Consider the following 57,671-nt stretch of genomic DNA (forward strand, 5'->3'; position numbering starts at 1 on the left):
CTCTGGTGACGTTCGGTCAGTCGGGACACATGGGCGCGGATCGTGCCGTGGTCGGCGACGAGGTGCCGCCCCGGCTCGATGACGAAGTCGAGTGCGCCCCCTGCCACTTCCCGCAGCCGGTGGATGCCTGCCCGGATGCTTCTGAAGATCTCCGCGGTGGGCGGTGTGAGGGGGGTGCCGTCGGCGGCGAGGTAGCCGTGAGCGGGCAGTCCGCCACCGAGGTTGATGTGGTCGAGGTGAATTCCTCGCGTGGCGAGCGTCGACAGGGTGGCCGCGAGTGTTTCGATGGCCGCTTCCCACCCGCTGACGGTCATCTGCTGGGATCCCACATGGACGGACAGTCCCGCCGGGATGAGCCCGAGCCCGCGCGCCTCCTCCAGGACGCCGACGGCGTCGTGGGTGCCGCATTTGCTGGTGAGCCCCCACAGCGCACCGTGGCCGCTGGTGGCCACGCGGCAGAACACTCTCGCACCGGGAGCGTGCCGGGCGATCGCGCGCACGTCCTCGACACAGTCCGTGGCGAACGTGGTGATACCCAGGTGGAAGGCTGTCGCGATTTCCCGGTCGGACTTGACCGTGTTGCCGTAATGCACCTGGTGCGGCGCCACTCCCGTCCGCAGTGCCTGGCGGACTTCGCCAGGGCTGGCCGCATCGAAACCGGCGCCCCGGTCGGCCAGGCAGGTGAGCACTTCGGGCAGCGGGCATGCCTTCAACGCGAACCGCACCGCGACCCCGGGAAGTTCGGACCGTAACGTGTCGTACTGGGACTCCATGCCGGTCAGGTCGTAGACGAGTTGGTCCTGGCCACCGTTCGCGAGAGCGGCCAGTATGTGCGCGGGCTCATCATCCATGGCGGACATCCGTGACACGACTCGCATCCATCAGCGGCCCCCAGGCCTCGATGAGCTGCACATAATCATCGATGTCCCGGCGGGCTTCAGTGAGCAGACTTTCCCTGCGCTCCACTATCTGGTCCGCCACCGCGGCGAACTTCCCCCCGATTCTGCGGTATACGCGTTCCATCCGGTCCAGTTTGACTGCGTTCGGCTCTCCGCTCTGCCATGCGCTCTCGCGGACGAGGGCGGCGATCGAAGCCGGAGTGGAGTTCGTCATGCGCCGATAGATGAAATGGAAGTAGTGCATGGACAGAATGAACTTCACGAAGCGCATCTGATAGGCGAGGAACCCGGCGGGGCTCTTCCTCTCCCGCGTATGGAAGTTGACGATGTGCCGATTGTGCAGCACGCCCGGCAGCCGGGCCTTGTCGGCGACGTGGATCAGGAAGTAGTCGCTGCCGATGGTGTCCTTGGCCGGCGGCAACGGAATTCTCTCGTGGAGGCCGTGAAAGCTGATGTTGTGCATGTCCACCCGCATCGGATCGACCACCGTGAGGACGGACCAGTCGCCGGCGAACGGCTCCGATCCCATGAAGGACTCCCTGACTAGGGCCTCCTTCTCCTGTTCCGAACTGCCCTCGGCCGCCCAGAGGCCGACGAGGTCGCCGTAGGCTTCGTGGTCGCGGATGTCACCGAGGTCCACTGACATTTCGCCTACGAATGACGCACCGACCATGGATACCGTGGCGTCCCGCAGCGCGGGGTCCAGCTTGTTCTCGGTGGTCACCGCCATATGGGCCGGTTTGCCGAGCGACAGGAGTTCCGCGTGGATCGGGAACACCCGGTCGCCGTCGTGGGTCTGGAAATAGCTGTCCGAGTCACGGCGGTGCACCGACTCGCATCCCAGCGCGACGGCCACGCAGAACGCGCGGTTGGTGCAGGCGCCGTACGAGAGGCCCTGAGGAAGCATGAGGTCGGCCATGAGGCCGGGCCGGGTGACACCGGAACGCCGGATGACCCGCTGTAAGAATTCCCCCTGCGCTGCCTCGTCCAGATGCCAGACGCGTTCCGTCCCCCGCAGCACCTGGGCATGTGCGGCGAAGTCGGCGGATGAATCCAGCACCACGAGGTGTACCTCGACATCGAAGTGCTCTTCGGCGTAAGCGGCCTCCGCGAGTACTTCGGTGAGCGTGGCAGCACACTCCCGGTTCGTCGGGACCGTCAGACAGATGCGCCGCATATCCCCACCTCCCCAGCGATTTCGCCCGGCGTGCGGATTTCGTCCGGTTCGGCCGCCATCGACTCGAATTGTGTCCGACCGGTGGCGGCCAGGTGTTCATGGGTGGAGAAAAACTGCGAATTCACAACTTCTCCCTTTGGGTTGAGACGTTCGGCATTCGCAGGAGGAAGCCGACTGGCGATTTCCATGATGGCGCACAGCGCGGACTCCGGATTGGCGCCTGCCGGCTCACCAATCGTGAATCGTGCCGTCCTGCAGCCGGTTGACCGGCAGGTACGCCGCCTCGTACGGGTGCGCTGCCGCCAGTTCCTCGTCGAGCTCCACACCGAGTCCGGACTCGTGGCCGGGGTGCAGGTGGCCGTCGGTGAAGGTGTACGCGTGCGGGAAGACCTCCGCGGTGAGCGGAGTGTGGCCCGAGTACTCCTGGATGCCGAAGTTGTGCACCGCCAGGTCGAGGTGGAGGGCCGCCGCCATCCCTACCGGCGAGATGTCCTCGGGGCCGTGGATCGCGCTCTTGATCTGGTGCTGCGCGGCGAAGTCGAAGAGCTTGCGCAGCGGGGTGACCCCGCCGAAGTGGGTGACCGCGCTGCGCACGTAGTCGATCAGCTGCTCGGTGATCAGCGTCCGGTAGTCGTGCACGGTGTTGAAGACCTCGCCGATCGCCAGCGGCGTCGTGGAGTGCCGGCGGACGAGCCTCAGACTCTCCTGGTTCTCCGCGGGCGTGCAGTCCTCCAGCCAGAAGGGCCGGTAGGGCTCCAGGTCCTTGGCGAGGCGGGCGGCCTGAATCGGGGTGAGCCGGTGGTGCGCGTCGTGCAGGAGCGGCAGCTCGGGCCCGAACTCCGCCCTCACCGCCTCGAACACGGTCGGTACGTGCCGCAGGTAGGCGTCGGTGTCCCAGTCCTCCACCATCGGGCGAGCCTGCTGGTGGAGCACCGGGATGCCGTCGCTGCCCGTGCTCTGCACGCCGTAGACGGCTTTGAGGCCCGGGACACCGGACTGGATGCGCACGGCGGGATAGCCCTCGGCAAGGCGGGCGCGGACCGAATCGAGGAGCTCCGGAAGGTCGCGGCCGTGGGCGTGACCGTACGTGCGCACCCGCTCCCGGCTCGCGCCGCCGAGGAGTTGGTACAGCGGGAGGCCCGCCACCTTGGCCTTGATGTCCCACAAGGCGGTGTCCACGGCGGCGATCGCGGCCATCGTCACCGGCCCGCGTCGCCAGTAGGCGCCGCGGTAGAGGTACTGCCACGTGTCCTCGATCCGATGAGGATCACGGCCGGTCAGCAGCGGGGCCACGTGATCGTTCAGATAGCTGACGACGGCGAGTTCCCGCCCGTTGAGGGTCGCGTCCCCCAGGCCGGTGACCCCCTCGTCGGTCGTCAGCTTGAGCGTGACGAAATTGCGGCCGGGACTGGTGACGACGACCTTCGCGTCGACGATCTTCATGCGATGTTCCCTTCGGACCGGATCGGGCTGCTCACCCGGCCTTGCTCATGCCTGCTCAGGCCGACCCGCGGCGCGTCAGGGTGGTGGCGGTGATGACGGCGCCCTGGGTCCGTGTGCCGGAGCCCTGCTCGCGGAGCTTGCGCAACAGCAGCCTGGCCATGGTGCGGCCCATGCCCTCGATGTCCTGCCGGACCGTGGTGAGCGGCGGGTCGGTGGACGTGGACACGGAGGTGAGGTCGTCGAAACCGACCACGGCCACGTCGTGCGGCACGGTGCGGCCTCGTGTGTGCAGGGTGCGCAGCGCGCCCTTGGCCATCAGGTCGCTGGCGACGAAGACCGCGTCCAGGCCGGGGTGGCGGTCGAGGAGCTGGGCCATCGCGCGCTCGCCGCTCTCGTCGGTGAAGTCGCCCTGCGCGACGAGCGAGGGATCGGCGTCGAACAGCACGTCCCGGTAGCCGTCCAGCCGGTCGATCCCCGCCGCCAGGCCGATCGGACCGGCGATGTGCGCGATCTGCCGGCGGCCCTGGGAGGCGAGGTAGCGCACGGCCTCCCTGGCCCCGCCCCGGTTGTCGGCATCGACGTACGCCAGGGCGGCCTCCCCGGGGATCGGTTCCCAGTGGGGTCTGCCGCCGTAGACGGTCGGCAGGCCGAGGCGTCTGACGATGCCGGGCAGCGGATCGTCACGGTGTACGGAGAAGGCCAGCGCGCCGTCGATGTGGCCGCCGGACAGGTAGCGGTCGACCCGCTCCCGGTCGCCGGCCCCTTCTGCGAGGAGGAGGACCAGCTGGAGGTCGTGCGCGTCCAACTCCTAGCTGATGCCGCGGATCTGGAGCCCGAAGTAGGGATCGGAGAAGACGCGGCCCTCGGGTTCGGCGATCATCACCGCGATGTTTCCGGTACGCCGGGTGACCAGCGTGCGAGCGGCTCGGTTGGGGACGTACCCCAGCTCTTCGATGGCCCCTTCGACTTTGGCCATCACGTGTGGGCTGACACTGGCCCCGCCGTTGATGACGCGGGACACCGTTGAGCGGGAAACGCCCGCGTGGGCGGCGACCGCCTCCAGGGTCGGGCGGACAGCCACGGACGGTTCGGGCACGACGCACTCCTTGAGGGAAGGGGAGGGGCGGCCGGCGAGCGGGGCAAGGGCGGTGACCCGGCCCTTCGACGACAGGAACGAACGCCGCGCTCCGTGGCTCTCATATTGGTAGCGCTCCCAAATAGTGTGCAAGTCATCCAGCAGTGTCAAGCGACGAGTAGGTCGCTGGGGGAGGGAAGATCCGTCGTGTTCGCCGAGCTCTCGGGGCGATATATACAGCCAAAACCTACCTATTCGCCCCGATGGCCCTCGACCACCGACAGGAGGCACCCTTGACGCGGGCCCTTGACAAAGGTGAACGGCACCCCCATCTTCTTGGAAGCGCTCCCAGTTTGCCGCCCGGTAGTCACTCGCACACGCGGCGGCCCCTTCCCGCATCTCACCGCTGTTGGAGAAGCACCCCATGAGCATCGATCTGAAGCCTGCCGATTCCGGCCGGCCCGAGCACCCTCCCCTGCCCAGCCTCGCCCTTCCCGGTCTGCCGGCGGACTTCTTGTGGGGCGCCGCGACGTCGGCGTACCAGATCGAAGGGGCGGTCGACGCCGACGGGCGTACGCCGTCGATCTGGGACACCTTCAGTCACACCCCCGGTGCGATCGAGGGGGACGACCACGGCGATGTGGCGTGCGACCACTACCACCGGATGCCGGACGACGTACAACTGCTCGCCGATCTCGGTCTGGACGCCTACCGGTTCTCGTTGTCCTGGCCGCGGGTCCAGCCCGGTGGGCGCGGACCGGCGAACGCCAAGGGCCTCGACTTCTACGACCGCCTCGTGGACGAACTGCTCGCGAAGGGCATCACGCCCTGGGCGACGCTCTACCACTGGGACCTGCCGCAGGAGTTGGAGGACGCCGGAGGCTGGCCCGAGCGGGACACCGCCTACCGCTTCGCCGACTACGCGGAGCTCGTGGCCGGCCGGCTCGGCGACCGGGTGCACCACTGGATCACCCTCAACGAGCCCTTCTGCTCGGCGATCCTCGGCTACCACATCGGCTGCCACGCCCCGGGCCGCAAGGACTTCCAGGCCGCCATCAGCGCCGTGCACCATCTGCATCTGGGACACGGACTGGCCGTGCAGCGGATCCGGTCGGTGGTGCCCACCCCCGCGCAGGTCGGGATCACCTTCAACCCCGCCCAGATCTACCCCGCGTCCGACCGGCCCGCCGACCTCGAAGCCGCCCGTCAGGCGGACGGCATGGGCGTGCGCATCTACCTCGACCCTGTCCTGCGCGGGCAGTATCCGCAGGACGTGGTCGAGGACCTGGACCGGCTCGGGGCCACCCTGCCGGTGGAGGCGGGGGACCTGGAGGTCATCGGCCAGGCCGTGGACTTCCTGGGGATCAACTACTACGTCAGCGACGTCGTGGCGGCGGGCGACGAGCCGGGGCAGACCGTACGGGTTCCTCAGCCCGACCGGCCCGTCACCGCGATGCCGTGGGAGATCCACCCGCAGGGCATGGCCGACCTGCTCACACGCATCAGCCGCGACTACCCCGGCACTCCGGTGTACATCACCGAGAACGGGGCGGCCTTCGACGACTCGGTGTACGACTCCGGCGCGGGCGGCCGCATCGAGGACATCGACCGCACCGAGTACCTGGCCGATCATCTCGCCGCGGTCGGACGGGCCCGCGAGGCCGGAGCGGACGTGCGGGGCTTCTTCGCCTGGTCCCTGATGGACAACTTCGAGTGGGCCTACGGCTACGGCAAGCGCTTCGGCATCGTCCACGTCGACTACGAGACCCAGGTGCGCACCCCGAAGCAGAGCGCCGAGTGGCTGCGCGACGCCGCGAACGCGACCCGTGGACGCCAGGGGTCCTGAGGTCTCCGCCTGCACCACCTTTTGTACGCACATACGCCACCCCCGGGCGCGAGGCCCCGCCTCACGCCGAGTGGGAGCGCTTCCACCCCACCCATGACGAAGTCCTAGGAGCCTTCCCATGTCCCTCGCACGAGCCGCGAGAAGAACCCTCATCCGCCTGGGCGCCGTCGCCGTGGCCGGCACCCTGCTGGCCGCCTGCGGATCGGGCTCGACCGATGCCCAGGACAGCAACGGCAAGGTCACCCTGACCGTCGACCTGTTCGGCACGTTCGGCTTCAAGGAGGCCGGGCTCTACAAGGAGTACGAGAAGAGCCACCCGAACATCACGATCAAGCAGACCGACACCCAGGAGGAGAAGAACTACTGGAAGGCGCTGCAGACCCGGCTCGCCGGCGGCGGCGGCCTCGCCGACGTCCAGGGCATCGAGATCGGCCGCATCGCCTCCGTGGCCCAGCGCCAGAGCGACAAGTTCGAGGACCTCAACCAGTACGGGGCCGGCAAGCTCAAGGCGAACTTCACCGACTCCAAGTGGGGCGCCGCCACAACCAAGAGCGGCCAGGTCATGGGCCTGGGAACGGACAACGGCCCCGGCGCCATCTGCTACCGCACCGACCTGCTCAAGAAGGCCGGACTCCCCACCGACCGCGACGAACTCGCCAAGAAGTGGTCCACCTGGGACGGCTACCTGGACCTCGGCAAGCAGTACATGAAGAACGCTCCCGCCAAGACCGCCTGGATCGACAGCATCCGCAGCATCTACACCAACGTGGCCGGCCAGTACAAGGAGCGCTATTACGACTCCTCCGGCAAGCTCATCTACCAGGACAGCCCGGCGGTCAAGGAAGCCTGGGACCTGTCCGTCAAGGCCGACCGCGCGGGTGTGAGCGCCGAGCTGGCCCAGTGGACGCCGCCCTGGAACCAGGCCTTCGCCGCGGGTTCCTTCGCCACCCTGCCGTGCCCGGCCTGGATGCTCGGCTACATCAAGGGCCAGGCGGGCGACGCGGGCAAGGGCAAGTGGGACATCGCCAAGATGCCCGGTGTGCCGGGCAACTGGGGCGGCTCGTACCTCTCCATCCCCAAGGCCGCCAAGCACAAGAAGGAGGCCTACGCGCTCATCGAGTGGCTGACCGCCCCCGAGCAGCAGGCCAAGCTCTTCACCGAGATCGGCAACTTCCCCTCCAGCGTCCCGGCCCTCGCGAAGGTGGCGGACACCAAGGACCCCTACTTCTCCGGTGCGCCCATCGGAAAGATCTTCGGCGACGCGGCCAAGCAGGCGCCGGTCCAGGTGCTCGGCGTCAACGACCAGGACATCCAGGAACAGATCACCGCCGGGCTGTTCGAGATCGAGAAGAAGGGCACCTCCCCCGACACGGCCTGGAAGCACGCCGAAAAGGGCATCGAGAACGCCATCGGCTGATCACGCCGCGGGGGCGGGCCGGGTGCTTCGCCACGCCCCGGCCCGCCCCCGGCCCCCTCCTTCCAGCCCACCCGCCGAGGCCCCGGCCTCCCCGCACACCCGAAGGGCCGCCCCCGTGACCGTCACCGCTCCCGCGCCTCCGGCCGCGCCGGCGCGCAGTGCCCAGCTCCCACCAGGGCGCCGGGCCTGGCGCACCCTCTCGCCGTACACCTACATAGCGCCGTTCTTCGTGCTGTTCGGTGCCTTCGGCCTCTTCCCGCTGATCTACACCGCGTTCATCTCGCTGTACCGGATCGAGTTGCAGACCCCCGGCGAGATGGAATGGCGCGGCTTCGGCAACTACACCGCGATCTTCACCGACCCGTTCTTCTGGGGCGCCCTGCGCAACACCTTCACCCTCGGGGTGCTGTCCACCGTCCCGCAGCTCCTGATCGCCCTGGGACTCGCGCACCTGCTCAACTACAAGCTCCGCGGGCGCACCTTCTTCCGCACCATGATGCTGATGCCGTACGCCACCTCGGTGGCCGCCGCGACACTCGTGTTCGCCCAGCTCTTCGGCCACGACTTCGGTCTGATCAACTACGTCATCGGACTCGTCGGCATCGGGCCCGTGGACTGGCAGACGGGAACCCTCGCCTCCCAGACCGCCATCGCCTGCATCGTCGTCTGGCGCTGGACCGGCTACAACGCACTGATCTTCCTGGCCGGCATGCAGTCCATTCCCAGCGATCTGTACGAGGCCGCCGAAATGGACGGCGCCTCCCGCTGGCGGCAGTTCCTGCACGTGACGCTGCCGGGCCTGCGCCCCACCATCGTCTTCTCGGTCATCATGTCGACCATCGGCGCCACCCAGCTCTTCGGCGAGCCGCTGCTGTTCGAGGGCAACGCGGGCGGCGGCATCACGCACCAGTACCAGACCCTCGGCCTGTACATGTACGAGCAGGGCTGGTCCTTCTTCCACCTGGGCCGGGCCGCCGCCATCGCCTGGGTCATGTTCCTGCTCATCCTGGTGCTCGTCGGGCTCAACGCCCTCCTCGCGCGCCGACGCATGGCCAAGGAGGCCGGCCGGTGACCATACTCGCCGATCCGAAGACCGCGCGGGCCGGGCAGCCGTCCGCCCTCACCGAGTCCCGCCCCCGAGGGCCGAGGCGCCGTGCGGGACGCACCATGCAGGGCAGTCGCCTCACCTACACGTTCCTCATCTTCGCGGTGCTCGTCTCCGCCTTCCCGTTCTACTACACGATCGTGGCGGCCAGCCGCTCCAACGCGGACATCGCGAAGGTCCCGCCGACGCTGATTCCCGGGCCGAACCTGCTGCACAACTTCCAACAGGCCCTGGACCAGGCCGACATCGGGAAAGCCCTGGTCAACTCCCTGATCGTGTCCGGCTCCATCACCGTCGGCACCGTGCTGTGCTCCACGCTCGCCGGGTTCGCCTTCGCCAAACTGCGCTTCAAGGGAAGCAACGCGCTGCTCGCGTTCACCGTCGGCACCATGATGATCCCGCCGCAGCTCGGCGTGATCCCTCTGTTCATGGTGATCGCGAAGCTCGAGTGGGCCAATCAGCTGCAGGCGGTGATCCTGCCCAGCCTGGTCTCCGCCTTCGGGGTGTTCTTCATGCGGCAGTACATCGCCCAGTCACTGCCCGACGAACTCATCGAGGCCGCCCGTGTGGACGGCGCCTCCACGGCCCGGATCTTCTGGCAGATCGTCGTCCCCATCGCGCGCCCCGCCATGGCGGTCCTCGCCCTGGTCACCTTCATGACGGCCTGGAACGACTTCTTCTGGCCGATCATCGCGCTCTCCTCCCAGGAGCCCACCGTGCAGGTCGCCCTGCGCCAGCTCGGCGGCGGCTACGTCCAGGACCAGTCCGTCGTCATGGCGGGCACCCTCCTGGGCACCCTGCCGGTCCTGGTCGTCTTCGGCCTGCTCGGCCGGCAGATCGTCGGCGGCATCATGCAGGGCGCCGTCAAGGGGTGAACGGCCCCCCGACGAGCCGTACCGCGCGCGATCCGGCCCGGAGCCCGTCTCCCGGCGATCGCCCATGAGCGGTGGTGTGCGGCCCGCCTCCGGGCAGGCAACCGGTATTCGCTCCCCGCCCGGCCGCCTCCCGGTGGCCAGCGGTTGCCGGCCGCGCACCACTCACCCCGTCCGCCCGTCAGGTACTGGAGCGCTTGACCAGATGGGTGGGCAGGATCAGCGGGCTGGAGGTACGGCCCGCGATCAGCCCGGCGAGCATCCGGGCCATCTCGCGGCCCAGATCCCGGACCGGCTGGTGGATCGTGGTGAGCGTGGGTTCCGCGAGCTGCGCGACGGCGAGATCGTCGAACCCCACCACGGCCACGTCCACGGGCACGGTGCGCCCGGCGCCGCGCAACGCGCGCAGCGCGCCCGCCGCCATGTTGTCGTTGGCCGCGAACACCCCGTCCAGATCCGGATGCGCCTCCAGCAGACGGGCCATGGCGGCGGCCCCGGACGCTTCCGTGAAGTCCCCCTGCTCGGGCGGGCGGGGCTTCAGACCGGCAAGCGTCATCGCTTCCCGGTAGCCGCGGTGCCGGGAGGCGCCCACCTCGGTGTCCAGCGGGCCGCAGATCGTGACCACGCGGGTCCGCCCGCGCTTGAGCAGGTGATCGGTCGCCTCCCGTGCGCCGCCGACGTTGTCGATGTCCACGTACCAGCGCGGCTCGAAGTCCACCGGTCGCCCGCCGAAGACGACCGGGATCCGACTCTCCTTGGCGATCCGTGCCAGGGGGTCGTCCTCGTGCAACGCCATCAGCATCACCCCGTCCACGACACGGGAGCGCACGAGCTGTTCGACCCGCTCCCGCCCGCGCGGGCTGGCGGCGACGCACAGCATCATGTGCAGGTCGGCGTCCTCCAGCGCACTGGCCACCCCGGCGACGACCTGCGCGAAGAAGGGGTCCGTCAGGACCTCCGGGTCGTCCTGCGAGATGACGAGCGCGGCCGCCCCCGCCTGCCGCGTGGCCAGGGCACGCGCCTTCGGATTGGGTACGTAGCCGAGTTTCCTGATCGCCCTCTCGACGGCCTCACGCTTGGCCCGGCTGACATGGGGTGCGTTGTTGATCACCCGGGAAGCCACCGATCGCGACACACCGGCCAGCGCGGCCACCTCATCGAGCGTGGCGTGCCGATGGGGCAGTTCCTCAGTCATGAACGCGGGCCTTCTCTCGCGACAGTTATGGAAGCCCTTCCATTGTCACCTGTGAGCGTGACATATGGATACGGAGGGGGAATCCCTGCCGCTGCCGCTCTCGGGCAGCTGATTTTTGGGAGCGCTCTCATGCCTGAACGCGGGGTCGCGGCCCGAGTCTCAGCTCCTCAGCCGTACCGGCAGTCTCCGCACGCTGTTGCCCACGAACGAGCGGACGCTGGGGAGTTCCGGCTCCGGGACGGCGAGGTCCAGGGCCGGGAAGCGGGTGAAGAGCTGTTCCAGGGCCGTGGTGGCTTCCAGACGGGCCAGGGGGGTGCCCAGGCAGTAGTGGGGGCCGTGGCCCAGGGAGAGGTGGCGGGGTCCGGTGCGGGTGAGGTCGAAGGCGGCCGCGTCCGGGCCGTGGGCCCGCGGGTCGCGCCCGGCCGCGGAGTACCCCGCGAGGACCGGGGTGCCCCGGGGGATCAGGGTGCCGTCGAGGGTCAGGTCGCGGGTCGGGTAGCGGAAGGGGAAGTAGCTGACCGGGCTGTCCCAGCGCAGGGTCTCCTCCACCACGTCCGACCAGGTGGCCCCGCCGGAGAGGACCAGGTCGAGCTGGTCCCGGTGGGCGCACAGGGCGCGTACGGCGTTGGTGATCAGGTTCATCGTCGTCTCGTGGCCCGCGATGACGGTCAGCATCAGGGTGCCGATCAGCTCGTGCGGGCTGAACCGGTCGCCGTCCTCCTCGCGGGCGGCGATCATCGCGCTGGTGAGGTCGTCCCCCGGATCGGCCGCCCGGGCCGCCGTGACCGCGCTCAGGATCTCCCCCATCTCCCGGTTGGCCGCCATCGCCTCGGCCGGTCCGATGTCCGTGGCCACGATCTGGCTGGAGAGGGCATGGAGCCGGTCGTGGTGGACCTCGTCCACGCCGAGCAGTTCGCAGATCACGCCCATCGGGAGCGGCAGCGCGAAGTGGGTGCGCAGATCGGCCACCCCGTCCCCGTCGGCGGCCGCCTCCAGGCCGTCCAGCAGTCGGCCCGTCAGCTCGACCACGGAAGGCCGCAGTTCCTCGACCCGGCGGGCGGTGAAGGCCCGGCCCATCAGCGCGCGCAGCCGCCGGTGGTCGTCGCCGTCCGCGGTCGTCATGCCCTGCACCGTGGCGAACGTCTTCAACGGCCAGCCGTCGGGTATCTCCCCGGCCCGGAGCGCCGCGAAGTGCCGTGCGTCCTTGGCGACGTCGGGGTGCGCGAGGAACTCCTTCAGCGCCTCGTGGCCCAGCACCGCCATCCCGCGCACCTCGCCGGGAAGGACCACCGGGACGACCGAACCCCGTTCCAGCAGGCGGGCGTTGGCCGCGTGGGGGCAGCCTCCGGTCGGGTCCATGCGGTGCGGAGGGCCGGCCGCGGGGTTCACCGGTGACGTGTTCAACGGAGCTCCAGGTCTGCGGAGGGACGGCGTACGGGCGGGCCAGTGTGGCCAGCGCCGACGTCCCTGCGCAAGGGCCCCGGCTTCAGCGGCCGCCGCCGCGCAGGCGGATGTCCTGGGTCCAGGCGTTCGAGCGTCCGGAAGCGGTCGTCTTGCACGCGGTGGCGTAGCAGCGCCAGAACCAGTTGCCGTTCTTCCGGCGCCGGATCTCGATCTCCGCGCCCCCGCACCGGCCGCACTTCGGCGGGCGGGCGAAGACCTTCGCGTGTTCGTGCGCGAGCAGCTTCCGGGCGAAGTACGCGCCGCGCATCGTCACCATCACCTCCCGGGTCCAGCTCTGGGAGAGGGCGTTCAGGCTGCCGAGCAGCACGGTCTGCTCGTCGAAGACCGCGATCTTCTGGTGCATGACGTTCATCGGGACCACGGTGTGGGCCACGGCGCGGAGATCGGCGATCAGGGCCTGGTTCGCGGGCTTGCGCTGCAGGGTGTCGGTGTCGTCGCGGATGAAGACCGTGATCCGTACGCCTCGGCCGGAGGCGGCCGCGAGGGCGGGAAGCAGGGAACGGAGCCGACTGGCGACCCATGGGGCCCAGAGCCACAGGGAGTGCCGGGCGCGGTTGATCTCCTCGGCGAAGGTGTCGAAGAACGTCGTCTCGTCGTGGACGTCGGCCACCTCCACGTGCCGGCCCAGGACCTCCGCCAGAGCCGTGCCGAACGCGCCGCGGAACGGGACCGGGGCCGATGGCGGGGCGATGAGGTGCTTGGCCTTGAGGATCCGGACGCCGGGGGTGTTGATCAGCCCGGCGAGGCGCGCCAGGGCCGTTCCGGGCTTGGCGTTCCGGACGCGGGCGCCGCCCGCTACGACGTACAGCCGGGTCTTCGTCCTGGTCACCGCCACGTTGAACAGGCGCAGGCCGTTGCGCTGCCAGGCGTCGGCCCCCGGCTGCCGGTGAGCGAGGGCCATCCACAGCTCCCGGCTGTCGCCGCTGCCCTCCACCGTGTCGAAGACGACGATGTCGAACTCCCGGCCCTGGAACCGGTGGGCCGTGCCGACCTCCGCGAGCGGGTGCCCCGCGTTCTCGACGTCGCGCAGCGCCTCCAGGGTGGCCTCGGCCTGGACTCCGTATGGCGTGACGATGCCCGCGTCCTCGCCCTGCTCGCGGTGGAGCTCCACGAGGGCGCGGGCGATGAGCGATCCGGCGGGCCACCACCCCTTGCGGCTGCCGGTCAGATGGGCGCGTGCCAGCTCGTCCAGGCCGTCGGTGTCGATGAGGACGATCTCGGGGTCGTTCTCCAGCCGCTTCCGCCGCACCTGAGGGCCGCCCGTCAGGACTCCGCCGTACGCGAGGTCGTTGGCCAGGCGCATGACGGCGGGGCCGAACCGGTGCTGCTGGGTGAGCGTGACGCACGACGGGTGTGCCTCGGCGTCCGCCGGTTCGTGGATGCCGCAGTGCTGGAAGACGTCCGGGTGCAGCCACCGCTTGATGTCCGGACGTTCGTTGTTGCCGAGGGCCGGCGGGACCACCGGTCCGAGCTGCATGAAGTCCCCGAGCAGGACGGCCGCCCGGTCCGCCTTGCCGGTGGCGAGCAGGACCTCGGGCAGCGTTGCGGCACCCGCCTCGTCCACGAGGACCACGTCGTACGGCCCCTCCAGGACCGTCCGGTTGGTGCGGAACCTGGCCAGGGTCGTGGCGACCAGCTTGGCGGACTTGATGATCTCGCCCTGGGCGTTGCGGGCGAGCCGGTCGTACTCCTCCTGGGCCAGCTTGTACTGCTTCTCCAGCTCAGGGCGGCGGGTGCGGTCGGCGGCCGCCTCGGGACGCAGCCGTTCGGCCCGGTCGTGGAGGGCGGGCAGGCCCTGTTCGGCGGCCTGTACGGTCAGCTCCCGGGCCTCCCGGGCGCGCGCCGCGGTTTTGGAGGCGCGGATGGCGTCCTGCTCCAGGGTGAGCGTCCGCGTTTCGGCCGCCCGGACCTCGGCCCTGAGCGACGCGGCGTCGGCTTCGAGGCGGGCGATCTGTTCCCGGGTGAGCGGGATCGCCTCGGTCACCGCGTCGATGCGGGCGTGGATGCGGGCGGTGTGCGCGGCGGCGGTGGCACGGGCCTCCTGCGCCGCGATGCGGGCGTCGGTGGCCGCCTGCCGGGCGTTGGCCAGTTCGTCCTGAAGGTCCAGGATCGCGTCGCGCTGCTTCCACCTGCCGACGATGCCCTTGGCCGTGAGGTCCTTCAGTCTCAGCTCCAGCGCGCGGCGGTGATCGTCCGCCAGCAGCGCGTCGGCCTCCTTGTTCTCCGCGGCCTCGCGTACGCGGGTGATCTCCTCGGCGAGCTGGTCGGCCTCGGCCCAGCGGGCCTTCGCCGCCTCGGCGGCCTCAAGGCGCGCGCGGGCCGTCCCGATGGCGTCGGCGAGGCTTTCCAGGTGGTGAGCGGCCTCGACGAGGCGCTCCTCGGCCGCCATGGCCCGGTCCCGCGTCGCCGCCACGTCCTGCCCGGGTGTCCGTACGAACTTCAGCGCCTCGAAGTACGCCGTGGCGTCGAAGCCCTGGAGACGGCTTTCCAGCGCCTCCAGTTGCCGGGCCCGCTCCCCGACGGCGACGAGCGCTGCCTCCAGCCCCGTACGCCGGTCAGCCGCCTCGGCCAGCCTGGCCCTGACCATCAGGGGCAGCGAGACGGACGGGTCGTCGGCCACTTCGCGCAGATGCGGTGGCCCGACCCGGACGATGTCACCGGACCGGTGGCGCTTCTCGCGTACGACGCCCAGCAGGGCGTTGTCCACGGCGATGTTCGTCGCCGACACGAGCAGCACGCGCCTGCCCTGGGCGATCAGGTCGCCGATGGCCCGTTTGAGGACGGTCGTCTTCCCGGTGCCGGGCGGCCCCCACACCAGGTGGACGCCTTCGCCGAGGCAGGCCCGGTAGGCGTCCGTCTGCGCGGGGTGGAAGCCCGGCGGTTCGACGGTGTGGGCCGAGGAGCCGCCGATCGTCGCGGTCGCCAGGGCGGTGGCGAGGGGATGCTCGCCCAGCGCCGTGATGCCGTCGCGCAGCGCCTCGATCAGGAAGGTGGGCGGCTGCTTGAGTATCCAGAGGTGCGGGTCGGTGACCTCGGCGAACTCCGGTACCCGCAGGGTGAGCAGGGAGCCGTTCTGGACGGCCTCGGAGGCGGCGAAGCCCTTGGTCTCGATGCCGTCGTCGTCCGGTCCGGCCAGCCTCAGGGCGTCCAGCTGGTCCGGTCCGATGTCGGAGCCGCGCAGGTCGACCACGTAACAGCCCGGATCACCGGTGGGGGCCGCCCGTCCCACGAGCTGCCAGCGTGGCTGCCGGCCCGCGCCTCCCTCGACGGCGATCCACTCGCCGAGCGCCGAGGCGATCTCCTCGCGCCACCCCACCTGCCGCCCCCCGGTCCGCGCCGCCCGGCTCCCTGCCGGTCGCTCCGCCGCACCCTACCGACCTGGTCGTTTTCACATGGGGTGAAGGGCGATGACTGGCGGGATTCCATGGGCCCGGCCGGGCACTCAGTTCCGGCGGTCACCCCGCAGCGCCTCCGCGATCACCTGCACCAGATGGCGGCTCTCCAGGCCTGCCAGGTCCTGGACCTGTGTGCGGCAGGAGTAGCCGTCCGCCAGGATGCGGCGGTCCGGGGCGGCGGTCGCCCGGGCGAGGATGCCGTCCTGGGCGATCTTCCCGGAGACCTCGTAGTGGCCCTTCTCCATGCCGAAGTTTCCGGCCAGGCCGCAGCAGCCCGCCGAGACTTCGACGTCGCAGCCCATGGACCGGAGCAGCGAGCGGTCCGCCTCGTAGCCCATGACCGCGTAGTGGTGGCAGTGGGGCTGGACCAGGAGGTGTTCCGTTGCCTTCGGGGGCGTCCAGTCGATCGAGACCAGGAATTCGGCGACCGTCTTCACCGCGCCCGCGAGTTCCGCGGCGCCCGGGTCGTCCGGCAGCAGCTCCACCAGGTCCGAACGGAGCGTCGCCGTGCAGCTCGGCTCGATGCCGATCACCGTCCGGCCGGCCCGGACGTGGGGGAGCAGCAGGTCCACCGTGGCGCGGAGCTTCGCCTTGGCGGCGGTCAGCTGGCCCGTGGAGATCAGGGTCAGTCCGCAGCAGGCGCCCGGGGCGGCGATCTCCACGTCGCAGCCGGCCGCCGTCAGGACCTCCACGGCGTCGCGCGGGATGTCCGGGGCGAGCGCGTCCGAGAACGAGTCGACCCAGAGCAGGACCTTCGGGCCGCCCGCCCGCGCGACACCGGCCTTCCGCGCCCCGCTCCACCGGAACGGCCTCGCCGGGAGCGGTGGCAGCGAGCGGCGGGAGTCCGCGCCCATCAGGGTCATCATCGTCCGCCGGAGCACCGGCACCCGCCCGGCCAGGTTGACCAGCGAGGCCACCGGCGCGAGGAGCCGCAGCCACTGCGGGAGCCGCCCCAGGGTGTAGTGGCTCAGCGGGCGGCGGCGGCCCTTGTACGTCTGGTGCAGGGCCTCCGACTTGAACGTGGCCATGTCGATCCCGGTCGGGCAGTCGTTGGCGCACGCCTTGCAGCTCAGGCAGAGGTCCAGGGCCTCATGGACCTCCGGGGAGCTCCAGCCCGCCGAGACGAAGCCGCCGTTCAGCATCTCCTGGAGCGCCCGCGCCCGGCCCCGCGTCGAGTCCTTCTCGTCGCGCGTGGCCGTGTACGAGGGGCACATGAAGCCGCCCTGGCCGCGCAGGTCCGCCCGGCACTTGCCCACCCCGACGCACCGGTGCACGGCGTCCGTGACGTCCCCGCCGTCGTGCGCGAAGGCGAAACCGTCGCTCGCCCGCAGCCGCCGCGCCCCCGGCCTACGGAGGTCCGCGTCCAGGGGTGCGGGGCGGACCACGACACCGGGGTTCATGACGTCGTCCGGGTCCAGCAGGGCCTTGAACGCCTCCATCGCGCGCAGCGCCTCGGGGCCGTACATCGTCGGCAGCAGCTCGGAGCGGGCGCGGCCGTCGCCGTGCTCGCCGGAGAGCGATCCGCCGTGCTCGGCGGCCAGGGCGGCGGCGCGTTCCAGGAAGTCGCGCATCGGCGCGCCCCCGGCGTCGAGCGGGAAGTCGATACGGGCGTGGACGCACCCGTCGCCGAAGTGGCCGTAGGCCAGGCCGGAGAGGCCCTTCTCGGCCATCAGCGCATGGAGCCCGCGCAGATAGTCCCCGAGCCGTTCCGGCGGCACGGCGGAGTCCTCCCAGCCCGGCCACGCCTGCTTGCCGTCGGCGGTGCGGCCGGCCAGACCGGCGCCGTCCGCGCGGATCTGCCAGAGCCGGGTCGCCTCGGGGCCCGCCGGCAGGACGACACCGTCGGCGGCGTGCGAGGCCGCGACGAGCGCCCGCGCCGCCTCGACCGCCTCCGCCGAGGTCGCCCCGCCGACCTCCGCGATCAGCCAGCCGCCGCCCTCGGGCAGCGTGGGGACGGCCGCGTCGCCGTGCGCCCGGCGGACCACGTCCACGAGCTGCGCGTCCAGGCCCTCCAGCGCGAGCGGGCGGAACGGCAGCAGGTGCGGCACGTCGTCCGCGGCCGTCGCCATGTCCGCGTAACCGAGGACGGCGAGCGCCGGAGCGGGTGCCTGCGGGACGAGCCGGACCGTCGCTTCGAGGAGGACGCCGCAGCTGCCCTCCGTGCCGGTCAGCGCGGCCGCGAGGTTGCGCCCGTTCTCCGGCAGCAGGTGTTCCAGTGAGTAGCCGGAGATCTGCCGCCCGAAGCGCCCGAACTCGGTGCGCAGCACGGCCAGATGTTCCGTGACGAACGCGTCGAGCCCCGGCACCGCGTGCAGCGCGTCAGGACCCGAGCCCGCCGTGATCACCTCGCCGCTTCCCGTCAGCCAGGTCATCGACACCACGTTGTCGGCCGTACGTCCGTACGAGAGGCCGTGCGGCCCGCACGCGTTGTTGCCGATCATCCCGCCGACCGTGCAGCGGGTGGCCGTCGAGGGGTCGGGGCCGAACCGCAAGCCGTGCGGCAGGGCTTCCTGCTGAAGGGCGCTCAGGACCGCGCCCGGCTCGACCACGGCCGTCGCGGCATCGGGGTCGACGGACAGCACGCGGTTCATCGAGCGGGAGAAGTCGATCACCAGGCCCGGCCCCACCGCGTTCCCGGCGCACGAGGTCCCGCCGCCCCTGACGGTAACCGGGACCCGGTGTTCCCGCGCGATCCCGACCGCGGTGATCACGTCCTCCTTCGACCGGGGCATGAGCACCGCCCCCGGGACGATCCGGTAGTTCGACGCGTCGGACGAGTAGACCGCCCGGGTCGTCGCCGAGGCGTCGACACGATCGCCCAGCTTCCCGCGCAGGGCGTCCAGAAACGCCTCGGTGAGGGGGATCGGGGCGTCTGCCATGGTCGCGTCCATCGGGTGCTGCTCCTGGGGGCGTCGGTTCTGGTGGTGCGGGCACGGTCCCGCCGTGCCACAGGCGTAAGCGCGGTTACGTCATCCTCAACGCAGGACCAGCTTCCGGGGGACGTCACTCGCCGGGTCCCGCAAGAGCCGGTACACCGTGATCCCGCCGTACGCGCCGCGCGCCGCGGGCTCCGCGAGCAGGCCCAGGACGAGCGCGGCGTCCCGGGCGGTCGGGTGATCGACGGCCGGGGCGGTGCGGCCCAGCCGGTCGTTCCGCCGGGGTGAATTGCCGGTGACCAGGGTTGTAATGGCCGAGTAACGGCCCCCTCCTACGGTGCGCACACCCCGTATGTACCGTCACTCGGAGGAGTGCTCGATGCCCCTGCTCCAACCGTCCAGGCGCAGACACGCCGTGTGGACGGTGGCCTCGCTCGCCGCGGCTGCCCTGATCACCACTCCGCTGCCCGCCGTGGCCGCGAACTCCTCGTCCCCCTCGCCCGCCGCCTCGGCGAAGATCGACTCCGCGCTCACGAGCGCGGTGCGCGACGGCAAGGACGCCACCTTCTACGTGGTCCTGAAGGACCAGGCCGACCTGTCCGGCGCGAAGAAGCAGAAGACGCACGCGAAGAAGGCCAAGGCCGCGTACAGCGAACTCCGTTCGCACGCCACGTCCAGCCAGAAGTCCCTCAACACCTTCCTCGACAAGAAGAAGGTCGGCCACCAGGACTTCTGGATCACCAACACCGTCAAGGTCACCGGCGACCAGGCCCTCGTCGCCGAGCTGGCCAAGCGCTCGGACGTGGCGTCGGTCGTCAAGCAGCACTCCTTCAAGCTGGACGACATCGAGACCTCCGACAAGAAGGTCACCGCCTCGCGCGCCGCCGCGCTGGGCACCGACTCGTCCGCCGACGGCACCGACGCCCCGGCGTGGGGCGTCAGCGACATCAAGGCCGACCAGGTCTGGGACCAGTACGAGGACCGCGGCGAGGGCATCGTCGTCGCCAACGTCGACTCGGGTGTGCAGTACGACCACCCGGACCTCGTCGCGAACTACCGCGGCAACAACGGCGACGGCACCTTCTCGAACGACTACAACTTCTTCGACGCGAGCGGGCAGTGCCCGACGACCGCGCCGTGCGACAACAACGGCCACGGCACCCACACGATGGGCACCATGGTCGCCAAGAACGGCCTCGGTGTCGCGCCGAACGCCAAGTGGATCGCCGCCAAGGGCTGCGCCTCCGACGTCTGCTACGACGACGAGCTGCTCGAAGCCGGTCAGTGGATCCTCGCGCCGACCGACCACAACGGTCAGAACCCGCGCCCGGACCTGGCCCCGAACATCGTCAACAACTCCTGGGGCAACAAGGACACCTCCACCCCGTTCTACCAGGACATCCTCGCGGCCTGGGACGCGGCGGGCATCTTCGAGGCGTTCGCCGCCGGCAACGACGGTGACGGCGTCACCTGTTCCACGACTCACCCGCCGGGCGCGCAGGCCGACTCCTACGGTGTCGGTGCCTACGACGTGAACGGCAAGATCGCCAACTTCTCCGGCTTCGGCCCCTCGCCGACCGACGGCAGCGAGAAGCCGAACATCTCGGCCCCGGGCGTCCAGATCCCGTCCACCTGGCCGGGCAACTCGTACAACACCATCAACGGTACGTCGATGGCGACCCCGCACGTCGCGGGCGCGGTCGCGCTCCTGTGGTCGGCGGCCCCCTCGCTGATCGGCAACATCGAGGAGACCCGCAACCTCCTCAACGAGGGCGCGCGTGACGTCGACGACACCCACTGCGGTGGCACCGCCGGCATGAACTACGTGTGGGGCAACGGCAAGCTCGACATCCTCGCCTCCGTCGAGAAGGCGCCGCACACCGCGGCCGTCGTCAGCGGCAAGGCCACCGACAAGGCCACCGGCGCCGCCCTGCCGAACATCTCCGTGAAGTCCACCGACGCGGCCGGCGCGGTCCGTACGGTCACCACCGGCACGGACGGCACCTACCGTCTGCCGCTGGCCGCCGGCACGTACTCCTTCGCGTTCACCGGCTACGGCTACGCGAGCGGCTCGGCCACCGATGTCGTCCTGGCCGAGAGCCAGGCGTACGCCCAGGACATCGCGCTGACCGCGGTGCCCAGCCACAAGGTCTCCGGAACCGTCCGCGATGTCACCGGCAAGCCGCTGCCCGGCGCCACGGTCGAGCTGACCGGCACGCCGCTGCCGGCCACCACCACCAACGCCAAGGGCAAGTACACCTTCAAGAAGGTGGCCGAGGGCTCCTACAGCCTCGCCGTGAAGCCCGCCGCGCCGGTCCTGTGCAACGGTGTCTACACCGGTGCCACCGTCGTCGGTGGCGACGACCTCACGAAGAACGTGCAGGTCCCCAACCGTACGGACAACTCCGGCAACGTCTGCGCCCCCGCCGCCTTCTCGTGGATCGAGGGCTCCAAGAAGGTCTCCCTGACCGGTGACGAGGACTCCGCCACCGTCTCGCTGCCCTTCTCGGTGAAGCACTACGGGGTCTCGTACTCCACCGCCTCGGTCACCACCGACGGTCTGATCAACTTCCTGTCCTCGCGCGTCGGTGACTACAACAACTCCGCGCTGCCGACGACCGGCGTCAACGGCGTGAAGGGCATCGTCGCCCCGCTGTGGGACGACCTGACGCTCGACAAGAAGTCGTCCGTCCAGACCGCCACCACCGGCACCAAGGGCAGCCGCAAGTTCGCCATCGTGTGGAACAACGCCGCCTACGCCAACGGCACTTCGGGCCGCGCCACCTTCGAGGCCGTCTTCGACGAGGCCACCGGCGCCGTGACCCTTCAGTACCAGTCCGTCGCGGACCAGGGCGCGGGCGCCACGATCGGCATCGCCGACCAGGCGGGCACCGACGCCTTCCAGTACGCGTACAACCAGCCCGTGATCGCCGACGGCACCGCCGTCAGCTTCACCCAGGGAGCGAAGTAATGAGAGCCCAGCACTCCCGGCGGGCGCTTCAGCTCGCCGCCGGCCTCGTCGCGGCGGGCCTGTGCCTGACCGCCGCCCCGCAGGCGCTGGCCGCCGACAGCGGCAGTGACGCGCCCATCAAGCTGACCAGCGCGGAAGCGAAGAAGCTCGCGGCCAACGTCAACCTCGACCCGTACGTCAAGGCCGAGGACACGACCGGCACGCAGGACAAGGCCGCCGCTGCTCAGGACTCCGGCGCGAAGGCCACGGCCGCCGCCACCGACCCGAAGACCCCGGTCACCATGACCGCGAAGTCCACGCTCGAAGGCGTGCGCGGTCTGGGTGCCACGGTGCCGGTCGGCACGAAGGGCGACTACTACTCCGTCAACGCCATGGGCAACGTCCAGCTCCACGCCGCCGACGGCAGCGAGACCTGGGCCCGCACCAGCAGCTCGTTCTACACGGACTGGCAGGTCAAGCCGCTCCAGGTGTGGCGCGTCGAGCCGTACCCGCCCCAGATCCTCATGGGCTACAACGCGGTCTCGCCGTTCTCACCGAACTCGGAGTCCGGCTACTCGGCCGGTGACCTCACCGGAGACGGTGTCCCGGACCTGGTGTTCTCGGCCAACGTCGGTGCCACCCCGTACCCGCGGGCCTTCACCTCCCCAGGGTCGGACCTGTCGTCCGGCACCTTCGTGACGGTCCTCGACGGGAAGACCGGCGCCACGGTCTGGTCGAAGCTGTACAACTACGCCTCCATGGTCAAGATCGTGGACGGCACCCTGTTGGTCGCCGACGCGCCCCGGATGAGCGGCGACGCGAAGGTCCCGGCCGGTGCCACCGCCACCCTGACCGGCATCCGCTTCTCGTCCAAGGACGGCAAGCTGACCCCGGCGCAGACCTGGTCCTTCGACACCAAGGAAGCCCGGTACACCAACTGGGGCGACATCCAGGACCTCGGCAAGGGCAAGGTCGCCGTCTCCTGGAACCTCGCCAAGGCCACCGGGGTCGACGGACGCGGCCACACCGCCGTCCTCGACACCGCCGACGGCTCCGTCACCTGGCGGACCGACAGCGTGCTGTACAGCCGCATCATGCGCTTGGACGCCGGCCGCAAGCGCCTGGTCGCGATCGAGCAGGCGGACGTCAACGACGCCGTCCACTACGAGATCGCCGCCTACGACCTGAAGACCGGCCACCGCGCCACCCTGAGCGGCCGCGACAACGTGCTGCCCACGGCGCTGACGGTCGGTGACCTCAAGGCGAAGACGGGCGACGAGTACGCGGTCTCGGAGTCCTCGTTCGACGAGAACCTCGTCATCAACGCCAGCACCATCCGCGTCGTCAACGGCGACAACGCGGACAAGATCCTCTGGTCGAACACGACCAAGCGGGATGCCGAGAACGGCCACGACGCGCCCAGCACCTGGGGCCTCGGCGTGATCGACGGCAAGCTGGTCGCCTCCGCCCAGGACGACCGGAAGATGAACGACCCGGAGAACCGGGGCAGCCTGCGCTACGCCTCGCTCAGGGTCTTCTCCGGCAACGGCAAGGTCGCGTGGCAGGCCAAGGACGTCGAGGCGTCCCCGATGTTCCAGGACCTGTACAGCGACGCTGCGGGCTCCCACGTCCGGGTGATCGACCAGAGCCAGAACATCCGCACCTTCAAGCTCGCCAACGGCAAGACGGAGAACGTCACCCCGCTGCAGGGCGACATCGCCTACGCCAAGAGCGCCGACCTGAACAAGGACGGCAAGAACGACCTGGTCATGGGCGGTTCGTCCAACGGCGTCTGGGCCTACTCGGGCCCGTCGCTGGTGAACGGCTCCAAGCCCGAGAAGCTGTGGCGCGCCACTGTCCCGGGCACCGTCCACGACATCCAGATCGGCGACGTCAACGGCGACGGCAAGCCGGAGATCGTCGTCGCGGCCGACACCGCGACGGTCGTCCTCAACGGCAAGACCGGCAAGACGCTCGCCACGATCGACGGCGGCGGCCAGTACGTCCGCTCGGCGCGGCTCGCCGACCTCAACGGTGACGGCGAGCTGGACATCCTCGTCGCCACGGACGCGCTGCGCGCCTACTACGGCGACGGGCACGCCCTCTGGACGTACAGCGCCCCCAAGGACGCGGGCGACGTGTACTTCACCGACCCGTCGGTCAACGACGGCCGGGTGTACGTCTCGTACGCCAGCCGCAACTCCCTGCGTCTGGACCAGCCGGCGATCAGCGCAGTGGCGCTGAACGCCAAGAACGGCAAGGTCCGCTGGTCGCAGGAGCCGAAGGCGCCGGCCAATGCGGTCTCGCCGGTCAATACGGCGGTCGCCAACGACGGTGTCTTCGCCTCGAAGGAGATTCCCTACGCCGGCGGGCACGCGGTGGCCTACGCCTGGACGGTCGACGCCCCCTACGACTTCGGTGACGGTCTCGACCACGGGACGGGTAACCAGAACCTGTTCGAGATCAGGGACGGCCGGACGGGCGAGGTCCTCTTCTCCAAGGTCTCCGGCGGCCTGTGGACGCACTTCAGCTTCTTCGCGAAGGACGGGGCGCTGTATCAGGGCGGCACGTCCTCGTTCCGGCGATTCGACGCGGACGGCGCCTTCACCCAGCAGGGCGTCAGCCCCCAGTCGTACGGCGGCGGCTTCCTCACCGGCCCCGGCGGGCGTTCGCTGCTGGTCGCCGGCGCCGAGTCCGGTCTCTACCTCTGGGACCCGACCATCATGGAGTCCGAGGACTCGTGGGCCCCGTCCGTCGGCAGCATCCCCGCCACCAACGGCGCCCGCAACTACTTCGCGGGTGACCTCGACGGCGACGGTGTCGACGAGGTGCTGTCGCTGAACAGCGACGACTCGGGGATGGACCGCACCGCCAGTCTCTCCGACGGCGGCTACTTCCTGACCGACAACGGCATCCACCAGGTCACGACGTTCAAGCTCTCCTGACCTGAACCGCATTCCTAGGGCCCCCGGGACGCACCTCGTCCCGGGGGCCCTCGGCGTACGTCACCACGCGACCCGGAAACCGATGTTCCCGGCGGAGCTGTCCACCGTGTTCGAGGTGCGCGCCGCGACCCGGTAGCGGTTGCAGTACGAGTCGTGGCACAGGTACGAGCCGCCGCGCATGGTGCGGCGGTCGTCCGTGCCGGGCTGCCAGGTGCCGGCGGACCACTCCCAGACGTTCCCGGCCGTGTTGTACAGCCCGAACCCGTTGGGCGCGTACGTGTGGACGGGCGCCGTGCCCGCGTAGCCGTCCTCCTCCGTGTTACGGGTGGGGAAGGAGCCCTGCCAGATGTTGCAGCGGTGCTCGCCGCCCGGGGTGAGCTCGTCGCCCCACGGGTAGCGGGCCTGGTCGAGCCCGCCCCGGGCGGCGTACTCCCACTCCGCTTCCGTCGGGAGCCGGGCACCGGCCCACTGGCAGTAGGCGAGCGCGTCGCGCCAGGTGACGTGGACGACCGGGTGGTCGCCCCGGTCGCGTATGTCGCTGCCCGGGCCCTCGGGCACGTCCCAGCGGGCGCCGCTCACCCCGCACCACCACGGCGTCTGCTGCGGTCGCGGCGAGACCTTGCGCAACGGGCCCGGCAGGAACTTCGCGAAGACGTAGCTCCAGCCGAACTCCTCCGCCTCCGTGCGATAGCCGGTGGCCGCCACGAACGCGGCGAACCGGTCATTCGTCACGGCGTACGCGTCGATCGCGAAGCCCGCGACGCTGACCTCGCGCACCGGCCCCTCGGCATCGCCCGCGTTCACGTCGCGGTCCTCGCTGCCCATCCGGAACGTGCCCCCGGGCAGCTCGACCCGGTCCGCGTAGGCCGCCTCCGGGGCACGCGGCGCGACCGGCCCGACGCTCAGGACCGGATCGGCCGCGGGGGCTCCGTCCCGGGAGGGGGTGCAGCAGCTCTTGGGGGCGTCGTCGGGATGGTTGCTCATCGTTGCCTTCTTCGTCGGGAACCGAGGCACCGGAGATCGTAACCATGGCCGGAAACGGCCCTGCGGCCGCGCCGCCCCCCCCCGGCGAACAGGCGACATGTCGCATGCTCGCCACCCCTACCTCCTATGCCTCACCGCGACGTCGAGCCGAGGATGTCCGGCACCGGGCCGCGCGGCCGTCTGAGCGGTCGCCCGGCCCGTGGCTGTGCTCCCGCTCGTCCGTCGCCCGGCAGCCGATGCCGGGGCCGTACCCCGCCAGGAGGCCACGATGCGCACCGGTCCCGTCAGACGCGGCGGAGGGGCGGTGCGCGGCAGCGCGCTCCTCGCCTCGGCGTTCGCCCTCGTGCTCCTCGGCCCCGTGCTCCCCGGGCAGGCGGCCGGGACCGCTCCCGTCGCCGTCCGTACGGCCTCCGCCGCGCACGGGGAAGCGCACCGCGACACCGTCACGCTGGTCACCGGGGACACGGTCACCGTCACCACCGACGGCGCCGGGCGCGTCGCGGTGGACGCCGAGGCGGTGGCGGGGACGTCCACGGGGGTGGCCACCACCTTCCGTACCGAGCAAGGGCCTTCGGGGGACACCTACGTCATCCCGGACAGCGCGGGGGAGGGGCTGGCGGCCGGGCGGCTCGACCGGGAGCTGTTCAACGTGACCCGGCTCGCCGCCGACGGGCAGGGGGCACCCGGCAGCGACACCCTGCCGTTCATCGTGGACTACCCGGGCACCCCGGCGCGGTCCACGCTCGCGGCGCGCGCCGGGGACGTCCCCGGGGTCACGCACCGGACACCGCTCACCTCGCTCGGCGCGGCCGCCGTGGACGTCGAGAAGGACGCGCTGCACGCGTTCTACCGCGCCGTGCTGGACGGGCCGGAGGCCGTGGTCCGCCCGGACCGCAGGGTGCGGGCGACCCTGGACGTCAGCGTGCCGCAGATCGGCGCACCCGAGGTGTGGAAGAGCGGCTACGACGGCACCGGGGTCAAGGTCGCGGTGCTGGACAGCGGAATCGACTTCGGGCACCCCGACCTCGAGGGGCGGGTCCTGGACTCGGAGAGCTTCATACCCGGCCAGGACGTGCAGGACGGGCGCGGGCACGGGACCCATGTGGCGAGCACGGTCGCGGGCAGCGGGGCCGCGTCCGACGGGAAGTACAAGGGCGTCGCTCCGGGCGCCGGGCTCCTGATCGGGAAGGTGCTCGACAACACGGGCAACGGTGACGAGTCCACGGTCATCGCCGGCATGGAGTGGGCCGTCTCGCAGGGCGCCGACATCGTCTCCATGAGCCTCGGGGCGCCCACCGAGGAGGGCAGCGACCTGCTCAGCGAGGCCGTGGACGCGCTCAGCGAGTCCTCCGGGGCGCTGTTCGTGATCGCGGCCGGCAACACCGGTCCCGGCCGGTCCACCGTCGCCAGCCCCGGCACCGCGCGGACCGCGCTCACCGTCGGCGCCGTCGACAGCCAGGACCGGCTGGCCGCCTTCTCGGGGCGGGGGCCGACCGCCACCGGCGCGCTGAAGCCGGAGATCACCGCACCGGGCGTCGGGATCGTCGCGGCCAAGGCCGCCGGCACCCACATCGGCAAGGACGTCGGCGAGTACTACACCGCCCTGGACGGCACCTCCATGGCCACCCCGCACGTGGCCGGTGCGGCGGCCCTCCTCAAGCAGCAGCACCCGGGGTGGCGGGCGGGCCGGCTCAAGGACGCGCTGGTCTCCGCCGCGCAGACCGCCCCCGACGACGAGGTCTACGAACAGGGCGCCGGCCGCGTCGCCGTGGACCGCGCCTCCGCCCAGTCGGTCACCGCGACCGGGACCGCCGACTTCGGGGACGTGCGCGACGAGGAACGGAAGGTGAGCCGGGACGTCGTCTACACCAACGACGGCGACCACGCGGTCACTCTGAGCCTCGCCCTCGACCTGGGACGCGGGTCCACCGTCCCGGAGGGTGGCGCCACCCTCTCCGCCGATACGGTCACCGTCCCCGCCCACGACAGCGCGGCCGTCACCCTCACCGTCGACCCCGCCCGTACCGGCACCGGCCGCTACGACGGCTACCTGACCGCCACCGGCGACGGCACCCACCTCACCACGGCCGTCGGCTGGACCGAGCAACCCCCCAAGCACACCGTGCACTTCACGTTCACCGGCCGCGACGGAAAGCCCGGCGGGCAGACGAACCTCCAGATACTGAACATGACCAGCGGTGACGCCGAGCTGCAAAGCATCACGTTCATGGGGGACGGCACCTGGGAGACGCAGCTCCCGGAGGGCGACTACGCCCTTCAGGCCCTCGTCACCACCTACGACACCAACCGCATCCCACTGGCCGTGGACACCTTCGCTGAACCGGAGCTGACCGTCGACGGCGACCGCACCGTACGCATCGACGCCCGGCAGGCCCATGAGTTGACCGCCCGGGTGGACGGCGAGCGCGCCCCGCTGGAGCGCGCCGCGCTCGGCGTCACCGCCCGCCGCACCCTGGGCGACGGCGCCACGGCCGCGATCGGCATCGCCAACGGCGTCAGCGATCGCACCACCCGGTACGGGGCCATCGCCTCGCACACCACCGCCCGGCACGGCACCTTCGACCTCACCGCCGAACACCGGCTGCGCGATCCGCTCGTCCAGGGCACCTGGAAGGCGGGCGGCACCACGCACCGGCTCGACCTCCTCACCCCCGACCTCGGCAAGCGGTTCACCGGCGACCGCAGGCTGACCGCCGTCGACGTGGGCACCGGCACCGAGGCCGACTACGCGGGCAAGGACCTGACCGGCAAGCTGGCCGTCGTCCGCGCCAACGGCTGGCTCGTGCCCCTCCTCGCCACCGCCGCCCAGCACCACGCCGCCGCCGTCCTCGCGATCCGCCCCACCGAGGGCGCCACCCTCGTCCAGGACAACGGCAACAGTGCCGTCCCGGGCCTCGCCGTCAGCCACGAACAGGGCGCGGAACTCCTCGCCACCCTCGCGAAGGGACCCGTCACGGTCGCCCTCGAAGGACGGGCCGACAGCCGCTTCACGTACACCGCCCCCTTCCACGCGACCGGGTCCATCCCGGAGCGCACCGCCCTCACCGTCCGGACCGATCGGTTCGCCCGGCTCGTCAACACCTTCCACGCGGACGGTGAGGCACGGATCGCCGACGACGTCCTGACCGTTTGGCACCCGTGGGAGAAGGCCGCCTTCCGGATCGGGGCCCGGCACCTCGCCCCTGGCACCCGCACCGACTACGTGTACGCCGCCGACAGCCAGTACGCGCAGACGGTCCGGGCCTCCGACCTGTCCGACACCTACCTGGAGGAGTACCCGGAGGCCCACCGCGCCCGCGCGACCGTGCGGCGCGCGTGGGGCGCCGCGCCCATGCACCCCACCCTGCCGCGCCGCATCAGCTGCGCCCTGTGCCGGTCCGACCTCGGCGCGAGTTTCCTGCTGGCGCCCTACGGTGACGGCGACGCCACCCACTACGGCATGGGCGCCTCCACGAGCACCTTCACCTATCGCCGCGACGGCCAACAGGTGCCCGCAGCGCAGCTGTTCGTGCCCGAAGAGGCTGAGTACCGCGTCGACCAGAGCGTCGTCCGCCGCACGAACGCCCTGGAAACCCTCGGCACCCGTACGGACACCGCGTACACCTTCCGCTCCAAGGCGCCGACGACCGGCGCCACCGCCCCCGGCTGCACCGAGGTCTTCGGCACCGGCCACCCGTGCGCCGTCCTGCCGGTGATCCTGCTCGGCTACGACCTGGGCGTCGACGGCGACAACACCGCCCGCGCCGGCCGGGCCCTCCCGGTGCGCATCAGCACCCTGCGCCCGGACGGCTACCGGGGCCCGCGCGTCACCGGGATGCGCGTCGAGGTCTCGTACGACGACGGCGCGACCTGGACCGATTCCGGTCGGCCGCACGTGCGCCCCGACGGATCGGCCACCGCCGTCCTGCACCACCCGCGCACCGGCGCGGAGCACGTCACGCTCCGGGTCACCGCGTGGGACGACGCGGGCAGCCGCACCCAGCAGACCGTGGTCCGGGCATACGCGCTGCGCCGCTGACCCGGTGCGCGGGGACGTCGGAACCGCAAGCCCACCCCTACCATGAAGGGTTCACCTCTCCATGACACCGAGACACGGCAGACCGCGACGCGCCTGGGGACTCCTGCTCGCCGTGGGCCTCGCGGCGACGGGCCTCCCCGCCGCCACGACCGCCCAGGCCGCGCCCGCGAGCGACACCGCCCGGCCGTCCGTTGAGCGCGCCCTGACCAACGACCTCGCGGACGGCGGGAGTTCCACCTTCTGGGTCTACCTCCGCGACGAGGCCGACCTCAAGACCGCCGCGAAGATCACGGACCGGGCGCGGCAGGGGCGCGAGGTGCAGAGCCGCCTCCAGAAGACGGCCCGGACCAGCCAGACCGCCCTGGTCGACGTGTTACGGGACGCGGGCGCCTCGTACACGCCCTTCTGGATCGCCAACACCGTCGAGGTGAAGGGCGACGCGAAGCTGCTCAAGCGGATCACCGCCCTGCCGGAGGTGGACCGGGTCACCGGCGACCGGACGTACGCCCTGCCGGAGATGAGGACGGCGCAGGACGAGCCGACCGTGGACGATGTCGAGTGGGGCGTCGACCGGATCGGTGCCCCCGGGGTGTGGAAGGACTTCAAGGCCACTGGCGAGGGCATCGTCGTCGGCAGCATCGACTCCGGCGTCCAGTACGACCACCCGGCGCTGGTGAAGCAGTACCGGGGGAACAACGGGGACGGCACCTTCACCCACGATTACAACTGGTACGACCCGACCATCAGCTGCGGCATCGTCGTCTCCACGCCCTGCGACAACGTCGGGCACGGCACCCACACCGTCGGCACCATGGTCGGCGACGGCGGCACCGGCAACCACGTCGGCGTCGCACCCGGCGCCAAGTGGATGGCGGTGAAGGGCTGTTCGTCCAGCACGTGCAACCAGCGCGATCTGCTGCTCGCCGGCCAGTTCATGCTCGCCCCCACCGACGCCCGCGGCAAGAATCCGCGCCCCGAGCTGCGCCCGCACCTCGTGAACAACTCGTGGGGCAGCGCCGCGGCAGGCTCCGACCCGTGGTTCGAGCAGACCGTGCAGGCGTGGGTGGCGGCCGGGATCTTCCCGGTCTTCTCCAACGGCAACGAGGGCCCGGACTGCGGGACCGACGGCAACCCGGGCAATCTCAAGGAGAGTTACGGGGTCGGCGCCTTCGACGCCGACGGCAATGTGGCCTCCTTCTCCAGCCGCGGCCCCTCGGAGTTCGATGACGACCTGATCAAGCCGGACGTCTCCGCGCCGGGTGTCGCGATCCGCTCCACGTACCCCGGCGGCAAGTACGCCGTGGGCAGCGGTACGTCGATGGCCGCACCCCATGTCGCGGGCTCCATCGCCCTGTTGTGGTCGGCGGCCCCGGCCGTCGCACGGAACATCGACGCGACCCGGCGGCTCCTGGACGAGACCGCCGTCGACGTCCCGGACGTCTCCTGCGGCGGCACCGCGCAGGACAACAACGTGTACGGGCAGGGCAGGCTGGACATCCACGCGGCCGTGGAGAAGGCGCCGCGCGGTACCACCGGCACCCTGAACGGCACGGTCACCGACGCGACCACGGGGGAGCCCGTCGAGGGCGTCACCGTGCAACTCACCGCTTCCGGCGACCCGGTGGGCCTGCCGGCGACGACCGACGCCGAGGGCCGCTACTCGACGCTCGCCACCGTCGGCGCCTACACCGTGACGACGTCCTCCCCGGCCTACACCGCCACCAAGACGGAGGTGACGATCACCGAGGCCGCCCCCGCCACGGCTGACATCCGCCTCCCAGCCCTCCCCGGCAAGGTCCTGTCCGTCACCCCGGACGACGTCGACTTCGGCACCGTACCCGTCGGCACCACCGGCGGCCCGGTCGCCGTCACGCTCACGAGCCTCGGCAGCAAGCCGGTCACCGTCATCCACGTCACCGACCACGACGGCGCGTTCGTGGCCGACCCGGGTACCTGCGGCAAGGCGCCCTTCCGGCTGAAGCGCAAGGAGCACTGCACGCTCGACCTCACCTTCCGGCCCACCGAGAAGACCGCCCAGGACGGGAAGATCACACTCCTGGACGACGCCAAGGGCCTCGTGCACACCGTGCGCGTCCACGGCGGCGGCACCGCGATCCCCGCCCGCAGCGGCGTGGTGGGCACGTCGATCCTCCAGCGCGATCTGCACGCCGCGGCCATCGACCCCGAGGGCCGTTACGCCTACTTCGGCACCGACAACCCCGCCGACCCGCTGCCCGGCTTCATCACCAAGGTCGACCTGAAGACGTTCAAGACGGTCGGCACGTTGACGGTGGGCGTCGGCCAGAAGGTCATGCAGGACGCTGTCATCGATCCGGCGGGGAAGTACGCCTACTTCGCGGTCGCCGCCTACCCGAGCCGCGTCGTCCGCGTCGACCTGGCGACCTTCACGCTCGACAAGATCATGGTGCTCGGCGCGGACGACGGGAACATCCGCTCGGCGCTCATGGACCCGGCCGGCACGTACGCCTACTTCGGGACCGGTACGAATCCGGGACGGCTGGTCAAGGTCGACCTGGCCACGTTCACCCGCGTCGGTTCCGTCACGCTGGGCGCCGGCGATGATTTCCTCGACGCCGGAGTCATCGACTCCAAGGGCGAGTTCGCGTACTTCGGTACGGTGACCAGCCCGCAGGGCCGCGTCGTCAAGATCGACCTGGCGGCCATGGAGGAGGTCGGCTCGCTCACCCTCCCCTCGGGCGAGGGCCCGCTGCGGTCGGCTGTCATCGCGCCCGACGACAGCCACGCGTACTTCGGTACGGGTGAGGGCGCGGGCGGCGGCAAGATCGTCCGGATCGACCTGAAGACCTTCACCCGGGACGGGGCTGTCTCCCCGTCCGGCGGCGGGGCGTTCTTCACGGCGGTGATGGACCCGGGCGGCCGGTTCGCGGCCTTCGGAACGGTGTCGACGCCGGGCCGGGTCGTCACGATCGACCTGGAACGCTTCGAGTCCGCCGGTTACGTTTCGATCGACGAGAACGACGGCCCGCTGATCTCCGGCGTGATCGACCCCCAGGGCGCCTACGCGTACTTCGGTACGAAGACCGCGCCCGGCCGGGTCGTCAAGGTCAGGGTCGGCGCCCGCTTCGAGCTCACCGCCGAGGCGGGCCCGGGCAGGCTGCTGCGTACCGCGTCCCTCACCTGGAACGGGGCGACGACGGCGAAGGTCCGGGTGGTCCGCGACGGCAAGTTCGTCGCGACCGTGCCGAACACCGGGCGCTTCACCGACCTGATCACCGGCAGCCGCCGTCCCTCGTACACGTACAAGGTGTGCGACACCGGTACGGACCGCTGCTCCGCCGAGATGAAGGTGGGCTTCGGCGGGTAGCGCGCCCGTGGCCTCCGCCGGTCCGTTCCCCCCCGGCGGAGGCCCTACGGCGTGTCCAGGAAGGCCGAGAGCGCCCCGTACAGCGCGTCCGGCCGTTCCAGATGCAGGTCGTGGCCCGTGCCGGGGACGCTCACCGCGTGCGTGTCCGGGCGTCGGCGCAGCATCTCGTCCACCTCCTCGGCCGGGACGAAGCTCTTCCGGGCGAGGACCAGCAGGGTGGGGCACGCGACCCGGTCCCACTCCTCGCGGAAGGAGCGCCGGGCGTTCTCCGCGAGGGACCCGGTCATCACGTCCCGGTCGAAGCGCGGCCGCCAGCCCCCGTCGCGTTCCACGAGCCCCGCCGCCCAGCCCGCACCGGCCGGGCCCCCGCCGAAGAACGCGGCCGCCGCCTCACGGGAGGCGAACGGCACCGGCCACGAGTCGAGCCACCGGCCGATGTGCTCGTCCACGCCCGGGGTCGGCCCACCGGCCCCGGCCTCCACGAGGACGAGCGCGCCCGGCAGGCCCGGGTGGGCGGCGGCCGTCAGCATCGCCGTGTGCCCGCCCAGCGACTGCCCGACGAGCACGGGCCGCTCCAGACCCAGGTGCCGTACGACGGCGACGACGTCCTCCACGTACGCCGCGCGGGAGACGTCGTCCGGCCGGCGCTCGCTCGCGCCGTGCCCGCGCTGGTCCACCGCGACGACCCGGTGCCGGGGCGCCAGCCGCTCCGCGAGCGCGTCCCACTCGCCCGCGTGACCGGCGAGGCCGTGCAGCAGGACGACGGGGCGGCCCGACCCGCCGCCGTCCCGGCAGACGAGCCGGACCCCTTCACGTACGACGGTGTGCTCGGTCCACGGCATGGTGCCCCCCAGGCGTTCGGCTGCTTCCGACGATCATGCCCCGCGTGCTCAGAGCCGTCGGAGGAGCGCGGCCAGCGTCTCGGTCTCCTGAGCGGTGAGCTTGTCGGTGAAGTGACGGCGTACGGCCGCCTCCAGACCGGGGTGCACGGCGGCGACGGTACGGCGGCCCGCCTCGGTGAGGGTGACGACGGTGGCGCCGCCGGACCGTTCGCGGGCGATGAGGTCGCGCTTGCTCATGCGGGTGAGCTGGTGCGAGATGCGGGTGCGGTCCCAGCCGAGGGAGGCGGCCAGCTCGCTCTGGCGCAGCGAACCGTCCGCCTTGCTCAGGCTGACCAGGATCGTCAGGTCGGGCTCGGACAGGCCCGCCGCGTCGGCGGTGTCGGCGATCACGCGCGCCCTGACCACCTCGTGGGCCCGCTTGAAGGCGGACCAGAGGTCCACGGGGCCCAAGACCGCGCCGCCTGGTGTTGACATATCAACGCACCCGTTCCTAGTGTTGAGATGTCAACGCTAGCAGGGTCGGCTTCCGCCGCCCCCGCACTCCCCACGCAAGGATCCCCATGCGCACTCGCACCCTCGGACACGGCGGCCCGCAGATCGCCCCGGTCGCCCTGGGCTGCGCCGGCATGTCCGACCACACCGGACCCGCCGACGAGGCCGACGCCGTCGCCACGATCCACGCGGCGCTCGACGCCGGGATCACCCTCATCGACACCGCCGACTTCTACGGCATGGGCCACAACGAGGACCTCATCGGCCGGGCGCTGCGCGGCGGCAGGCGGGACGAGGCGGTGCTCAGCGTCAAGTTCGGCGGACTGCGCGACCCGGACGGGGCCTTCGTCGGCATCGAGGGCCGGCCCGCCCACGTGAAGAACGCGCTCGCCTACTCGCTGCGCCGCCTCGGCACCGATCACGTCGACATCTACCGCCCCTCCCGCCTCGACCCCGGCACCCCGGTCGAGGAGACCGTCGGCGCCATCGCGGAGATGATCGAGGCCGGTCACGTACGCCACGTCGGGCTCTCCGAGGTGGGTGCGGAGACCATCCGCCGCGCCCACGCCGTGCACCCCGTCCACGACGTGCAGATCGAGTACTCGCTCTTCAGCCGGGGCCCGGAAATCAGCGGCATCCTGGACACCTGCCGCGAGCTGGGCATCGGCGTCACCGCCTACGGCGTCCTCGCCCACGGGCTGCTCACCGGCACCTACCGGCAGCCCGCCGGGGGAGACCGCCGCGCCGGGTGGCTGCCCCGCTTCCACCCCGACAACCTGACCGCCAACCTCGCCCTGACCGACCGCTTGCGCCCGCTCGCCGACGCGCACGGCATCACCGTCGCGCAGCTCGCCACCGCCTGGGTCATCGCGCGCGGCGGCGACACCGGTGACATCGTCGCCGTCCTGGGCGCCCGCCGCCCGCACCGCGTCACGGAGGCCCTGGCGGCGGCCGAAGTCACCCTGACCGAGGCCGACATGGCCGCGATCGACGCGGCAGTCCCGGCGGGCGCGGTGGCGGGCACGCGGTACGCGGCGCCCCTGATGGCGCTGCTGGACAGCGAGTCCTGAAGGCCGGTCCCCGGACCGTGCCCTGCGCGGTGAGCCGGTCGTTGAGGAGGCGACGGGGCGGGAGAAGCGGGAGGGGTTCCCGTATGGGCGCCGCTCCGGAACGGAGCACTGCCGATGAAGCGACCGGCCTCCCCCTCGATCCCGTACCGGCGTCCGCGCGGACCCGCCCGCGTCCGGACCCTGTGTCTGGCGTTCCTGCTCGCCGTGGCGGGCGTGCAGTTCCTGGTCTCCCCGGCGCACGCGGTCTCCTCCGTCAGCGTCTCGTCCACCACGGTGGCCGCCGGTGAGACCTTCACCATCGACTTCACCGGCACCGCGGACACCCCCAGGACCGGCGCCGGTGAGAACTTCTACGCCGGTTCCACCGACCTCGGTTCGCTGGACGCGTTCACCAGCATCGAGTCGTGCACCGGCAACACGGCCCCCTGCACCGAGGTGGCGGAGTTCGGCCCCCGGGTGCCGCTCGGTGATCTGGCAGGCGGCCAGTCGTTCGGCGGCTCGATCACGCTGCGCGTCGACCCGGAGACCCCGGCGGGCACGTTCGTCCTGCGTTACCAGCTCTACGCCAACGGCGGCGAGGCCACCGCGGACGGCCCCACCATCACCGTCACCAACACGCCGCGCGAGGCGGACCTGGACGTGCAGCTGAGCGCGCAGCCGCGCGTCGGCATCCTGGTGCCCTACCTCTCGTACACCCTCGGCACCCACAACAACGGCCCCGACGACGCCACCGCCGTCACCGTGACCGCGACGCTCCCCGCCGGGAAGACGGCCACGAACGTTTCCCCCGGCTGCACCTCCGCCCCCGGCAAGCTCACCTGCGCCTACGCGAGCATCGCCGCGGGCGCCGACGCCGTATCCACGTTCCGGCTTCCCCTCGGGCTCCTCGACTTCGGCCCGGTCAACGCCACCGCCACCCGCACCGCGTCGACCCCCGACGATCCCGACCCGGCCAACGACACGGCGGGCGCCGCCTGCACCGTCCTCTCGATCGCCCTGGCGAACTGCGCCTGAGGGAGGGGCCCCGCCGCCGGGATAATGCGTGCGGTGAACGAACGCATGGAGTTGCCGGGTGGGCTGGTCCTGCGCCCCTGGGAGACGACCGACGCCCCCGCCGTACAGGAGGCGTTCGCCGAGCCGGGCATGGAACGGCAGGCGGACGCCCCCGTCGGCTCGGTGTCCGACGCCGTGCTGTGGATCCGCAGGCGGCAGGACCAGTGGGGCCTGGGGGCCGCGTTCGGCTTCGCCGTCGCGGACGCGTCCGGCACCGCGCTCGGCGGTGTGGCCGTGAGCAGCCTGGACCACCGGCATGCCACCGGCTGGATCTCCTACTGGACCGGTTCCGTCGCGCGGGGCAGAGGAGTGGCCACCCTCGGCTGCCGGGCGCTCGCCGACTGGTGCTTCACGGAACTGGATCTCTTCCGGCTGGAGTTGGGGCACCGTACCAACAACCCCGCCTCCTGCCGGGTGGCGCTCGCCTCCGGATTCGCGGCCGAAGGGGTGCAGCGGCAGAAGCTGGCGTACGACGGCGTCCGCTATGACGTCGAGACCCACGCCCGACTCGCGACGGACCCCGTCAGGTAGGGGCACTACCCTCGCCGCCATGGTCGAACACGAAGCCCTCTCCGTCACCCGTGCCGCCTACGACGACGCCGCCGAGCTGTACGCGCAGCTGTTCAGCGACTCGTTGCGCGACAGCCCGTTGGACCGCGCGATGCTGGACGCCTTCGCGGAGTCCGTCGGTGCGGGCGGACGGGTGGCGGACCTGGGGTGCGGGCCCGGGCATGTCACCGGTCACCTCGCGGGGCTGGGGCTCGACGCGTTCGGTGTCGACGCCTCACCCGCGATGGTCGCACTCGCCCGCCGGGCCTGGCCCGGACTCCGCTTCGAGGCAGGGGAGATGGGCGCCCTCGACCTCGCCGACGGCGCACTGGACGGCGTGCTCTCGCGGTGGTCCGTCATCCACACCCCGCCCGCGGAACTCCCGCCGGTCCTGGCCGAGTTCAGCCGCGTACTCGCACCCGGCGGCCACCTCCTCATCGGCTTCTCCGCGACCGACGGCCCCGACCGTCCCACGCAGGCCTTCGACCACGCCGTCACGACGGCCTACCGGTGGTCGCCCGACCACCTCGCCGGACTGCTGCGCGCCCAGGGGCTGACCGAGACGGCCCGGATGGTCCGCGAGCCCCGGCCGGACGACCGCCGCCAGTTCCAGGAAGTGCACCTGCTCGCCCGCAAGGCGTAGAGCGGGGCGGTGCCCGTACCCCTGGGGCACCCACGGCCCGAAAAATACCCTGGGGGGTATCTCTGTTACGGTGGAAGCCGGATACCCCCCGGGGTAATGAGCCGACCGTGATGGAGGGAGTCGACCGTGTTCTTCGTGGACACCCTGGAGACCGAGGGCCTGGGCAACCGCAGCTATCTGGCGGGCGGGCGGGCGACGGCCGTCGTCGTGGACCCTCCGCGTGACGTGGAGCGGGTCCTCGCGGCGGCCGCCGCGCGGGGCGTGCGGATCGCGTACGTGGCGGAGACCCATGTGCACAACGACTACGTCACCGGCGGCCCGGAGCTCGCCCGGCTGACCGGCGCCCGGTATCTGGTCCCGGCCGCGGCCCGGGTCTCCTTCGCGCGGGTCCCCGTCGCGGACGGCGACCGGTTCACCGTGGACGCGGGCCTTGAGCTGAGGGCCCTCGCCACCCCCGGGCACACCCCGCACCACACCTCGTACGTGCTCGCCGAGAACGGCCGGGAGACCGCCGCGTTCACCGGGGGCTCGCTGCTCATCGGCACGGTCGGGCGCCCCGACCTCGTGGAGCCCCGGCTCACCGAGCAGCTGGCCCGGGCCCAGCACGCCTCCGCGCACCGGCTGGCCGGGGAGCTCCCCGATGACGTCCGGGTCCTGCCCACCCACGGCTTCGGCTCCTTCTGCTCGTCCGCGCAGGCGGAGGGCGACACCACGACCATCGGTGCCGAGCGGGCGGGCAACGACGCGCTGACCCAGGACGTCGACACCTTCGTGGCCGCGATGCTCGCCGGTCTCGACGATGTCCCCGCGTACTACGCGCACATGGCGCCCCTCAACGCGGGCGGACCCGCCCCCGTGGACCTGACCCCGCCGGGGACCGCCGACGCCGAGGAGATCGCGCAGCGCCTGGCCGCCGGTGAGTGGGTCGTGGACCTCCGCAGCCGTACCGCGTTCGCCGAGGGGCACGTGGCGGGGACCTTCAACTTCGAGGGCGAGGGCAAGCTCGCCACGTACCTCGCCTGGCTGATCCCGTGGGGCAAGCCGGTGACCCTGCTCGCCGCCACCGCCGGACAGCTCGCGGACGCCCAGCGGGAGCTGGTCCGGGTCGGCATCGACCGCCCGGCCGCCGCCGCCACGGGCGGCCCTGACACCTGGCTGCGCGCGGGCGACGAGCCCCGCTCCTTCCCCCGGACCGACTTCGCCGCCCTGAAGCGGGCCCGCGAGCGCGGTGACCGGATCGTGGTGCTCGACGTGCGCCGCGACGCGGAGCGGGCCGAGGGATACGTACGGGACTCCGTCCACATACCCGTGCACGAACTGCACGCGCGCTCCGGCGAGCTGCCGGACGGCGAGGTGTGGGTGCACTGCGCGGGCGGGATGCGCGCGGCCATCGCCGCATCGCTGCTCGACGCGGAGGGCCGTGCGGTCGTCGCCGTGGACGACGGCTTCGACGGGGCGCGGCGGGCGGGGCTGACGGTCGAGCCGGAGGCCGGCCGGGGCGGTTCGACCGCGTGAGCGTGCTGATCCTCGCCCTGGCCGCCGGGGCCGTGGTCGGTCTCGCGCTCGGCGCGCTGGGCGGCGGCGGCAGCGTCCTGGCGATCCCCGCGCTGATCTACCTGCTCGGCCTCAGCCCGGCCGCCGCGACCACCGCGAGCCTGTTCATCGTCACCGCCACCTCCGCGACCGCCCTGTACGCCCACGCCCGCGCCGGACACGTGCGCTGGAAGGCCGGGGCCGCGTTCGCCGCGGCGGGCGTCGTCCCGGCGGCGGTGGCCGGTCTCGCCGCGACCCGGCTCCCGCAGGCGGTCCTGACGGCCGCCTTCGCCGCGCTCGCCGCCCTCGCGGCGGTGCGGATGCTGCGCCCGGGGCCCCAGAGCGCGCCGGGTGAGGTGCGACCGCTGCGGGCCGGGGGAGCGGGGGCGGGCCTCGGCGCGGTGACCGGGCTGCTGGGTGTGGGCGGCGGCTTTCTGGCCGTCCCCGCCCTGGTCACGGTCCTGGCGTTCGAGATGCAGGCGGCCGTCGGGACGAGCCTGCTGGTCATCACCGTCAACTCGCTGACCTCGCTCATCACCCGCTCCGGTGGCGCGGCGGGCGTGGACTGGGCGGTGACGGCCCCGTTCGCCGGTGCCGCGATCCTGGGCGCCTGGGACGGCAAGCGGCTCGCCGCACGGGTCTCCGGGAGCGGGCTCCAGCGGCTGTTCGCCTGGGTGCTGCTCGCGGTCGCCGCGTTCATGCTGGCCGACGCGCTGACCTGACGGCGCTCAGGCCAGGGACAGGAACAGCTTCTCCAGCCGGGCCCGCATCTGGTCCCGGTCCAGGGCGGGCCGGTCCCCGTCGGTCATGCACTGCTGGAGGCCGGTCGCGATGATGGCGAAACCGGCCCGGTCCAGGGCGCGGGAGACGGCCGCCAGCTGCGTGATCACGTCCTCGCAGTCCCGGCCCTCCTCGATCATCCTGACGATCCCGGCGATCTGGCCCTGGGCCCGCTTCAGCCGGTTGAGCACCGACTTCAGCTCGTCGGCCGCCATGTCCAGCTCCACGGTTCCTCCCACATCCAGGGCCTCGGTGACGGTGTCATACCCCTAGGGGTATATCCTACCCCGTTCGCCTCCCCGTACGGCTTACACCCGCTTGTGGGGCCCCGTACGCCGGGTGAGGGTGACGGTGCCCGGGCCCGCGCGGGACCGGCCGCCGTCGCGAGGGAGACCGCCATGCCGCAGGACACCGACGCCAAGCCCGCCGAGCAGGCCGTCGCCCGGGCCAACCAGGCGGTCCGGCGCGACTACCCCTTCGGCGACACCCAGGACCTGGAGGACGCGCGCCGCGGGTTCATGGGGACGGCCGGTGACCCGCTGATCCGGGACGCCACGGGCAGCGCCGTATGGGACCTGGAAGCCTACGGGTTCCTCGACCAGGAGTGCCCGGACACCGCCAACCCGAGCCTGTGGCGGCAGAGCAGGCTCTGCTCCGAGCACGGGCTCTTCGAGGTCACCGAGGGCATCTACCAGGTGCGCGGCTTCGACCTGTCCAACATGACGATCGTGGAGGGCGACCGGGGCGTCCTCGTCATCGACCCCCTGGTGTGCGCCGCCACGGCCGCCGCCGGACTCGCGCTGTACCGCGCCCACCGGGGCGAGCGGCCCGTGACGGGCGTGCTCTACACCCACAGCCACGTCGACCACTTCGGCGGCGTACGCGGCGTGCTGACCGACGAGGACGTCGCGGCCGGAGTCCCGGTGCTCGCCCCGCACGGCTTCCTGGAGCACGCCGTCAGCGAGAACGTCTACGCGGGTACGGCGATGAGCCGACGGGCCGCCTACATGTACGGGGCCGCCCTCCCGAAGGGGCCCCGGGGCCAGATCGGCGCGGGCCTCGGGCAGAGTGTGTCGACGGGCGCGCCCGGGCTGATCCCGCCCACCCTCGACATCACCCGCACCGGCCAGACGGAGACCGTCGACGGCATCCGCATGGTCTTCCAGCTCACCCCCGGCACCGAGGCCCCGGCCGAGCTGAACATCCACTTCCCGGACCGCTCGGCCCTGTGCATGGCGGAGAACGCCACGCACAACCTGCACAACCTGCTGACCCTGCGCGGCGCCGTGGTCCGCGACCCGCACGTCTGGTCGCGCTACCTCACCGAGTCGGTCAGCCTCTTCGGCGAGCTGACCGACGTGGCCTTCGCCTCGCACCACTGGCCGGTCTGGGGCCGCGAGCGCGTGATCGCCTTCCTCTCGGAGCAGCGCGACCTGTACGCGTACCTCCACGACCAGGTCCTGCGGATGCTCAACCAGGGGCTCACAGGCCCGGAGATCGCCGAGGAGATCGTGATGCCGCCGGCCCTGGAGCGGGTCTGGCACACGCACGGCTACTACGGGTCCGTGAGCCACAACGCCAAGGCGGTGTACCAGCGTTACCTGGGCTGGTACGACGGCAACCCGGCGCACCTCTGGCAGCACCCCCCGGTCGAGGCGGCCCGGCGCTACGTCGAGTTCATGGGCGGCGCGGACGAGATCCTGCGCAGGGCCCGGCAGTTCTTCGCGGACGGTGACTACCGCTGGGTGGTGGAGGTCGTCAACCACGTGGTGTTCGCGGACCCGGACAACGCGTCGGCGCGCGCCCTCCAGGCCGACGCGCTCGAACAGCTCGGCTACGGAAGCGAGAACGGGACCTGGCGCAGCGTCTATCTGATGGGCGCCCAGGAGCTCCGCCACGGCAGCCTCGGCACCCCCACCACCACCGCCTCGCCCGACGTCCTGGCCGCCCTCACCCTCGACCAGCTGGTCGACTCCCTCGCGATCCGGGTCAACGGCCCCCGCGCCTGGGACGCCGACATCACCGTCCGCTGGGACATCGCGGGCGCCGAACCCCTCACGATGCGGCTGCGCAACGGCGTCCTCATCCATGTCATGGGCACCGGACCGGCCGTGGGCGAGCCCGACGTCACCTTCGCGCTGACCGAGGCCGATCTGCGGGACGTCCTGGTGGGCGCGGTGCAGCCCGGCGACCTGGCGGCCCGCCCCGGCGTCGAGGTCACCGGCGACGCGGGGAGGCTGATCGAACTCCTCGGCCATCTCGACGCCCCGGACCCGGACTTCGCCATCGTCACCCCCTGAGCACCCGGCGCGCGGCACGACAGGAGGAGTTCCCATGGCCGTACGACACCGCCTGATCGAGGCCACGGTGGCGGACGTCTGGCGGGTCCTCGCCGACCCTGCCCGCTACAGCGACTGGGTGGTCGGGACCGCCGACTCGCGCCCCCGCCGGGGCAACTGGCCGGAGGTCGGCGCCAGTCTCACGTACGTCCTGGGCATCGGCCGGTGGTCCGTGCAGGGGCGGACCATCGTCCGGCGGTGCGAGGCCCCGCACATTCTGGAGCTGGAGGCCGACAGCGGACGGATCGGCACCGCCCGGATCGCCATCGAAGTACGCCGCTGGGGCGACAACGCCCTGGTGACGCTGGACGAACACCCCCTGCGCGGACCGGCGGGCAAGCTCCACAACACCGCCGTCGACGCGTTGATCCAGCTCCGCCACCGCAGCGTCCTCGCCCGTCTCGCACAGACCGTCGAAGCGGCCCCGAAGGGCGCCCGCGAAGCGGTCTGAAGCCCTTCCCGCCGACCCCACCTGGAGGCACCGATGCCGGACGCCGTCGTCATCGGCGCGGGCCCCAACGGCCTCGTCGCGGCGAATCTGCTCGCCGCCGCCGGGTGGAGCGTCGAGGTCCTGGAGGCGCAGCCCGAGCCCGGTGGGGCGGTGCGCAGCGACCGCGGGGTGCACCCCGATTACGTCTCCGACCTGTTCAGCGCGTTCTACCCGCTGGCGGCGGCCTCCCCGGTCATCGACGGGCTCGACCTCCACGAGGAGGGGCTGCGCTGGTCGCGTGCGCCCCGCCCGCTCGCGCACCCGCTGCCGGACGGGCGGTGCGCGGTGCTGGAGGACGGGGCGCGGGACACGGCGGCGGGGCTCGACGCGTTCGCCGAGGGCGACGGGGCGGCGTGGCTGGAGCTGTGCGCCACCTGGGACCGGGTGCACCGCGAGGTGCTGGGTGCCCTCTTCACGCCCTTCCCGCCGGTGCGCGCGGGCGTCCGCCTCGCCGCCCGGCTCCGGGCCGCCGGGGGACTCCGTCTGGCACGGACCCTGCTGCTGCCCGTACGCCGCCTGGGCGAGGAGCGGTTCGGCGGCGAGGCGGCCCGGCTGCTGCTCGCGGGCAGCGCGCTCCACGCCGACCTCGGCCCCGAGGCGGCCGGGAGCGGCGGCTTCGGCTGGCTGATGTCCATGCTCGGCCAGACCTACGGCTTCCCCGTGCCGGTCGGCGGCGCGGGCGCGCTCACGGCGGCCCTGGTACGGCGCCTCGAACGGCACGGCGGCGTGCTCCGCTGCGGTGAGCGGGTCACGGAGGTCGTCGTGCGCGGCGGACGCGCCGTCGGCGTACGCACCGCGAAGGGCGAGGCCGTGCCCGCGTCCCGTGCCGTGCTCGCCGACGTGTCCGCCCCGGCGCTGTACGGCGGGCTGGTCGGCGCCCACCATCTGCCCGCCCGGCTCCTGGACGACCTGCGCCGCTTCCAGTGGGACTTCGCGACGTTCAAGGTGGACTGGGCGCTCAGCGGCCCGGTGCCCTGGACGGCCCGCGAGGCGACCATGGCGGGCACCGTGCACCTGGCGGACGGCGTCGACGGCCTGACCCGGTTCGCGGCGCAGATCGCGATGGGGCAGGTGCCGGACCGCCCCTTCCTGCTCTTCGGCCAGATGAGCACCGCCGACGCCACCCGCTCCCCGGCCGGTACCGAGGCCGCCTGGGCCTACACCCACGTCCCGCACCGCATCAAGGGCGACGCGGGCGAGGACGGGCTGACCGGGCGGTGGGACCGGGGCGAGCAGGAAGCCATGGCCGACCGCATGGAGCAGGAGGTGGAGCGCTGGGCCCCCGGCTTCCGCTCCCGCATCCTGGCCCGCCGCCTGCTGGCGCCCCCGACCATCGAGTCCATGGACGCCAACCTGCTCGGCGGCGCGATCAACGGCGGTACGACGGCGGCGCACCAGCAGCTGGTGTTCCGCCCGACCCCGGGGACGGGACGGCCCGAGACCCCGGTCAGGGGGCTGTACCTGGCCTCGGCCTCGGCGCACCCGGGCGGCGGGGTGCACGGCGCGCCGGGCGCCAACGCGGCACGCGCGGCGCTGCGGAAGCGGCTGCGGCGCTGACGTACGGGCCCGGCGCGTCCGGAAAGTCCCGTCGCCCTACGCGTTCTCCGCCGCCCGGCCCCCCGCGCCCAGCAGGCCCGTGGCCGTGAACTCCGAGCGCGTCAGCTCCTTGCGGGTCGCCAGCGCGACCACCCCCGGCAGCCCGGCCCGCACGGCCTGGACGCCCCGCAGCCAGCCGGGGACGTACACCGAGGGCGACCGCCGCTCGATCGCGGCGACCAGACGCCGGGCCACCTCGGGCGCCGGGTAGGTCTTCCGGGCCGGCGGAGGCATATGGGCGCGCAGTTCGCGCAGCACCGGGAACTGGTCGGCGTCCCGGATCATGTCGGTGTCGATCCAGTTCAGATACGCGATGCCCACCCCGACACCGTGCGGCGCCAGCTCCGAACGCAGCGAGTGGCACAGCGCCTCCACGCCCGCCTTGGAGGCGCAGTACGCGCTCATCATCGGCGCGGCCCCGATGGACGCCAGCGAGGCGATCTGGAGGTAGTGCCCCCGGGTGTCCAGGAGCTGCGGCAGGAACACCCGGGCGGTGGCCGCGCTGCCGATCAGGTTGACCTCGACCACACGTCGCCAGCTCGCCGGATCGGAGTCCGCGAACGGACCGCCCTCGGCCACGCCCGCGTTGGCGACGACCACCGAAGCGGGGCCCAGCCGACGGCGCACCTCGTCGGCGACGCGGGCCATCGCGGCGTCGTCCGTGACGTCCACGTGCCAGTGCCCGGAGGGCGCGGGGAGCGTGCCGGCCACTCCGGCGAGCGCTTCCTCCTCCAGGCCGAGCAGGGCCACCCGGGCGCCCCGGGCGGCCAGCTCCCGCGCCACGGCCTTGCCGAGGCCGCGCGCCCCGCCCGTCACCACGGCCGTACGGCCGCGCAGCAGGTGCTTCCGGTCAGTCACGGGACTCCTCGCGGTGCCGGAGGGCCGGACAGGCCCTTGTCCCGGCCATGGTCACCCGGGGGTGCCGGATGTGCGCGCCGGGAGCCCCCGGGAGACGGCCTCCCGGGTCGCGGCGGGCGGCGGGCCCGGCCACCCTGGACGGGATGCGCCCGCGCCGGTGAGAACGAGGACCGCCTTCCCCCTCGCGGAGGATCACGGAGGATTCGGATGACGACTGCCGCCGCTCCGCCCGTCGACCTGGGCCGGCTGTGGACCCTGCCCGGGGTCTACGCCCCGCAGGCCGACACCCACCTGCTGGCGCGGGCGCTCCAGGCCGAGGGCCCGGCCGCCGGGATGGACGTCCTCGACGTCTGCACGGGCAGCGGCGCCCTGGCCCTGCTGGCGGCGCGCGGCGGGGCCCGGGTCTCCGCGATCGACATCTCGCGGCGGGCCGTCCTGACCACCCGCCTGAACGCCGCCCGCGCCGGACACCGCGTCCGGGTGCTGCGCGGCGACCTCACCGGCCCCGTGGGCGGCCGGCGCTTCCACCTGATCGTGAGCAACCCCCCGTACGTCCCGGCACCCCTGGGGCGGGCCCGCGCCCACGGCCCCCAGGTCGCCTGGGACGCCGGGCTCTGGGGCCGGGAGGCCCTGGACCGCATCTGCGCCCACGCCCACGACGCCCTCCACCCGAACGGCGTGCTGCTCCTCGTCCACTCCGCGCTGTGCGGCGCGGAGGAGACCCTGGACCGGCTGACCGCGAGCGGCCTGCGCGCCGCGGTCACGAGCCGGTCCTCCGTACCCTTCGGGCCGGTGATGACCGCGCGCCTGCCGTGGCTCCGGGCGCAGGGCCTGCTCGGCCCCCGCGACGACACCGAGGAACTGGTGGTCATCCGTGCCGAACGCCCGTGAGCCCCGCCGCCTCACCATCGAGCCGGGCGGCCCGGTGCTGATCGAGGGGCCGGTCGAGATCGTCCGGGAGGACGGCTCGACCGTCACCTCCGACCGCTTCCTCGTCGCGGTCTGCACCTGCCGCCGCAGCCGGATGTACCCCTGGTGCGACACCAGCCACCGCCGTCACCGGCGGCCGGTCAGCCCGCCGTCGGGCGAAGGCGGACCGGAAGGGCCTGGTGGCCGTTGCTGATCAGGGACGGGAGCGGCAGCAGGTCCTCGGCCGGGACCGCGAGGCCGACGTCGGGGAAGCGCTCGAAGAGCTGACGGAGGGCCGTGGCGATCTCCAGGCGGGCGAGCGGGGCGCCGAGGCAGAAGTGGACGCCGTGGCCGAAGGCCAGGTGGTCCTTGGTGGCGCGGGTCACGTCGAACGCGTCGGCCGTCTCGCCGTGCCAGTCGGGGTGGCGGTTGGCGGGGGCGAAGGAGACGAGGATCGCCTCGCCCTGCGCGATCTTCTGCCCGTCCGGCAGGGGGATGTCCGAGACGGCGAAGCGCATCGGGATGTGCTTGACCGCGGGCTCGTGGCGCAGCGTCTCCTCGACCACGTCGTTCCAGTCGGCGCGGCCCTCGCGGAGGTGGGCGAGCTGTTCCGGGTGGGTCAGCAGGGCGGTGATCGCCTGGTCGATGACGTTGACCGTGGTGTCGTAACCGGCGGAGATCATCAGGAGCAGCGTGTCGCGCAGCTCCTCGTCGCTGAGGCGGCTGCCGTCGCCCTCCTCGTCGCGGGTGGCGAGCAGGAGCGAGGTCATGTCGTCGCCCGGCTGCGCCCGCTTGGCGGCGATCAGCTGGTCGAGCGCCCCGTACAGGGCGGCCGTGTTGGCGGTGGCCTCCTCGACGGTGAGGGTGGTGTCGAAGACGCCGTCGACCTTGGCGCGGAAGCCGTCGAGCTGGTCCTCGGGAACGCCCATGAGACGGCCGATCACCGCGATCGGCAGCGGGTAGGCGAGCTCCAGGCGCAGGTCGACCGGTTCACCGGCGGGCCGGTCCGCGAGGCCGTCGAGGAGTTCGGAGACGACCTTCTCCACCGAGACGCGCAGGTCCTGGATGCGGCGGGCGCTGAACGCGGGGGCGATCATCCGGCGCAGCCGCCGGTGGTCGCCGCCGTACGCGGTGAACATGTTGTTCACGGCCACCCACAGGGCGAGCGGCCAGGTGGCCACCGTCTCGGCGAACGCCGGCCAGTGCGCCCGGGCGTTCTTCGAGACCTGGGAGCTGGTCAGCAGCTCCTTCAGGAGGACCGGGTCGCTGACGGACCACGCGGTGACCCCGAGGACGTCGACGCGGGTGGCGGAACCGCGCTCGCGCAGCGCCCGGTACTCCGCGTGGCGGTCGGTGCCCGCGGGGTCGAGGACGATGATCGGCTGCTCGGACATGGGTCTCCTTCAGTGGGAGGCGTGGAAGACGATGGGGAGGGATTCCAGCGCGCGGTGGAACGGGCCCGGACGCCAGCGCAGTTCGGCGGCCGGGACGGCGAGGTCCATCTCGGGCAGGGCGTCGAGCAGATAGGTGACCGCGGTCTCCGCGATCAGGTACGCGTGCGAGCGCGCCGGGCAGGTGTGCGGGCCGATGCTCCACGCCAGATGGGCCCGGTTGCCCGCGATGCCGCCGGACGCCTCGGCGATCGCCGGGTCGTTGTTGCAGCCGGCCATCGAGATCAGCACCGGCTGGTGGGCGGGGAGCAGCACCCCGTCGATGTCCGCCGGATAGGGCGGGTAGGTGATGCAGTAGTTCGCCATCGGCGGGTCGGTGTACAGGACGGTGTCGAGCGCGTCCCGCACGGTGGAGTGCCCGGCGTGCAGCCCGGCGGAGAACTCCTCGTCGGTGAGGATCTTCAGCTGGGTGTTGGCGATGAGATTGGTCAGCGGCTCGATGCCCGCCCCGTACAGCGTGACCAGCTGGTGGCTCATCTCCTCGTCGGTCAGCTGCGCCGCGTGGCCGATCAGCCGGGAGGTGATGTCGTCGGCGGGGTGGCGGCGGCGCAGTTCGACGAGGTCGGCGACCGCCTGGCCCAGGATCTCGTTGCCCCGCTGGGCGTCCGTGGCCTCGAAGATGCGGGACATCCCGTCGGCGATGCGGGCCCCGATCTCGTCGGGGCAGCCGAGCAGGGAGCTCAGGACCCGGAAGGCGATCGGCCACGCGTACTGGGTGAGCACATCGGCCCGGCCCGCCGTGATGAAGTCCCCGATGGCGGCCTCGGCCAGCTTCTCGACCCGGGCCCGCAGCTCGTGCTGGTCCACGGCGTCGATCGCGGTGGTGTTGGCGGACCGGTAGCGGGCGTGCGCGGTGCCGCTGCTGCGCAGGGCGTTGGGCCGCCACTCCATCATCGGCCGCACCGGACAGGAGGCCGGCACCTGCTCCTGCCACACGCGCGGGTCGTGCGGGAAGTACAGCGGGTCGTTCAGGATGCGCCGGGCCTGGAAGTAGCCGATCACCAGGGTGGCGGGGATGCCCGGGGACAGCTCGACGGGCACCAGCGGCCCGTACACCGCCCGCATTTGCTCGTACGCGGCATGCGGGTCGGCGGCGTACGCCGGGTCGTACAGCGCGACCCGGCCCGACGGGGCCGACGGCAGGGTGATGCTGGGGGACGTCATGACGTGGGCTCCAGGGAGAGGGCCGATCGTTGTGCGGCGAGGTGTTCCGTGAGCGTGATCAGGGCGTACACGCAGGAGGTACGGTCCCGGGCGTCACAGGTGGTCAGGGGCGTCTCCGGGTCCAGCGCCAGGGCCTCGCGGATCTCGTCGAGGCCGTATCCGGGCGCGTCCGGGAACACGTTGATCGCGACCGCGTACGGAATGCCCTGATCCTCCAGGAGCCCCAGCGCCTCGTGGCTCGCGTCCAGGTCGCGGGTGTCGGCCAGCACCAGGCAGCCGAGCGCGCCGTGCGCCAGGTCCTCCCACAGAGGCTGGAAACGCACCTGGCCGGGCAGGCCGAACAGATAGAGGGCGAGGGCGCCGCCGGCCAGGTGGATGCGGCCGAAGTCCATGCCCACGGTCGTCGTCGTCTTGTCCGGCACCCCGCGCAGATCGTCCACGCCGACGCTGTCCTCGGTGATCGGCTCCTCCATCCGCAGCGGCCGGACCTCCGAGACGCTGCCGATGAAGGTCGTCTTGCCGACGCCGAAGCCACCGGCGATCACGATCTTGGCGGACTGGGTCACCGTCGCCGGTACGTACGTGACGCCGTTCGAGGCGTCAGACCAGTTCTCGGAGTCCATCGAGCACCTTCTGGAGGAGGTCGTTTCGGGGCTGGTCACCGGCGGCGGGGGCCGGGCTGGCCAGATGGCCGCTGTCCATCAGGGAGGACACGATGATCCGGACGGTGGAGGGCGGCAGCTGGAGCGCGGCCGCGATGTCGGCGACGGCCAGACCGCCCCGGCCCACCGCGAACAGGCTCATCACCCGCCGCGCGTCGGGCCCCAGCTCACCGGCCGGGCCCGGCGCGGCGACGACCACGCTCTCCAGGCGTACATCCCGGTCGGGGCGGACCCGGCCGCCCGTACGGACGTAGGGCCTGACCATGTCCGGATCGTGCCGTGGGCCGCTCATGCGGCGGGGCCCCCGTCCGGCTGGAGCACCGGGGTGCGCTCCCTGGTGCCCAGCTGCTCGCCCAGGCGGACGACCAGCAGGGCCATGTGGTGGCTGATCAGGCCGACGTCGGCGTGCGGGCCCGTGGTGACGACGGACAGCATCGTGTGGTGCCCGGCCGCGGTGGTCAGCCCGATGGTCGACACGGACTCGATCAGCTGCTGGCGCACGCCCTGCCCGCCGGTGAACTCGTCCCAGGCGCGGCCCGAGGCGCGCAGCGAAGCGGTCAGGGCGGCCAGCTTCTCGCCGTCCTCCTGGCTGATGGTGCGCGTCCGCGCCTTCAGCAGCCCGTCGCCGCTCATCAGCACGGCGTACCGGACGCCCTCCACCGATCCGAGCTGCTCGTCCAGGAGCCAGCCCAGGGTGTTCGCGTGCGTGTCCGACATGATCAACGTCCTTCGTCCGTACGAGGGGTGTTCTGGTTGTCCCGGCTGCGGCGGCTGCCCGCCATCCACGCGGCGGCCACCGCGGGCCTGCCCGGCTCGACCTCCGGTTCGGGCCCGGGCCGCGCCCCGGCGGCGGGCCGCGTCCCGCGCCGGCGGACGGTGAGCCCGCTGGCGGTGGTCGCCTGCGCCGGACCGGACGCGGGCTCCTCGGCGGGCGGGGCCGCGGGTGCGGGCTCGGGTGCGGGCTCGACGGCAGCGGCGGGGGAGGGCGCGGGAGCGTGGGCGGCCGGGGCGGGAGCGGCGGGCTCGGGTGCGGACCCGGTCATGGGCGGGGCCTCCGGGAGCGAGGACGGCCGGCGGGGCGGCGGGACGGTGGCCTTCCGGGCCGCGGGCAGCGACTGCGCGGACACCGGCCGGGCCGGCCCCGGCGTCGTCAGGAGCTCCTGCGGCAGCACGATGATCGCCCGGGTGCCCCCGTAGAGGTTCGGCGCGGTCAGCTCGACGCGGAAGCCGTACTGGGCGGCCAGGACCGAGGCCACTCGCAGACCCGTCTGCGGGTAGGCGCCCAGCCGCGTGATGTCGTCCCGCTGCTCACCGGACATCACCTCGCGGGCCCAGGTCAGCCGCTCGTCCTCCATCCGGAGACCGGCGTCGTCCACGACGAGGAACGCCGCGTTCGCGCCGTGCTCCAGGGAGACGTGCACCAGGGCGTTGGGCGGCGAGTAGCGCAGGGCGTTGTCCAGGAGCACCGCCAGGGTGTGGACGACCGCCTCCACGGACCGGCTGCGCACCGCGAAGGACTCCAGGTCCGTGTGCTGGACGCGCTGGTAGCCCTCGACCCGGCCCATGGCGGTGCGGACCACATCGGTCAGCGAGGTGGCGGGCCAGCGCCGGGACAGCTTGTCACCGGCCAGGACGCCGTAGCCGGACGCGGTGAGCAGCATCTGCTGCGCCAGGTGGTCCATCTCGACGAGCGTCGCGTACGCGTCGTCGGACACGTGGCGCCGCACCCCGGCACTGATCGTGCTGCTCAGCTTCGCCGCGCGGTGCACGGTGCTGGACGCGAAGGCGCGTACCGCCGCCCGTGCCGTGTCCACCGACTCCTGACGGGCCTGGGCGACCTGACGCTCCGTCTCGGCCCAGACCTGGGTCAGCTGTTCCTCGGCGGCGTTCTGCGCGAGGCGGCCGGTCATGGTGATCGCGGAGCGGACCTGGTTCGCCAGAGCGGTCAGCCCGTTGGCGAGCTGGGTGTGGGCCAGCTGCGGCGGGATGGCCGAATCCGGTTGGTAGGGGCGGCCGTTCTGCGCCTCGGACGCGGCCGCCTGGACGACGCTCTGGGCGATATGTGCCACGTACTGCTCGGCGGCCCGGATCTGCTGGGCCAACTGCTCGCGCTGTTGCCGGAGTTCATCGGCCCGCCGTTTCTCGGCGCGGGCGCGGCGCAGGAACCACAGCGAGGCGCAGGCTCCCGCCGCCAGCGCGAGCAGGATCAATATCGGTTCGGTCATGGGGTCCTCGCGGGAAATCAAGGGGGACGGTTCCACCGACCGCGCGGGCGCCGGGCCCGCGCGTTCAGCTGCGGCCGGGGGCGCCGAGGCGTCTTCGGAGCGCGTCGCGGCCGGTGCCGAAGCCGGCCGCCGGGCGGGGCGCTGAGCGGGTGACCGGCGAGGGGGACATGACAGAACACTAATCAGAAATGACCAAGGACCGCACACGAGACGACTGTTGACGATGTATCGGTGGCCGAAAAGTGGAACCACCTGGCCGCCCACGCGCCGTACGCCCCTCGCTAGGATTCGGTGCGGGCCCCGGCCGTGAAGGTGCGGGCCAACCAGCGCAAACGCAAGCGTACTTCCGCGCCTGCGCCCCGGCGGAAGAGCGGCCGGGCGGACGGCCGGGACATCAAGTGAGTGGAGAGCCAGTCATGCGTGGAGGCAGCATCGCCGTGGTCGGCGGGAGCATAGCGGGGTGTGCCGCGGCCCTGGCCGTGGCACGCGCCGGAGCGGACCGGGTCACCGTCTTCGAGCGCGCCGACGCCGAACTCCGGGACCGGGGCGTCGGAATCGCCCTCCAGAGCGACCGCTACGAGGAGCTGAGAGAGGCCGGATACGTAGCCCCCGAGATGCCCTGGGCGCCGCTGACCCGGCGGGTGTGGAGCGTACGGGACGGAGACGCGCCGCACGGCCGGGGCTTCGGACAGCAGCCGTTCCCGTTCCGCGCCTACAACTGGGGTTCGCTGTGGAGCGAGCTGCGCAGCCGGGTGCCCGAGGGCGTCGACTACCGCTCCGGCGCCGTCGTCGCCGCCGTGGAGCCGGCCGACGACGGGGTGACGCTGCGGCTCGCCGACGGCCACGAGGAGCGGTTCGACCTCGTCATCGGCGCCGACGGCTACCGCTCCGTGGTCCGCGAGGCCATGTTCCCCGGCGTCAGCCCCGAGTACGCCGGTTACATCGGCTGGCGCGGCGCGTCCGAGGACGTCGAGGGGCTGCCCTCGGACGGGCTCGACGCCCACAACATCGTCTTCCCCGGCGGCCACTGCATGATCTACCGCATCCCGGACGGCACCGGCGGCCACCGCCTCAACTGGGTGCTCTACACCACGCCCCCGCAGGACGGCGGCCTCCACCCGGACCTGCGCACCCCCACCTCGCTCCCGCCCGGCCGCCTCAACTCCGAGCTCACCGACTGGCTGCGCGCGTTGGTCGCGGAGCACTTCCCGCCCTTCTGGGCCGACAAGGTGCTCGGCACGCCCGCCGCGACCACCTTCATCCAGCCCATCTACGACCTGGCCGTCCCGCACTACACCTCGGGCCGCATGGTGCTCGTCGGCGACGCCGCCAGCGTCTCCCGCCCGCACGTCGGCGCGGGCAGCGTGAAGGCGCTCCAGGACGCCACCGCCCTGGAGGCCGCCTGGACCGCCGGGGACAGCTGGAAGGACGTGCTGGAGCGCTACGACGCCGGCCGCGGCCCGGTCGGCTCCGCGATGGTCGCCCTCGCGCGCCGCATGGGCAGCACCCAGGTCGAGAACACCCCGGACTGGTCGGCCATGGGCCAGCCCGAGTTCGACGCCTGGTGGCAGGACCAGAACAGCGGCTCCGACCGCAGCAGCGGCTTCGGCGGCCACAGCCTCAAGGCCAAGTAGCCGCGTGGGCGAGGAGGGGGCGCACCGTCGGGTACGCCCCCTCCTCGCACTCGTCAGACGCCTGTCGGCGCGAGCTCCAGCGCCGCGTGCAGGGCCGTCGGGTCCTTGCGGGCCTCCGCCCCGTCCAGCCGCAGCGCCACCCGCCCCGACGTCAGGACCGTGAGCGTGTCCGCGCACCCGGCCGCCGTCGCCGGGCTCGGCGACACCAGGAGTACGGCGATGCCCTCCTCGGCCAGCGTCGTCACCAGGTCGTGCACCTGACGGACCAGGGCGGGCGCCAGGCCCTCCGTCGGCTCGTCGAGCAGCAGCACGCTCGGCGAACCGAGCAGCGCCCGGGCCAGGGCCAGCATCTGCTGCTCGCCGCCCGACAGGTCCGTGCCCCGGTTCCCCCGGCGCTCGCCCAGCCTCGGCAGCAGCTCCAGCACCCTCTCGGGCGTCCACACACTGGGCCGCGAGGCGTCGCCCCGGCGCGGCGGACGGTGCGAGAGGCGCAGGTGCTCGGCGACGCTGAGGTTCGCGAAGACCCGGCGGCCCTGCGGCACGAGGCCGATCCCGGCGCGGGCGATCCGGTGCGCCGGCTGCCCTGTGACGTCCCGGCCGGCCAGCCGTACGGTGCCCGCGTCCGGGCGCATCAGACCGGCGACGGTGTGGACGAGCGTCGTCTTGCCCGCGCCGTTGTGGCCGACGACGGCGTGCACCGACCCGGCGGGCACGGACAGGTCGAGGCCGTGGAGGACCGTGCCGCCGTGGTAGCCCGCGGTCAGGCCCGTGAGTTCGAGCATCGGGGGTCGGTCATCCTCTCGCTTCGGTGGATCCGGTGACGAGATCCGGCGCCCCACCGGACACCGGCACCGTGTTCTGGTACGCGTCGCGGACCTCCGGGTGGGCGAGCGCCTCCCCGGTCGGCCCGGTCACCAGCACCCGCCCGGCCGCCAGCACGGTCACCGAGGTGGCGACCTGGGCGACGACCTCGACGTGGTGCTCGACCAGGACGACCGCCACGCTCGCGGGCAGCGCCCCCAGGATGGAGAGCAGCCGCCCGATGTCGCCGTCGGTCAGCCCGGCCGCCGGCTCGTCCAGGAGCAGCAGCCGCGGATCGCCCGCCAGGGCCGCGGCCAGGTCCAGCATGCGGCGCTGCCCGTGCGAGAGCTCCGAGGCGGGCCGGTGCGCCAGGTGCGCGAGGCCGACGGTCTCCAGATGCTGCCCCGCCGACTCGGTGTGCAGCCGGTAGCGGGACGGGCTGCGCCAGGCACCCCGGCGCTTCGGATGGTGCGCCCACCCGGCCAGCACGATGTTGTCCAGGACCGTCAGTTCACCGATGACGGACGGCTGCTGGAAGCTGCGCGCGATGCCGAGGCGGCTGCGCTTCGCGGTGGACGCCCGGGTGACGTCCGTACCGTTCAGCGCGATCGTGCCCCGGTCGGGCCGGTCGGTGCCGGCGATGAGGTTGAGCAGGGTCGTCTTGCCGGCGCCGTTGGGCCCGATGACGGCGTGCCGGGCGCCCGGGGGCAGCCGCAGCGCGACGTCGTCCACGGCGGTGAGGCTGCCGTACCTGCGGGTCAGGTGGTCGAGGTCCAGCACGGGGACCGGCTGCGTGGCTTCGGGCGTCATGGGGAGACCTTCCCGGGGGAGACGGCGGGAGCCGGGCGGCCGACGAAGAGGCGCAGTCCGGCCAGGCCGCGCGGCAGCAGGTACACGGCGGCGATGAACAGCGCCCCGAGCAGCAGCGGCCCGTGGCCGGGCCAGGAACCGGCGACCCAGTCCCGGGTGAACACGATCAGCCCGGCGCCGAGCAGGGCGCCGATGACCGACGTCGTACCGCCGATGACGACCGCGAGCAGCGCGAACGCGGCGATCTCGAAGCCGACGTCGGCGGGGGAGAGGTACTGCTGCACGGTGACCATGAGGGACCCGCCCACCCCGGCGAGCGCGCCCGCGCAGATGTGGGCCACCAGGAGATAGCGCCCCACGGGGTGTCCGGACGCGCGCATCCGCGCCTCGGCGCCCCGGGTGCCGGTCAGCAGCTTGCCGGCCGGGGAGCGCAGCACCAGCAGGGTGAGGGCGACGGCGACGACCGCGACGACCGCCGCGTACACGTACAGCTCGCGCTCCTCGGTCATGCCCTCGCCGCCCCACAGCGCCCGGGTGGCCGGGAAGCCGACCAGCCCGTCGGCGCCGCCCGTCAGGGACTTGACCTGGTTGATCACCGCACTGGTCAGCTCGCCCACCGCCAGGGTGATCATCAGCACGGTCGTGCCCCGGGCGCGGATGACCGCGGGCCCGGTCACCGCCGAGAACACGGCGGCCGCGAGCGCCGACAGGACGATCTGGACCGGGCCCACCGTCCACCCGGCGTCGGCCAGGTTGGCGGTGGCGTACGCGCCGACGGCGAACGGGGCGGTCTGCCCGAGCGTGGGCAGACCGGCGTACCCGGTCAGGACGGTGACGCTGACCGCGAGCAGCCCGAGCGCCAGGGCGGACCCGGCCAGCGAGATGCTGTACGAGTCGAGCATCCCCGGGAGCGCGAAGAGCACGGCGAGCAGCACGAGCAGCGGCACGGCCTGCCGCCACCCGGCCGAGTGCAGCCAGGCGCCGAGCCTGCTGGGGGCCGCCGGAGCGGGCGCCGCGGTCGCGCGCGGCCGGTTCTCCCACCGCGCGGCGAGGAGCTTGCGCAGCCGGGAGACCGGGTCGGCGGACGGGCCCCGCTCCTCGTGCGCCTCCGGCTCCGTGAAGCGGGAGCGGAACACCAGCACCGCCGCCATCGCGGCGAACAGCAGGTACGGCGCCAGGTCCGGCAGCACCGAGACGCCCAGGGTCTGGACCTCGCCCACGGCGACCGCCGCGGCGAACGTCGCCCACAGCGAGCGCAGCCCGCCGAGGACGACGACCACGAGGGACAGCATCAGCACGTTCTCGGAGGTGCCGGGCCCGGGGCCGATGATCGGTGCCCCGAGCACGCCCGCCGCCCCGGCCAGCGCGCCCGCCGCCGCGAGCACTCCGGTGTGCACGGCGCGGGGGTTGTGGCCGGTGGCGGCGAGCATCTGGGGGTCGTCCGCCGACGCGCGGACCGCCGCGCCCACCCGGGTCCGGGTGAGCACCCACGTACCGAAGGCCGCCAGGACGACGGCCATGGCGATGAAGCAGAGCCGGTAGGCGGGGTAGCGGTGGCCCAGCAGGTGGACCGAGGAGTCGAGCGCGCCGGGGACGCGCACCGGCAGCTCGTCCGCCCCGAAGAACTGGATCAGCAGGTCCCCGCCGACGAGGGCGATCCCGAACGTCAGCAGGGCCTGCGCCAGATGCCCACGCCGGGCGAGCGGAACCGTGGCGGCGGAGAGCCCCGCCCCGGCGAGGGCCGCGGCCGCCGTTCCGGCCGCGAGCCCGAGGGCGAGGCCGCCCCACGTTCCGTCGCTCAGCTCGGCGCCGGTGTAGGCGCCGATCGCGTACAGCATGCCGTGCGAGAGGTTCAGTACGCCGGCCGTGCCGAACGCGAGACTCAGGCCGGCGGCGACGACGAACAGCAGCAGCCCGTAGGCCACGCCGTCCACCGCCGGCACGAGGTGGGCATCGAGCAGATCCATGTCAGCCGCCGAGCGTCGCCAGGTCCTGGACCATGACGTTGGACAGCTGGTTGCCGTCCGGACGCACCTGGCGCAGGTACCACGTCTGCACCGGGGCGTGTGCCTTCTCGCTGAACTCCCAGTTGCCGCGCGGGCTGTCGATCTGGCCCAGGCTCGCGATGGCCTTGTTGATCGTCTGCGGGGTCACGTCACCCTTCTTCGCGGCGTCCGCGATCGCCTTGTCGAGCACGGCGGCCGCGTCGTAGGACGACATGGCGTACGTGGTCGGCTGGGTGTCGTGCTCGGCGGTCCAGTCGGCGGCGAACTTGCGGTTGGCCGCGTTGTCGAGGTCCGGCGCGTAGTTCAGGACGGAGTAGATGTCCTTGGCGGCCTGGCCCTCGGCCTGGAGCACGCTGCCCTCGGTGACGAAGGCGGTGTACAGCGGCAGGTCGGCGACGTCGGACTGCGCGTACTGCTTGGCGAAGTCGATCGCGGCCTTGCCCGCGTAGAAGCAGTAGACCGCCTTGGCGTCGGTCTTGGCGATCTCCGCGAAGTACGGCATGAAGTTGGTCGTCTTCGGGAACGGCGTCCACTTGGTCTTGCCGTCCGGGTTGGCGAGCTTGCCGCCGATGCGCTTGAACTCGTCGGTGAAGCCGCGCAGTTCGTCGTAACCGCCCTGGTAGTCCGGTCCGATCGCGTAGACCGGGCCGTCCACCTTCTCCTTGACGTACGGGGCGATGGCCTTGCCCGGCTCGTCGGACATGAAGCTCGTCGTCCACACGTACTCGGGGTCCTT

44 protein-coding genes and 1 pseudogene (2 of these 45 only partly in view) are annotated in these 57,671 nt (G+C 72.3%); 20 read left to right on the plus strand and 25 right to left on the minus strand.

Annotated elements, in window-relative coordinates:
- The 5 genes and pseudogenes from AMK18_RS00690 to AMK18_RS00705 form a co-directional block, all read right to left on the minus strand.
- A protein-coding gene (locus AMK18_RS00690) for a GNAT family N-acetyltransferase (protein ID WP_073861230.1) crosses the window boundary here: on the minus strand, nucleotides 1-851 show its 5' portion. The gene continues 784 nt to the left of window position 1, outside the view; the window shows 851 of its 1,635 coding nt (coding positions 1-851); it begins with the start codon at nucleotides 849-851; its stop codon lies beyond the left edge, outside the window.
- On the minus strand, nucleotides 844-2,076 hold the full coding sequence (locus AMK18_RS00695) for a DUF6271 family protein (RefSeq protein WP_073861231.1): 1,233 nt from the start codon (nucleotides 2,074-2,076) through the stop codon (nucleotides 844-846). The genes AMK18_RS00690 and AMK18_RS00695 overlap by 8 nt, the downstream gene beginning before the upstream one ends.
- Nucleotides 2,058-2,264, minus strand: a complete 207-nt coding sequence (locus AMK18_RS34725) for a hypothetical protein (protein ID WP_158071795.1) — start codon at nucleotides 2,262-2,264, stop codon at nucleotides 2,058-2,060. The genes AMK18_RS00695 and AMK18_RS34725 overlap by 19 nt, the downstream gene beginning before the upstream one ends.
- 40 nt (nucleotides 2,265-2,304) lie before the next feature.
- The gene (gene manD / locus AMK18_RS00700; RefSeq protein ID WP_073861232.1) at nucleotides 2,305-3,519 is read right to left on the minus strand and encodes a D-mannonate dehydratase ManD; all 1,215 of its coding nucleotides are present in this window, start codon (nucleotides 3,517-3,519) and stop codon (nucleotides 2,305-2,307) included.
- A gap of 55 nt (nucleotides 3,520-3,574) precedes the next feature.
- A pseudogene (locus tag AMK18_RS00705) lies at nucleotides 3,575-4,615 on the minus strand (LacI family DNA-binding transcriptional regulator).
- 403 nt (nucleotides 4,616-5,018) lie between these two features.
- Between AMK18_RS00705 and AMK18_RS00710 the strand changes: the two are divergent.
- The 4 genes from AMK18_RS00710 to AMK18_RS00725 all read left to right on the plus strand — a co-directional run bounded on the left by AMK18_RS00710 (nucleotide 5,019) and on the right by AMK18_RS00725 (nucleotide 9,837).
- A complete protein-coding gene (locus AMK18_RS00710; RefSeq protein ID WP_073861233.1) occupies nucleotides 5,019-6,440 on the plus strand; it encodes a GH1 family beta-glucosidase in 1,422 nt (473 codons plus the stop codon).
- Between the two features lie 118 nt (nucleotides 6,441-6,558).
- Complete coding sequence (locus tag AMK18_RS00715; protein ID WP_073861234.1) at nucleotides 6,559-7,857, plus strand: ABC transporter substrate-binding protein; 1,299 nt, start codon at nucleotides 6,559-6,561, stop codon at nucleotides 7,855-7,857.
- A 115-nt stretch (nucleotides 7,858-7,972) separates the two neighbouring features.
- Complete coding sequence (locus tag AMK18_RS00720) at nucleotides 7,973-8,929, plus strand: carbohydrate ABC transporter permease (protein WP_018105419.1); 957 nt, start codon at nucleotides 7,973-7,975, stop codon at nucleotides 8,927-8,929.
- Nucleotides 8,926-9,837: a carbohydrate ABC transporter permease gene (locus AMK18_RS00725; RefSeq protein WP_018105420.1), complete on the plus strand. Its 912-nt coding sequence runs from the start codon at nucleotides 8,926-8,928 to the stop codon at nucleotides 9,835-9,837. The genes AMK18_RS00720 and AMK18_RS00725 overlap by 4 nt, the downstream gene beginning before the upstream one ends.
- A gap of 178 nt (nucleotides 9,838-10,015) precedes the next feature.
- Here the strand turns inward: AMK18_RS00725 and AMK18_RS00730 are convergent, their stop codons facing one another.
- The 5 genes from AMK18_RS00730 to AMK18_RS00750 form a co-directional block, all read right to left on the minus strand.
- Entirely contained in the window at nucleotides 10,016-11,029 is a 1,014-nt protein-coding gene (locus AMK18_RS00730) for a LacI family DNA-binding transcriptional regulator (RefSeq protein ID WP_073861235.1), read from the minus strand.
- 159 nt (nucleotides 11,030-11,188) lie between these two features.
- Nucleotides 11,189-12,388: a cytochrome P450 family protein gene (locus AMK18_RS00735; protein WP_073862261.1), complete on the minus strand. Its 1,200-nt coding sequence runs from the start codon at nucleotides 12,386-12,388 to the stop codon at nucleotides 11,189-11,191.
- A gap of 127 nt (nucleotides 12,389-12,515) precedes the next feature.
- The gene (locus AMK18_RS00740; RefSeq protein WP_073861236.1) at nucleotides 12,516-15,809 is read right to left on the minus strand and encodes an AAA domain-containing protein; all 3,294 of its coding nucleotides are present in this window, start codon (nucleotides 15,807-15,809) and stop codon (nucleotides 12,516-12,518) included.
- A gap of 126 nt (nucleotides 15,810-15,935) precedes the next feature.
- A complete protein-coding gene (locus AMK18_RS00745; protein ID WP_073861237.1) occupies nucleotides 15,936-18,779 on the minus strand; it encodes an FAD-binding and (Fe-S)-binding domain-containing protein in 2,844 nt (947 codons plus the stop codon).
- A gap of 84 nt (nucleotides 18,780-18,863) precedes the next feature.
- On the minus strand, nucleotides 18,864-19,109 hold the full coding sequence (locus AMK18_RS00750; protein ID WP_073861238.1) for a hypothetical protein: 246 nt from the start codon (nucleotides 19,107-19,109) through the stop codon (nucleotides 18,864-18,866).
- 34 nt (nucleotides 19,110-19,143) lie between these two features.
- Between AMK18_RS00750 and AMK18_RS00755 the strand changes: the two genes are divergently transcribed.
- A complete protein-coding gene (locus tag AMK18_RS00755; RefSeq protein ID WP_073861239.1) occupies nucleotides 19,144-21,735 on the plus strand; it encodes a S8 family serine peptidase in 2,592 nt (863 codons plus the stop codon).
- Nucleotides 21,735-24,659 carry an FG-GAP-like repeat-containing protein gene (locus tag AMK18_RS00760; protein WP_073861240.1) on the plus strand — a complete coding sequence of 975 codons (2,925 nt, stop codon included), beginning with the start codon at nucleotides 21,735-21,737 and terminating at the stop codon, nucleotides 24,657-24,659. Before AMK18_RS00755 ends, AMK18_RS00760 begins: the two co-directional genes overlap by 1 nt.
- A gap of 60 nt (nucleotides 24,660-24,719) precedes the next feature.
- Here AMK18_RS00760 and AMK18_RS00765 read toward each other — a convergent pair whose 3' ends face one another.
- Nucleotides 24,720-25,643: a formylglycine-generating enzyme family protein gene (locus AMK18_RS00765; protein WP_073861241.1), complete on the minus strand. Its 924-nt coding sequence runs from the start codon at nucleotides 25,641-25,643 to the stop codon at nucleotides 24,720-24,722.
- Nucleotides 25,644-25,911: 268 nt separating this feature from the next.
- Between AMK18_RS00765 and AMK18_RS00770 the strand changes: the two genes are divergently transcribed.
- On the plus strand, nucleotides 25,912-29,682 hold the full coding sequence (locus AMK18_RS00770) for a S8 family serine peptidase (RefSeq protein WP_073861242.1): 3,771 nt from the start codon (nucleotides 25,912-25,914) through the stop codon (nucleotides 29,680-29,682).
- Between the two features lie 61 nt (nucleotides 29,683-29,743).
- Nucleotides 29,744-33,028 (plus strand): S8 family serine peptidase, encoded by a 3,285-nt coding sequence (locus AMK18_RS35090; RefSeq protein WP_079199203.1) that lies wholly within the window; start codon nucleotides 29,744-29,746, stop codon nucleotides 33,026-33,028.
- Between the two features lie 44 nt (nucleotides 33,029-33,072).
- Here the strand turns inward: AMK18_RS35090 and AMK18_RS00780 are convergent, their stop codons facing one another.
- Both AMK18_RS00780 and AMK18_RS00785 read right to left on the minus strand, forming a co-directional pair.
- On the minus strand, nucleotides 33,073-33,870 hold the full coding sequence (locus AMK18_RS00780; RefSeq protein ID WP_073861244.1) for an alpha/beta fold hydrolase: 798 nt from the start codon (nucleotides 33,868-33,870) through the stop codon (nucleotides 33,073-33,075).
- Between the two features lie 48 nt (nucleotides 33,871-33,918).
- Nucleotides 33,919-34,344 carry a MarR family winged helix-turn-helix transcriptional regulator gene (locus AMK18_RS00785; RefSeq protein ID WP_241836410.1) on the minus strand — a complete coding sequence of 142 codons (426 nt, stop codon included), beginning with the start codon at nucleotides 34,342-34,344 and terminating at the stop codon, nucleotides 33,919-33,921.
- Between the two features lie 86 nt (nucleotides 34,345-34,430).
- Here AMK18_RS00785 and AMK18_RS00790 point away from each other — a divergent pair, with 86 nt between their 5' ends.
- From AMK18_RS00790 to AMK18_RS00815, 6 genes are all read left to right on the plus strand, one after another.
- Nucleotides 34,431-35,432: an aldo/keto reductase gene (locus tag AMK18_RS00790; protein ID WP_073861246.1), complete on the plus strand. Its 1,002-nt coding sequence runs from the start codon at nucleotides 34,431-34,433 to the stop codon at nucleotides 35,430-35,432.
- A 114-nt stretch (nucleotides 35,433-35,546) separates the two neighbouring features.
- Nucleotides 35,547-36,446: a DUF11 domain-containing protein gene (locus tag AMK18_RS00795; RefSeq protein ID WP_073861247.1), complete on the plus strand. Its 900-nt coding sequence runs from the start codon at nucleotides 35,547-35,549 to the stop codon at nucleotides 36,444-36,446.
- Between the two features lie 24 nt (nucleotides 36,447-36,470).
- Nucleotides 36,471-37,016 (plus strand): GNAT family N-acetyltransferase, encoded by a 546-nt coding sequence (locus AMK18_RS00800; RefSeq protein WP_073861248.1) that lies wholly within the window; start codon nucleotides 36,471-36,473, stop codon nucleotides 37,014-37,016.
- A gap of 19 nt (nucleotides 37,017-37,035) precedes the next feature.
- Entirely contained in the window at nucleotides 37,036-37,677 is a 642-nt protein-coding gene (locus AMK18_RS00805; protein WP_073861249.1) for a class I SAM-dependent DNA methyltransferase, read from the plus strand.
- 126 nt (nucleotides 37,678-37,803) lie between these two features.
- Nucleotides 37,804-39,192, plus strand: coding sequence for an MBL fold metallo-hydrolase (locus tag AMK18_RS00810; RefSeq protein ID WP_073861250.1), 1,389 nt, complete (start codon nucleotides 37,804-37,806; stop codon nucleotides 39,190-39,192).
- Nucleotides 39,189-39,932 (plus strand): sulfite exporter TauE/SafE family protein, encoded by a 744-nt coding sequence (locus AMK18_RS00815; protein WP_073861251.1) that lies wholly within the window; start codon nucleotides 39,189-39,191, stop codon nucleotides 39,930-39,932. The genes AMK18_RS00810 and AMK18_RS00815 overlap by 4 nt, the downstream gene beginning before the upstream one ends.
- A gap of 6 nt (nucleotides 39,933-39,938) precedes the next feature.
- Here AMK18_RS00815 and AMK18_RS00820 read toward each other — a convergent pair whose 3' ends face one another.
- Nucleotides 39,939-40,217, minus strand: coding sequence for a metal-sensitive transcriptional regulator (locus AMK18_RS00820; protein ID WP_018105438.1), 279 nt, complete (start codon nucleotides 40,215-40,217; stop codon nucleotides 39,939-39,941).
- Between the two features lie 171 nt (nucleotides 40,218-40,388).
- Between AMK18_RS00820 and AMK18_RS00825 the strand changes: the two genes are divergently transcribed.
- From AMK18_RS00825 to AMK18_RS00835, 3 genes are read left to right on the plus strand one after another with little or no spacing between them, the layout of a single operon-like run.
- Nucleotides 40,389-42,290 carry an alkyl/aryl-sulfatase gene (locus AMK18_RS00825; RefSeq protein WP_073861252.1) on the plus strand — a complete coding sequence of 634 codons (1,902 nt, stop codon included), beginning with the start codon at nucleotides 40,389-40,391 and terminating at the stop codon, nucleotides 42,288-42,290.
- Between the two features lie 34 nt (nucleotides 42,291-42,324).
- Nucleotides 42,325-42,780 (plus strand): SRPBCC family protein, encoded by a 456-nt coding sequence (locus AMK18_RS00830; RefSeq protein WP_018105440.1) that lies wholly within the window; start codon nucleotides 42,325-42,327, stop codon nucleotides 42,778-42,780.
- Between the two features lie 33 nt (nucleotides 42,781-42,813).
- On the plus strand, nucleotides 42,814-44,376 hold the full coding sequence (locus tag AMK18_RS00835; RefSeq protein ID WP_073861253.1) for a phytoene desaturase family protein: 1,563 nt from the start codon (nucleotides 42,814-42,816) through the stop codon (nucleotides 44,374-44,376).
- A gap of 36 nt (nucleotides 44,377-44,412) precedes the next feature.
- Here AMK18_RS00835 and AMK18_RS00840 read toward each other — a convergent pair whose 3' ends face one another.
- Nucleotides 44,413-45,273, minus strand: coding sequence for an SDR family oxidoreductase (locus AMK18_RS00840; RefSeq protein WP_073861254.1), 861 nt, complete (start codon nucleotides 45,271-45,273; stop codon nucleotides 44,413-44,415).
- A gap of 207 nt (nucleotides 45,274-45,480) precedes the next feature.
- On the opposite strand from AMK18_RS00840, the gene AMK18_RS00845 reads away from it, so the two are divergent.
- Both AMK18_RS00845 and AMK18_RS00850 read left to right on the plus strand, forming a co-directional pair.
- The gene (locus tag AMK18_RS00845; RefSeq protein WP_073861255.1) at nucleotides 45,481-46,164 is read left to right on the plus strand and encodes a HemK2/MTQ2 family protein methyltransferase; all 684 of its coding nucleotides are present in this window, start codon (nucleotides 45,481-45,483) and stop codon (nucleotides 46,162-46,164) included.
- On the plus strand, nucleotides 46,148-46,396 hold the full coding sequence (locus AMK18_RS00850; protein ID WP_026171834.1) for a CDGSH iron-sulfur domain-containing protein: 249 nt from the start codon (nucleotides 46,148-46,150) through the stop codon (nucleotides 46,394-46,396). Before AMK18_RS00845 ends, AMK18_RS00850 begins: the two co-directional genes overlap by 17 nt.
- On the opposite strand, the gene AMK18_RS00855 is transcribed toward AMK18_RS00850, so the two are convergent.
- The 6 genes from AMK18_RS00855 to AMK18_RS00880 are packed head-to-tail and all read right to left on the minus strand — an operon-like array spanning nucleotide 46,344 to nucleotide 51,684.
- Complete coding sequence (locus AMK18_RS00855) at nucleotides 46,344-47,576, minus strand: cytochrome P450 family protein (RefSeq protein ID WP_073861256.1); 1,233 nt, start codon at nucleotides 47,574-47,576, stop codon at nucleotides 46,344-46,346. The two genes, AMK18_RS00850 and AMK18_RS00855, sit on opposite strands and share 53 nt — an antisense overlap.
- A 9-nt stretch (nucleotides 47,577-47,585) precedes the next feature.
- Complete coding sequence (locus tag AMK18_RS00860; protein WP_018105445.1) at nucleotides 47,586-48,797, minus strand: cytochrome P450; 1,212 nt, start codon at nucleotides 48,795-48,797, stop codon at nucleotides 47,586-47,588.
- Nucleotides 48,794-49,420, minus strand: a complete 627-nt coding sequence (locus AMK18_RS00865) for a GTP-binding protein (protein WP_018105446.1) — start codon at nucleotides 49,418-49,420, stop codon at nucleotides 48,794-48,796. Before AMK18_RS00865 ends, AMK18_RS00860 begins: the two co-directional genes overlap by 4 nt.
- A complete protein-coding gene (locus tag AMK18_RS00870) occupies nucleotides 49,398-49,724 on the minus strand; it encodes a DUF742 domain-containing protein (RefSeq protein WP_018105447.1) in 327 nt (108 codons plus the stop codon). The genes AMK18_RS00865 and AMK18_RS00870 overlap by 23 nt, the downstream gene beginning before the upstream one ends.
- A gap of 23 nt (nucleotides 49,725-49,747) precedes the next feature.
- Nucleotides 49,748-50,176, minus strand: a complete 429-nt coding sequence (locus AMK18_RS00875) for a roadblock/LC7 domain-containing protein (protein ID WP_018105448.1) — start codon at nucleotides 50,174-50,176, stop codon at nucleotides 49,748-49,750.
- A 2-nt stretch (nucleotides 50,177-50,178) separates the two neighbouring features.
- Nucleotides 50,179-51,684 (minus strand): ATP-binding protein, encoded by a 1,506-nt coding sequence (locus AMK18_RS00880; RefSeq protein ID WP_073861257.1) that lies wholly within the window; start codon nucleotides 51,682-51,684, stop codon nucleotides 50,179-50,181.
- A 416-nt stretch (nucleotides 51,685-52,100) separates the two neighbouring features.
- On the opposite strand from AMK18_RS00880, the gene AMK18_RS00885 reads away from it, so the two are divergent.
- A complete protein-coding gene (locus AMK18_RS00885; protein WP_018105450.1) occupies nucleotides 52,101-53,318 on the plus strand; it encodes an FAD-dependent monooxygenase in 1,218 nt (405 codons plus the stop codon).
- A gap of 53 nt (nucleotides 53,319-53,371) precedes the next feature.
- Here AMK18_RS00885 and AMK18_RS00890 read toward each other — a convergent pair whose 3' ends face one another.
- The 4 genes in view from AMK18_RS00890 to AMK18_RS00905 are tightly spaced (at most 10 nt apart) and all read right to left on the minus strand, a layout consistent with a single transcriptional unit that may run on beyond the window.
- Nucleotides 53,372-54,100 carry an ABC transporter ATP-binding protein gene (locus AMK18_RS00890; RefSeq protein ID WP_018105451.1) on the minus strand — a complete coding sequence of 243 codons (729 nt, stop codon included), beginning with the start codon at nucleotides 54,098-54,100 and terminating at the stop codon, nucleotides 53,372-53,374.
- Nucleotides 54,101-54,110: 10 nt separating this feature from the next.
- Nucleotides 54,111-54,929, minus strand: coding sequence for an ABC transporter ATP-binding protein (locus AMK18_RS00895; RefSeq protein ID WP_073861258.1), 819 nt, complete (start codon nucleotides 54,927-54,929; stop codon nucleotides 54,111-54,113).
- Nucleotides 54,926-56,896, minus strand: a complete 1,971-nt coding sequence (locus AMK18_RS00900) for a branched-chain amino acid ABC transporter permease (RefSeq protein ID WP_073861259.1) — start codon at nucleotides 56,894-56,896, stop codon at nucleotides 54,926-54,928. The genes AMK18_RS00895 and AMK18_RS00900 overlap by 4 nt, the downstream gene beginning before the upstream one ends.
- A 1-nt stretch (nucleotide 56,897) precedes the next feature.
- A protein-coding gene (locus AMK18_RS00905; RefSeq protein WP_018105454.1) for an ABC transporter substrate-binding protein crosses the window boundary here: on the minus strand, nucleotides 56,898-57,671 show its 3' portion. 435 nt of this gene lie beyond the right edge of the window; 774 of the gene's 1,209 nt are visible here — the last part of the coding sequence; the start codon falls outside the window, past its right edge; it ends in the stop codon at nucleotides 56,898-56,900.

It is taken from the genome of Streptomyces sp. CB01249 (assembly GCF_001905735.1).
Taxonomy (GTDB): Bacteria; Actinomycetota; Actinomycetes; order Streptomycetales; family Streptomycetaceae; genus Streptomyces.

Excerpts from the sequence above, each read along its gene's own strand:
- AMK18_RS00830 (WP_018105440.1), top strand. The coding sequence starts at position 42,325 with ATGGCCGTACGACACCGCCTGATCGAGGCCACGGTGGCGGACGTCTGG.
- AMK18_RS00860 (WP_018105445.1), bottom strand. The coding sequence starts at position 48,797 with ATGACGTCCCCCAGCATCACCCTGCCGTCGGCCCCGTCGGGCCGGGTC.
- AMK18_RS00825 (WP_073861252.1), top strand. The coding sequence starts at position 40,389 with ATGCCGCAGGACACCGACGCCAAGCCCGCCGAGCAGGCCGTCGCCCGG.
- AMK18_RS00845 (WP_073861255.1), top strand. The coding sequence starts at position 45,481 with ATGACGACTGCCGCCGCTCCGCCCGTCGACCTGGGCCGGCTGTGGACC.
- AMK18_RS00795 (WP_073861247.1), top strand. The coding sequence starts at position 35,547 with ATGAAGCGACCGGCCTCCCCCTCGATCCCGTACCGGCGTCCGCGCGGA.
- AMK18_RS00855 (WP_073861256.1), bottom strand. The coding sequence starts at position 47,576 with ATGTCCGAGCAGCCGATCATCGTCCTCGACCCCGCGGGCACCGACCGC.
- AMK18_RS00735 (WP_073862261.1), bottom strand. The coding sequence starts at position 12,388 with ATGGACCCGACCGGAGGCTGCCCCCACGCGGCCAACGCCCGCCTGCTG.
- AMK18_RS00755 (WP_073861239.1), top strand. The coding sequence starts at position 19,144 with ATGCCCCTGCTCCAACCGTCCAGGCGCAGACACGCCGTGTGGACGGTG.
- AMK18_RS00765 (WP_073861241.1), bottom strand. The coding sequence starts at position 25,643 with ATGAGCAACCATCCCGACGACGCCCCCAAGAGCTGCTGCACCCCCTCC.
- AMK18_RS00835 (WP_073861253.1), top strand. The coding sequence starts at position 42,814 with ATGCCGGACGCCGTCGTCATCGGCGCGGGCCCCAACGGCCTCGTCGCG.
- AMK18_RS00870 (WP_018105447.1), bottom strand. The coding sequence starts at position 49,724 with ATGGTCAGGCCCTACGTCCGTACGGGCGGCCGGGTCCGCCCCGACCGG.
- AMK18_RS00715 (WP_073861234.1), top strand. The coding sequence starts at position 6,559 with ATGTCCCTCGCACGAGCCGCGAGAAGAACCCTCATCCGCCTGGGCGCC.
- AMK18_RS35090 (WP_079199203.1), top strand. The coding sequence starts at position 29,744 with ATGACACCGAGACACGGCAGACCGCGACGCGCCTGGGGACTCCTGCTC.
- AMK18_RS00780 (WP_073861244.1), bottom strand. The coding sequence starts at position 33,870 with ATGCCGTGGACCGAGCACACCGTCGTACGTGAAGGGGTCCGGCTCGTC.
- AMK18_RS00875 (WP_018105448.1), bottom strand. The coding sequence starts at position 50,176 with ATGTCGGACACGCACGCGAACACCCTGGGCTGGCTCCTGGACGAGCAG.
- AMK18_RS00710 (WP_073861233.1), top strand. The coding sequence starts at position 5,019 with ATGAGCATCGATCTGAAGCCTGCCGATTCCGGCCGGCCCGAGCACCCT.
- AMK18_RS00895 (WP_073861258.1), bottom strand. The coding sequence starts at position 54,929 with ATGACGCCCGAAGCCACGCAGCCGGTCCCCGTGCTGGACCTCGACCAC.
- AMK18_RS00880 (WP_073861257.1), bottom strand. The coding sequence starts at position 51,684 with ATGACCGAACCGATATTGATCCTGCTCGCGCTGGCGGCGGGAGCCTGC.
- AMK18_RS00890 (WP_018105451.1), bottom strand. The coding sequence starts at position 54,100 with ATGCTCGAACTCACGGGCCTGACCGCGGGCTACCACGGCGGCACGGTC.
- AMK18_RS34725 (WP_158071795.1), bottom strand. The coding sequence starts at position 2,264 with ATGGAAATCGCCAGTCGGCTTCCTCCTGCGAATGCCGAACGTCTCAAC.
- AMK18_RS00790 (WP_073861246.1), top strand. The coding sequence starts at position 34,431 with ATGCGCACTCGCACCCTCGGACACGGCGGCCCGCAGATCGCCCCGGTC.
- AMK18_RS00785 (WP_241836410.1), bottom strand. The coding sequence starts at position 34,344 with ATGTCAACACCAGGCGGCGCGGTCTTGGGCCCCGTGGACCTCTGGTCC.
- AMK18_RS00760 (WP_073861240.1), top strand. The coding sequence starts at position 21,735 with ATGAGAGCCCAGCACTCCCGGCGGGCGCTTCAGCTCGCCGCCGGCCTC.
- AMK18_RS00770 (WP_073861242.1), top strand. The coding sequence starts at position 25,912 with ATGCGCACCGGTCCCGTCAGACGCGGCGGAGGGGCGGTGCGCGGCAGC.
- AMK18_RS00805 (WP_073861249.1), top strand. The coding sequence starts at position 37,036 with ATGGTCGAACACGAAGCCCTCTCCGTCACCCGTGCCGCCTACGACGAC.
- AMK18_RS00900 (WP_073861259.1), bottom strand. The coding sequence starts at position 56,896 with ATGGATCTGCTCGATGCCCACCTCGTGCCGGCGGTGGACGGCGTGGCC.
- AMK18_RS00730 (WP_073861235.1), bottom strand. The coding sequence starts at position 11,029 with ATGACTGAGGAACTGCCCCATCGGCACGCCACGCTCGATGAGGTGGCC.
- AMK18_RS00800 (WP_073861248.1), top strand. The coding sequence starts at position 36,471 with ATGCGTGCGGTGAACGAACGCATGGAGTTGCCGGGTGGGCTGGTCCTG.
- AMK18_RS00695 (WP_073861231.1), bottom strand. The coding sequence starts at position 2,076 with ATGCGGCGCATCTGTCTGACGGTCCCGACGAACCGGGAGTGTGCTGCC.
- AMK18_RS00745 (WP_073861237.1), bottom strand. The coding sequence starts at position 18,779 with ATGGACGCGACCATGGCAGACGCCCCGATCCCCCTCACCGAGGCGTTT.
- manD (WP_073861232.1), bottom strand. The coding sequence starts at position 3,519 with ATGAAGATCGTCGACGCGAAGGTCGTCGTCACCAGTCCCGGCCGCAAT.
- AMK18_RS00885 (WP_018105450.1), top strand. The coding sequence starts at position 52,101 with ATGCGTGGAGGCAGCATCGCCGTGGTCGGCGGGAGCATAGCGGGGTGT.
- AMK18_RS00865 (WP_018105446.1), bottom strand. The coding sequence starts at position 49,420 with ATGGACTCCGAGAACTGGTCTGACGCCTCGAACGGCGTCACGTACGTA.